The sequence below is a fragment of the Corallincola platygyrae genome (genome assembly GCF_039544265.1).
Classification (GTDB): domain Bacteria; phylum Pseudomonadota; class Gammaproteobacteria; order Enterobacterales; family Neiellaceae; genus Corallincola; species Corallincola platygyrae.
Genome location: NZ_BAABLI010000004.1, coordinates 288,358 through 346,028 on the forward strand (window position 1 = coordinate 288,358; position 57,671 = coordinate 346,028).

General features: G+C 50.0%; 54 protein-coding genes and 3 tRNA genes (2 of these 57 only partly in view). 44 read left to right on the forward strand and 13 right to left on the reverse strand.

What is annotated here, in order from left to right:
• From ftsH to fbp, 16 genes are all read left to right on the forward strand, one after another.
• On the forward strand, positions 1 to 1,224 hold the 3' portion of the coding sequence (gene ftsH, locus ABEA14_RS01910; RefSeq protein ID WP_345338119.1) for an ATP-dependent zinc metalloprotease FtsH. It extends 705 nt beyond the left edge of the window; the window shows 1,224 of its 1,929 coding nt (coding positions 706–1,929); its start codon lies off the left edge, out of view; the stop codon is at positions 1,222 to 1,224.
• Positions 1,225 to 1,414: 190 nt separating this feature from the next.
• Positions 1,415 to 2,251, forward strand: coding sequence for a dihydropteroate synthase (gene folP / locus ABEA14_RS01915; protein ID WP_377776171.1), 837 nt, complete (start codon positions 1,415 to 1,417; stop codon positions 2,249 to 2,251).
• A complete protein-coding gene (glmM, locus tag ABEA14_RS01920) occupies positions 2,252 to 3,595 on the forward strand; it encodes a phosphoglucosamine mutase (RefSeq protein ID WP_345338120.1) in 1,344 nt (447 codons plus the stop codon). It abuts the gene before it with no gap.
• 126 nt (positions 3,596 to 3,721) lie between these two features.
• On the forward strand, positions 3,722 to 4,066 hold the full coding sequence (gene secG / locus ABEA14_RS01925) for a preprotein translocase subunit SecG (protein WP_345338121.1): 345 nt from the start codon (positions 3,722 to 3,724) through the stop codon (positions 4,064 to 4,066).
• Between the two features lie 5 nt (positions 4,067 to 4,071).
• Positions 4,072 to 4,157 (forward strand) — tRNA-Leu (locus ABEA14_RS01930).
• 87 nt (positions 4,158 to 4,244) lie between these two features.
• A tRNA-Met gene (locus ABEA14_RS01935) sits at positions 4,245 to 4,321 on the forward strand.
• 159 nt (positions 4,322 to 4,480) lie between these two features.
• On the forward strand, positions 4,481 to 4,939 hold the full coding sequence (gene rimP / locus ABEA14_RS01940; RefSeq protein ID WP_345338122.1) for a ribosome maturation factor RimP: 459 nt from the start codon (positions 4,481 to 4,483) through the stop codon (positions 4,937 to 4,939).
• Between the two features lie 28 nt (positions 4,940 to 4,967).
• Positions 4,968 to 6,473 (forward strand): transcription termination factor NusA, encoded by a 1,506-nt coding sequence (nusA, locus tag ABEA14_RS01945; RefSeq protein WP_345338123.1) that lies wholly within the window; start codon positions 4,968 to 4,970, stop codon positions 6,471 to 6,473.
• A gap of 26 nt (positions 6,474 to 6,499) precedes the next feature.
• On the forward strand, positions 6,500 to 9,175 hold the full coding sequence (gene infB / locus ABEA14_RS01950) for a translation initiation factor IF-2 (protein WP_345338124.1): 2,676 nt from the start codon (positions 6,500 to 6,502) through the stop codon (positions 9,173 to 9,175).
• Between the two features lie 84 nt (positions 9,176 to 9,259).
• Complete coding sequence (gene rbfA / locus ABEA14_RS01955) at positions 9,260 to 9,661, forward strand: 30S ribosome-binding factor RbfA (protein ID WP_345338125.1); 402 nt, start codon at positions 9,260 to 9,262, stop codon at positions 9,659 to 9,661.
• Positions 9,661 to 10,602 (forward strand): tRNA pseudouridine(55) synthase TruB, encoded by a 942-nt coding sequence (gene truB, locus ABEA14_RS01960; RefSeq protein ID WP_345338126.1) that lies wholly within the window; start codon positions 9,661 to 9,663, stop codon positions 10,600 to 10,602. Before rbfA ends, truB begins: the two co-directional genes overlap by 1 nt.
• 107 nt (positions 10,603 to 10,709) lie before the next feature.
• The gene (gene rpsO, locus ABEA14_RS01965; RefSeq protein ID WP_345338127.1) at positions 10,710 to 10,979 is read left to right on the forward strand and encodes a 30S ribosomal protein S15; all 270 of its coding nucleotides are present in this window, start codon (positions 10,710 to 10,712) and stop codon (positions 10,977 to 10,979) included.
• 175 nt (positions 10,980 to 11,154) lie between these two features.
• Positions 11,155 to 13,284: a polyribonucleotide nucleotidyltransferase gene (gene pnp, locus ABEA14_RS01970; RefSeq protein WP_345338128.1), complete on the forward strand. Its 2,130-nt coding sequence runs from the start codon at positions 11,155 to 11,157 to the stop codon at positions 13,282 to 13,284.
• A 109-nt stretch (positions 13,285 to 13,393) separates the two neighbouring features.
• Positions 13,394 to 14,290, forward strand: a complete 897-nt coding sequence (gene nlpI, locus ABEA14_RS01975) for a lipoprotein NlpI (RefSeq protein WP_345338129.1) — start codon at positions 13,394 to 13,396, stop codon at positions 14,288 to 14,290.
• Positions 14,290 to 15,159 carry a 1,4-dihydroxy-2-naphthoate polyprenyltransferase gene (locus tag ABEA14_RS01980; protein WP_345338130.1) on the forward strand — a complete coding sequence of 290 codons (870 nt, stop codon included), beginning with the start codon at positions 14,290 to 14,292 and terminating at the stop codon, positions 15,157 to 15,159. Before nlpI ends, ABEA14_RS01980 begins: the two co-directional genes overlap by 1 nt.
• Positions 15,160 to 15,310: 151 nt before the next feature.
• Positions 15,311 to 16,309 (forward strand): class 1 fructose-bisphosphatase, encoded by a 999-nt coding sequence (gene fbp, locus ABEA14_RS01985; protein ID WP_345338261.1) that lies wholly within the window; start codon positions 15,311 to 15,313, stop codon positions 16,307 to 16,309.
• A 56-nt stretch (positions 16,310 to 16,365) separates the two neighbouring features.
• On the opposite strand, the gene ABEA14_RS01990 is transcribed toward fbp, so the two are convergent.
• Both ABEA14_RS01990 and xseA read right to left on the reverse strand, forming a co-directional pair.
• Positions 16,366 to 16,980, reverse strand: a complete 615-nt coding sequence (locus ABEA14_RS01990) for a flavin reductase family protein (RefSeq protein ID WP_345338131.1) — start codon at positions 16,978 to 16,980, stop codon at positions 16,366 to 16,368.
• A 3-nt stretch (positions 16,981 to 16,983) separates the two neighbouring features.
• The gene (gene xseA, locus ABEA14_RS01995) at positions 16,984 to 18,339 is read right to left on the reverse strand and encodes an exodeoxyribonuclease VII large subunit (protein WP_345338132.1); all 1,356 of its coding nucleotides are present in this window, start codon (positions 18,337 to 18,339) and stop codon (positions 16,984 to 16,986) included.
• Between the two features lie 190 nt (positions 18,340 to 18,529).
• On the opposite strand from xseA, the gene guaB reads away from it, so the two are divergent.
• From guaB to tadA, 3 genes are all read left to right on the forward strand, one after another.
• Positions 18,530 to 19,999, forward strand: a complete 1,470-nt coding sequence (guaB, locus tag ABEA14_RS02000) for an IMP dehydrogenase (protein ID WP_345338133.1) — start codon at positions 18,530 to 18,532, stop codon at positions 19,997 to 19,999.
• A 73-nt stretch (positions 20,000 to 20,072) separates the two neighbouring features.
• The gene (guaA, locus tag ABEA14_RS02005) at positions 20,073 to 21,650 is read left to right on the forward strand and encodes a glutamine-hydrolyzing GMP synthase (RefSeq protein ID WP_345338135.1); all 1,578 of its coding nucleotides are present in this window, start codon (positions 20,073 to 20,075) and stop codon (positions 21,648 to 21,650) included.
• A gap of 146 nt (positions 21,651 to 21,796) precedes the next feature.
• On the forward strand, positions 21,797 to 22,306 hold the full coding sequence (gene tadA / locus ABEA14_RS02010) for a tRNA adenosine(34) deaminase TadA (protein ID WP_345338137.1): 510 nt from the start codon (positions 21,797 to 21,799) through the stop codon (positions 22,304 to 22,306).
• Between the two features lie 18 nt (positions 22,307 to 22,324).
• Here the strand turns inward: tadA and ABEA14_RS02015 are convergent, their stop codons facing one another.
• Together ABEA14_RS02015 and mltF are read right to left on the reverse strand one after the other, a co-directional pair.
• Entirely contained in the window at positions 22,325 to 22,462 is a 138-nt protein-coding gene (locus ABEA14_RS02015) for a hypothetical protein (protein ID WP_345338138.1), read from the reverse strand.
• A gap of 84 nt (positions 22,463 to 22,546) precedes the next feature.
• Complete coding sequence (gene mltF, locus ABEA14_RS02020; protein WP_345338139.1) at positions 22,547 to 24,052, reverse strand: membrane-bound lytic murein transglycosylase MltF; 1,506 nt, start codon at positions 24,050 to 24,052, stop codon at positions 22,547 to 22,549.
• A gap of 157 nt (positions 24,053 to 24,209) precedes the next feature.
• Here mltF and purL point away from each other — a divergent pair, with 157 nt between their 5' ends.
• On the forward strand, positions 24,210 to 28,103 hold the full coding sequence (gene purL / locus ABEA14_RS02025; protein ID WP_345338262.1) for a phosphoribosylformylglycinamidine synthase: 3,894 nt from the start codon (positions 24,210 to 24,212) through the stop codon (positions 28,101 to 28,103).
• Between the two features lie 83 nt (positions 28,104 to 28,186).
• Here purL and ABEA14_RS02030 read toward each other — a convergent pair whose 3' ends face one another.
• Positions 28,187 to 28,582: a hypothetical protein gene (locus ABEA14_RS02030; protein ID WP_345338140.1), complete on the reverse strand. Its 396-nt coding sequence runs from the start codon at positions 28,580 to 28,582 to the stop codon at positions 28,187 to 28,189.
• A gap of 106 nt (positions 28,583 to 28,688) precedes the next feature.
• The gene (locus tag ABEA14_RS02035; RefSeq protein WP_345338141.1) at positions 28,689 to 30,746 is read right to left on the reverse strand and encodes a methyl-accepting chemotaxis protein; all 2,058 of its coding nucleotides are present in this window, start codon (positions 30,744 to 30,746) and stop codon (positions 28,689 to 28,691) included.
• Between the two features lie 276 nt (positions 30,747 to 31,022).
• Between ABEA14_RS02035 and ABEA14_RS02040 the strand changes: the two genes are divergently transcribed.
• Together ABEA14_RS02040 and ABEA14_RS02045 are read left to right on the forward strand one after the other, a co-directional pair.
• A complete protein-coding gene (locus ABEA14_RS02040) occupies positions 31,023 to 31,931 on the forward strand; it encodes a 2-hydroxyacid dehydrogenase (RefSeq protein ID WP_345338142.1) in 909 nt (302 codons plus the stop codon).
• A gap of 22 nt (positions 31,932 to 31,953) precedes the next feature.
• Positions 31,954 to 32,526, forward strand: a complete 573-nt coding sequence (locus tag ABEA14_RS02045; RefSeq protein ID WP_345338143.1) for a GNAT family N-acetyltransferase — start codon at positions 31,954 to 31,956, stop codon at positions 32,524 to 32,526.
• 4 nt (positions 32,527 to 32,530) lie between these two features.
• Here the strand turns inward: ABEA14_RS02045 and smrA are convergent, their stop codons facing one another.
• The 4 genes from smrA to ABEA14_RS02065 all read right to left on the reverse strand — a co-directional run bounded on the left by smrA (position 32,531) and on the right by ABEA14_RS02065 (position 35,454).
• Positions 32,531 to 33,115, reverse strand: a complete 585-nt coding sequence (smrA, locus tag ABEA14_RS02050) for a DNA endonuclease SmrA (RefSeq protein ID WP_345338144.1) — start codon at positions 33,113 to 33,115, stop codon at positions 32,531 to 32,533.
• Between the two features lie 34 nt (positions 33,116 to 33,149).
• Positions 33,150 to 34,034: a TraB/GumN family protein gene (locus ABEA14_RS02055; protein ID WP_345338146.1), complete on the reverse strand. Its 885-nt coding sequence runs from the start codon at positions 34,032 to 34,034 to the stop codon at positions 33,150 to 33,152.
• 97 nt (positions 34,035 to 34,131) lie between these two features.
• Positions 34,132 to 34,208, reverse strand: a tRNA-Arg gene (locus ABEA14_RS02060).
• Positions 34,209 to 34,278: 70 nt separating this feature from the next.
• Positions 34,279 to 35,454 (reverse strand): flagellar assembly protein T N-terminal domain-containing protein, encoded by a 1,176-nt coding sequence (locus ABEA14_RS02065; RefSeq protein WP_345338147.1) that lies wholly within the window; start codon positions 35,452 to 35,454, stop codon positions 34,279 to 34,281.
• A gap of 214 nt (positions 35,455 to 35,668) precedes the next feature.
• On the opposite strand from ABEA14_RS02065, the gene ABEA14_RS02070 reads away from it, so the two are divergent.
• The 4 genes from ABEA14_RS02070 (at position 35,669) to ABEA14_RS02085 (ending at position 37,996) form a co-directional block, all read left to right on the forward strand.
• Entirely contained in the window at positions 35,669 to 36,304 is a 636-nt protein-coding gene (locus ABEA14_RS02070; RefSeq protein ID WP_345338148.1) for a FlgO family outer membrane protein, read from the forward strand.
• 83 nt (positions 36,305 to 36,387) lie between these two features.
• On the forward strand, positions 36,388 to 37,008 hold the full coding sequence (locus ABEA14_RS02075) for a FlgO family outer membrane protein (protein WP_345338149.1): 621 nt from the start codon (positions 36,388 to 36,390) through the stop codon (positions 37,006 to 37,008).
• A 4-nt stretch (positions 37,009 to 37,012) separates the two neighbouring features.
• Positions 37,013 to 37,468 (forward strand): LPP20 family lipoprotein, encoded by a 456-nt coding sequence (locus tag ABEA14_RS02080; RefSeq protein WP_345338150.1) that lies wholly within the window; start codon positions 37,013 to 37,015, stop codon positions 37,466 to 37,468.
• Positions 37,469 to 37,603: 135 nt separating this feature from the next.
• Positions 37,604 to 37,996 carry a hypothetical protein gene (locus tag ABEA14_RS02085; RefSeq protein ID WP_345338151.1) on the forward strand — a complete coding sequence of 131 codons (393 nt, stop codon included), beginning with the start codon at positions 37,604 to 37,606 and terminating at the stop codon, positions 37,994 to 37,996.
• A gap of 56 nt (positions 37,997 to 38,052) precedes the next feature.
• Here ABEA14_RS02085 and ABEA14_RS02090 read toward each other — a convergent pair whose 3' ends face one another.
• The 3 genes from ABEA14_RS02090 to flgA form a co-directional block, all read right to left on the reverse strand.
• Positions 38,053 to 38,481, reverse strand: coding sequence for a flagella synthesis protein FlgN (locus tag ABEA14_RS02090; RefSeq protein WP_345338153.1), 429 nt, complete (start codon positions 38,479 to 38,481; stop codon positions 38,053 to 38,055).
• Positions 38,482 to 38,501: 20 nt separating this feature from the next.
• On the reverse strand, positions 38,502 to 38,837 hold the full coding sequence (gene flgM, locus ABEA14_RS02095) for a flagellar biosynthesis anti-sigma factor FlgM (RefSeq protein WP_345338154.1): 336 nt from the start codon (positions 38,835 to 38,837) through the stop codon (positions 38,502 to 38,504).
• Between the two features lie 84 nt (positions 38,838 to 38,921).
• Positions 38,922 to 39,614: a flagellar basal body P-ring formation chaperone FlgA gene (gene flgA, locus ABEA14_RS02100; protein WP_345338156.1), complete on the reverse strand. Its 693-nt coding sequence runs from the start codon at positions 39,612 to 39,614 to the stop codon at positions 38,922 to 38,924.
• Positions 39,615 to 39,737: 123 nt separating this feature from the next.
• On the opposite strand from flgA, the gene ABEA14_RS02105 reads away from it, so the two are divergent.
• The 18 genes from ABEA14_RS02105 to fliD form a co-directional block, all read left to right on the forward strand.
• Positions 39,738 to 40,664, forward strand: coding sequence for a chemotaxis protein CheV (locus ABEA14_RS02105; protein WP_345338157.1), 927 nt, complete (start codon positions 39,738 to 39,740; stop codon positions 40,662 to 40,664).
• Positions 40,665 to 40,698: 34 nt separating this feature from the next.
• A complete protein-coding gene (locus tag ABEA14_RS02110) occupies positions 40,699 to 41,529 on the forward strand; it encodes a CheR family methyltransferase (RefSeq protein WP_345338158.1) in 831 nt (276 codons plus the stop codon).
• Between the two features lie 146 nt (positions 41,530 to 41,675).
• Positions 41,676 to 42,071: a flagellar basal body rod protein FlgB gene (gene flgB, locus ABEA14_RS02115; RefSeq protein WP_345338160.1), complete on the forward strand. Its 396-nt coding sequence runs from the start codon at positions 41,676 to 41,678 to the stop codon at positions 42,069 to 42,071.
• 2 nt (positions 42,072 to 42,073) lie between these two features.
• Complete coding sequence (gene flgC, locus ABEA14_RS02120) at positions 42,074 to 42,487, forward strand: flagellar basal body rod protein FlgC (RefSeq protein ID WP_345338162.1); 414 nt, start codon at positions 42,074 to 42,076, stop codon at positions 42,485 to 42,487.
• Positions 42,488 to 42,515: 28 nt separating this feature from the next.
• Positions 42,516 to 43,211, forward strand: a complete 696-nt coding sequence (locus ABEA14_RS02125; RefSeq protein ID WP_345338164.1) for a flagellar hook assembly protein FlgD — start codon at positions 42,516 to 42,518, stop codon at positions 43,209 to 43,211.
• A gap of 36 nt (positions 43,212 to 43,247) precedes the next feature.
• Positions 43,248 to 44,582 carry a flagellar hook protein FlgE gene (gene flgE, locus ABEA14_RS02130; RefSeq protein ID WP_345338165.1) on the forward strand — a complete coding sequence of 445 codons (1,335 nt, stop codon included), beginning with the start codon at positions 43,248 to 43,250 and terminating at the stop codon, positions 44,580 to 44,582.
• A 173-nt stretch (positions 44,583 to 44,755) separates the two neighbouring features.
• Positions 44,756 to 45,517 carry a flagellar basal body rod protein FlgF gene (locus ABEA14_RS02135; protein ID WP_345338166.1) on the forward strand — a complete coding sequence of 254 codons (762 nt, stop codon included), beginning with the start codon at positions 44,756 to 44,758 and terminating at the stop codon, positions 45,515 to 45,517.
• A gap of 26 nt (positions 45,518 to 45,543) precedes the next feature.
• A complete protein-coding gene (gene flgG / locus ABEA14_RS02140) occupies positions 45,544 to 46,332 on the forward strand; it encodes a flagellar basal-body rod protein FlgG (RefSeq protein ID WP_345338167.1) in 789 nt (262 codons plus the stop codon).
• 16 nt (positions 46,333 to 46,348) lie between these two features.
• Positions 46,349 to 47,017 (forward strand): flagellar basal body L-ring protein FlgH, encoded by a 669-nt coding sequence (flgH, locus tag ABEA14_RS02145; protein ID WP_345338168.1) that lies wholly within the window; start codon positions 46,349 to 46,351, stop codon positions 47,015 to 47,017.
• Positions 47,018 to 47,032: 15 nt separating this feature from the next.
• Positions 47,033 to 48,124, forward strand: coding sequence for a flagellar basal body P-ring protein FlgI (locus tag ABEA14_RS02150; protein WP_345338169.1), 1,092 nt, complete (start codon positions 47,033 to 47,035; stop codon positions 48,122 to 48,124).
• A 10-nt stretch (positions 48,125 to 48,134) separates the two neighbouring features.
• On the forward strand, positions 48,135 to 49,199 hold the full coding sequence (flgJ, locus tag ABEA14_RS02155) for a flagellar assembly peptidoglycan hydrolase FlgJ (protein WP_345338170.1): 1,065 nt from the start codon (positions 48,135 to 48,137) through the stop codon (positions 49,197 to 49,199).
• Positions 49,200 to 49,228: 29 nt separating this feature from the next.
• Complete coding sequence (flgK, locus tag ABEA14_RS02160) at positions 49,229 to 51,238, forward strand: flagellar hook-associated protein FlgK (RefSeq protein WP_345338171.1); 2,010 nt, start codon at positions 49,229 to 49,231, stop codon at positions 51,236 to 51,238.
• A gap of 10 nt (positions 51,239 to 51,248) precedes the next feature.
• Positions 51,249 to 52,565: a flagellar hook-associated protein FlgL gene (flgL, locus tag ABEA14_RS02165; protein ID WP_345338172.1), complete on the forward strand. Its 1,317-nt coding sequence runs from the start codon at positions 51,249 to 51,251 to the stop codon at positions 52,563 to 52,565.
• A gap of 150 nt (positions 52,566 to 52,715) precedes the next feature.
• A complete protein-coding gene (locus ABEA14_RS02170) occupies positions 52,716 to 54,464 on the forward strand; it encodes a flagellin (protein WP_345338173.1) in 1,749 nt (582 codons plus the stop codon).
• Positions 54,465 to 54,593: 129 nt separating this feature from the next.
• Positions 54,594 to 54,980, forward strand: coding sequence for a hypothetical protein (locus ABEA14_RS02175; RefSeq protein ID WP_345338174.1), 387 nt, complete (start codon positions 54,594 to 54,596; stop codon positions 54,978 to 54,980).
• A 237-nt stretch (positions 54,981 to 55,217) separates the two neighbouring features.
• Positions 55,218 to 56,960, forward strand: a complete 1,743-nt coding sequence (locus ABEA14_RS02180; RefSeq protein ID WP_345338175.1) for a flagellin N-terminal helical domain-containing protein — start codon at positions 55,218 to 55,220, stop codon at positions 56,958 to 56,960.
• A 98-nt stretch (positions 56,961 to 57,058) separates the two neighbouring features.
• On the forward strand, positions 57,059 to 57,457 hold the full coding sequence (locus tag ABEA14_RS02185) for a flagellar protein FlaG (protein ID WP_345338176.1): 399 nt from the start codon (positions 57,059 to 57,061) through the stop codon (positions 57,455 to 57,457).
• A 12-nt stretch (positions 57,458 to 57,469) separates the two neighbouring features.
• A protein-coding gene (fliD, locus tag ABEA14_RS02190) for a flagellar filament capping protein FliD (RefSeq protein ID WP_345338177.1) crosses the window boundary here: on the forward strand, positions 57,470 to 57,671 show its 5' end (the start). The gene runs 1,346 nt beyond the window's last position; only the first 202 of its 1,548 coding nucleotides appear in the window; its start codon is at positions 57,470 to 57,472; its stop codon lies beyond the right edge, outside the window.

Genomic DNA, 57,671 nt, shown 5'->3' on the forward strand with positions numbered 1-57,671 from the left:
GTCCGTGACATGTTCGAGCAAGCGAAAAAAGCAGCGCCTTGTATCGTATTTATCGACGAAATTGATGCCGTTGGTCGCCAACGTGGTGCCGGCCTGGGTGGCGGTCACGATGAACGTGAACAAACCCTGAACCAGATGCTGGTTGAGATGGACGGTTTCGAAGGTCACGAGGGTATCATCGTGATTGCGGCAACCAACCGTCCAGACGTACTGGACCCAGCGCTGTTGCGTCCAGGTCGTTTTGACCGTCAGGTGGTCGTTGGCCTACCGGATGTTCGTGGTCGTGAACAGATCCTAAAAGTACATATGCGCAAAGTGCCTTTAGCTGAAGGTGTTGAGCCATCAGTCATCGCGCGTGGCACGCCTGGCTTCTCAGGTGCTGATTTGGCCAATCTGGTCAACGAAGCGGCACTGTTCGCTGCTCGTGGTGATAAGCGCCTAGTCTCAATGGAAGACTTTGAGAAAGCCAAAGACAAGATCATGATGGGTACAGAGCGTAAGTCCATGGTGATGAGCGAGGAAGAAAAAGCGATGACGGCTTATCACGAAGCCGGACACGCGATCGTCGGACGCTTGGTACCAGAGCACGATCCTGTTTATAAGGTAAGTATCATTCCTCGTGGTCGCGCGTTGGGTGTGACCATGTATCTGCCAGAGCAAGATCGCGTCAGCCACAGTAAAGAACACCTCGAAAGTATGATCTCCAGCTTGTTTGGTGGTCGTCTCGCTGAAGAAGTAATCTACGGCGCAGAAAAAGTGACGACGGGAGCCTCCAACGACATTGAACGTGCAACGGACATTGCGCGTAAGATGGTCACTCAGTGGGGCTTGTCTGAAAAGATGGGGCCGTTGCTTTACGCTGAGGAAGATGGCGAAGTGTTCTTGGGGCGCAGTGTTGCTAAAGCCAAGCATATGTCCGATGAGACCGCTCGTGCTATCGACGAAGAGATCAAGCGTGTCATCGACCGCAACTACAATCGCTCCAAGGATATCTTGAACGACAATATGGATATTCTGCATGCGATGAAAGATGCGTTGATGAAGTATGAAACCATCGATGCTAAGCAGATTGATGACCTAATGGCGCGTCGTGAAGTGCGGGAGCCTGCAGACTGGACAGACAACAGTAGTTCGGATGATTCGGATAAAGGCAGTGCGGCTGCGACGGGTGATACGCCTTCAGCGCCTCCTTCTGCGACACCGGACGATGCAACAGCCAAGTAAATTGGTGTAATATCATGATTAACGCCCTGCTAATGCAGGGCGTTTTTATATACAGGAAGTATGGTCGAAAACTGCTCCATGCGTTTTCGACATTTCCGCCATCCATGGCGGTCGTACGCCGCTACGCTAACGCGGGGTGAGCTTTGCCGCGTTAGGAGCACAGTGGCCAAAACAAACGAGAGATTACAATTTGTACCGAATTAAGTTTTCTGATCGCTGTTTAGTTCTCAAAACGCCTCAGGTGATGGGCATTTTAAATGTTACGCCGGACTCTTTTTCGGATGGTGGGCGATTCAATCACATTGATGCGGCCTTAAAACAGGCTGAGGCGATGGCTCAGGCTGGTGCAACATTTGTCGATGTGGGTGGTGAATCAACGCGGCCTGGCGCTAAAGCTGTTTCCGCAGAGGAAGAGCTTGAACGGGTAATACCTGTCATAGAAAAGATAAAAGCCAATCTCGACGTGTTGGTGTCACTCGATACCTGTAAATCTGAGGTTATGGCTGAAGGTATTCGTGTCGGCGCGGATCTTATCAATGATGTAAAAGCGCTAACCGCCCCCGGTGCTATCGACGTTTTGGCTAACTGCAAGGTTCCTGTTTGCCTGATGCATATGCAGGGTGAGCCACGAACCATGCAAACGGCCCCCCAATATGACGATGTAGTCAGTGAAGTTCGGCATTTCTTTGAAGACAGAATCGATGCGTGTGTAAATGCGGGAATCGAAAGAAGTCGAATATTGATTGATCCAGGTTTTGGCTTTGGCAAAACACCGGACCATAATTACCAACTACTTAATCGCCTTGATCATTTCCATGAACTTGATCGCCCAATTCTTGTCGGATTATCTCGCAAGAGCATGATTGGGCATGTGCTCAATAAGCCCGTTGAAGAGAGGCTTGTTGGCAGTATTGCTGGTGCTGTCGTTGCTGCGATGAAAGGGTGCCACATTATTCGCGTTCATGACGTAAGTGAAACGGTTGAGGCAATGAAGATAGTGAACGCAACGCTAAAGGAGACCGCATAGGTGAGCGAGCGCAAATACTTTGGGACGGATGGTGTCCGTGGTCGTGTAGGGGACTTCCCTATTACACCAGAGTTCTTTTTAAAGCTGGGTTGGGCTGCCGGTAAGGTTCTGTCGAAACAGGGTAGCCGTACGGTGTTGATCGGCAAAGATACTCGTATTTCAAACTATATGCTTGAGTCAGCCATTGAAGCTGGCCTGGCTGCTGCGGGCCTAAAAGCCGCATTTACTGGCCCAATGCCAACACCGGCTATTGCCTATCTTTCTCGCACCTTCCGTGCTGAAGCAGGGATTGTACTAAGCGCGTCTCATAATCCGTTTTATGACAATGGTATTAAGTTCTTTTCTGCGGATGGCACCAAGCTGGACGACGATCTTGAACTGGCTATCGAAGCTGAACTGGATAAACCGCTGACCTGCGTAGACTGTGAAAAGTTAGGTAAAGCGGTACGTATCGACGATGCGGCTGGCCGCTATATTGAGTTTTGTAAGAGCAACTTCCCGTCAGGCATGTCGCTGGTTGGTATGAAGATAGTGGTGGACTGCGCCAACGGGGCAACTTATCACATAGCACCAAAAGTATTTGCCGAACTGGGCGCGGAAGTTATCCCTATGGGCATCAGCCCTGATGGTGTCAACATCAATGAAGGCTGTGGTGCGACAGCTATGGATGCCATCAGTAAAGCGGTGGTTGAGCATAAAGCCGATCTGGGTATTGCCTTCGACGGCGATGGCGACCGCGTGATGATGGTAGACCACGATGGTGTTGTTGTTGATGGTGATGAACTGGTGTTCATCATTGCCCGTGATGAGCTCCGTCGCGGTGTTCTCAAAGGCGGTGTTGTCGGTACCCTGATGAGTAATCTGGGCATGGAAGTAGCCCTGCGTGAGCTGGGCGTTCCATTTGTGCGCGCTAAGGTCGGTGACCGCTATGTAATGGAAGCACTGCTGGAAAAAGGTTGGAGCATTGGTGGTGAAGGTTCTGGTCATATCATCAACCTGGCTCATACCACCACTGGCGACGGCATTGTTGCTGCGCTGCGTGTACTGACTGCGATGCAGAACTCTCATATGAATATGAAGCAACTGCGTCAGGGAATGAAAAAGTATCCTCAGCTGCTGATTAATGTGAGATATCCGCAAGGTGCAGACCCACTCTCCGCAGATGCAGTACAAACCGCGGTAGAGGAAGTTGAATCCGAACTAGGCAATAAAGGACGTGTTCTGCTCCGCAAATCTGGTACTGAACCCTTGATTAGAGTGATGGTTGAGGGAGAGGATGCAGCCCAGGTAGAGCGTTGCGCTCGGAAAATTGCTGATCAAGTGGAAGCTTCGGTCAAAGCTTGACCAGTTAACTGCATTTTTATTAAAGCGGCCCTTGTAACAAAGGGCCGCTTTAGTTAATATCTCGCCCGCCTCAAAATGAGGTGGCTATTTAGGAACGCGGTTAAGCCGCAATTCGGGAAGATTCGCATGTACGAGGTTCTATTAGTTCTGTATCTGTTGGTTGCACTGGCTCTTATCGGCTTGGTGTTGATTCAGCGTGGTAAAGGTGCAGACATGGGTGCGTCATTTGGTGCTGGTTCATCCGGTACGCTTTTTGGTGCGTCTGGTTCAGGTAATTTCTTGACTCGTACCACAGCAGTCTTGGCCACTTCTTTTTTCATCCTCAGCCTTCTGCTGGGCAATCTGACTGCAAACGCAGTTAAGAAAGAGGATGAGTGGAATAACTTGGGTGACGTTCCTGTTGCAGAGGAAACGGTTGTACCGGCAGCGCCAGCTGCGCCGGAAGACGCCAAGGACGATATTCCAAACTAATTTTTGCCGAGGTGGTGGAATTGGTAGACACGCTATCTTGAGGGGGTAGTGTCCTATGGACGTGCGGGTTCAAGTCCCGCTCTCGGCACCAATTTCAATAAGAGGCTGACTTATGTCGGCCTTTTGTTTACCCACTTGCCTCATTGGAGGCAGCTGAATATAATTCAGACCTTGTTGGCGCGGGGTGGAGCAGTCTGGTAGCTCGTCGGGCTCATAACCCGAAGGTCGTCGGTTCAAATCCGGCCCCCGCAACCACTTTACCTCTATGAGGTAAGCGCCCGAGGCGCACAGAGGGTAGCACTTTAAGCCCCGCAGTTTGGCACGGGGCTTTTTGTTATCTGCACCTCTGTCAGCTTATTGCAGGTTGTATCAGCGAGGGCGTTAAGCCCTTTTTTTATTTTTGGAGAAATGCTTTTGGCAAAGCTCGAAACGCAACTGACCATTATGCTGGAGCCCGCCGTGGAAGCGACAGGCCTTGAGTTGCTTGGTCTGGAGCTAGTCCGTGCTGGACGTCAATCAGTTCTGCGTCTCTACATTGACCATGAAAACGGTATCACAGTAGATGATTGCGCTGAGGTTAGCCGCCAGGTAAGTGCGGTTTTGGATGTCGAAGATCCGATTGCGGGTGAATACAATCTGGAAGTTTCCTCTCCAGGAATGGACCGCCCTCTATTTAAGTTGCCGCACTATGAAGAAGCGGTAGGTCAATTAGTAAGTTTACAGACTGTGTTGCCTATTAATGGGCGGCGCAAATTTAAAGGCGCTTTGCAGGCGGTTAATGGCGATACGTTGCAATTAGACGTAGATGGCGAAGAAACATTGATCGCATTTAATAACGTACGAAAAGGCAATATTGTCCCTGTCTTTGATTGATGGGACAAGGCGAAACGAGGCATTCGAGATGAACAAAGAGATCTTGCTGGTCGTTGACGCGGTATCCAACGAAAAAGCTGTACCACGGGAAAAGATCTTCGAGGCGCTGGAAATTGCGCTGGCCACCGCAACCAAGAAAAAGTACGAAGGTGATATCGAAGTTCGCGTAGAAATTGACCGTAAGAGTGGTCACTACGACACCTTCCGCCGCTGGATGGTGGTTGAAGAGACCGATAGCGGTCTTGAGAACCCTTATGCGGAAATTACCTTGGCTGCTGCGCAGGTTGATGAGCCAGAAATAAAAGCCGGTGATTACGTAGAAGAGCAGATTGAGTCAATTCAATTTGACCGTATTACGACCCAGACTGCTAAACAAGTAATTGTTCAGAAAGTTCGCGAAGCCGAGCGTGCACAAGTTGTTGAGCAGTTTGCTGATCAGGAAGGTGAGCTGGTTACCGGTGTGGTTAAGAAAGTTAACCGCGACAGTGTCATCATCGATCTGGGCAACAACGCAGAAGCAGTGCTTTATCGCGAAGAGATGCTGCCTCGCGAGTCATTCCGTCCTGGTGACCGTGTCCGTGCCTTGCTGTTCTCTGTTCGCCCAGAGGCTCGCGGTGCACAGTTGTTCCTGACACGTAGTCGTCCTGAAATGCTGATCGAACTATTCCGCATCGAAGTGCCAGAGATTGGCGAAGAGATGATCGAGATTATGTCGGCTGCTCGCGATCCAGGCTCACGCGCTAAGATCGCAGTAAAGACCAATGACCGTCGTATCGACCCTGTTGGCGCTTGCGTAGGTATGCGTGGTAGCCGAGTTCAGGCTGTATCCGGTGAACTGGGCGGTGAGCGTGTGGATATCGTACTTTGGGACGATAACGTTGCTCAGTATGTCATTAACGCCATGGCTCCTGCCGATGTGGCGTCAATCATCGTTGATGAAGATAAACACACCATGGACGTAGCGGTAGAAGAGGGCAATCTGGCCCAAGCTATCGGCCGAAATGGTCAAAACATTCGTTTGGCTAGCCAACTTACGGGCTGGGAGCTGAATGTAATGACTCAGGAAGCGATGGATGAGAAGCATAAGGAAGAAGCTGCTTCTGTTGTCGAATTATTCGTAAACGGTCTCGGAATTGATGAAGAGTTCGCTGGCGTTCTTGCTGACGAAGGCTTTAGTACTCTGGAAGAGATCGCCTATGTACCAGAATCTGAATTGTTAGATATTGAAGGTCTGGACGAAGAGTTGGTGGAAGAGTTGCGTACCCGTGCCAAGGATGCACTAACCACGCAAGCACTAGCCAACGAAGAGAGCCTGGAAGGAGCTGAGCCTGCAGAAGACTTGCTCAATCTGGACGGGATGGAGAGCCATATGGCTTACGTGCTAGCCAGCAAAGGCGTTCGCACCCTGGAAGACCTCGCAGAACAGGGTACTGACGACTTGGTGGGCATCGAAGGTTTGAATGCCGAGCGCGCAGGTGAGCTGATTATGGCCGCAAGAAATATCTGTTGGTTTGGTGAAGAAAACGCCGACTAAGCGGTGCAACGGAGGTAGTGAAGGTAATGGCAGAAGTCACGGTTAATAAACTTGCCAGTGAGATCAACACGCCAGTTGACCGCTTGCTTCAGCAATTGGCTGATGCGGGCATGGTTAAGAAAGAAAATGACGTTGTAAGTGAAGATGAGAAAGCGAAGCTGCTTGATCACCTTCATAAACAGCACGGTGGCGATAGCAGCGAGCCTAAGCGAATGACGCTGCGTCGTACGACCAAGTCAACGCTGAGTGTCCCTGGTGGCGCTGGTGGCGGTAAATCTAAGGCAGTTCAGGTTGAAGTGCGTAAGAAGCGCACCTACGTGAAGCGCAGTGCAGTAGAAGAGCAGGCACGTATCGAAGCAGAACAGAAAGCTGCGGAAGAGGCTGCACGTAAAGCGGAAGAAGAAGCCAAGCAAAAAGCTGCAGAAGCAGCGCGTAAGGCCGAAGAAGAAGCCAAGCGTAAGGAAGAAGAAGCGAAGCGTAAAGAAGCTGACGCTAAGCGCAAGGCTGAAGAAGCTAAGCGCAGGGCGGAAGAAGAAGCGAATAAGACGCCAGAGCAAATCGCCGCCGATGAAGCTGCACGCAAAGAAGCTGATGAGTTGAAGGCTAAGCAGGAAGAAGAACTGCGCCGTAAAGCGGAAGCTGAAGCTGAAGCGAAAGCCGAAGAAGCTAAACGCCTGGCTGAAGAGAATGCCGAGCGTTGGAAGAAAGAAGAAGAAGCGCGTAAGGCAAAAGAGAAAGAAGATGTGCATCTTCACTCAAACCGTTATGCGCAGGAAGCTGAAGATAAGCAGGACGAACAGGCTGAAAACCGTAGCCGTCGTCGCAAGAAGAAAAAGCGTAACGACCAGGCTGATGCGGCACCTCGCGGTGGTCGTGGCCGTAAAGGCGCTCGCAACGCACCTGCACCTTCTGCATTGCAACATGGCTTTACCAAGCCTGCAGCGCCAGTAGAGCGTGAAGTACGCATTGGTGAAGCAATTACTGTTGCCGAACTGGCCAACAAGATGGCGGTTAAAGGTGCGGAAGTTGTTAAGGTGATGTTCAAGATGGGCGCCATGGCGACCATCAACCAGGTGATCGATCAGGAAACTGCGGCACTCGTTTGTGAAGAGATGGGCCATAAAGCGGTTTTGGTTAAAGAGAACGAACTTGAAGCACAGGTAATGGCTGCCGCTTCAGGTGAAGGTGAACTGATTACACGTGCGCCGGTAGTGACCATCATGGGTCACGTTGACCACGGTAAAACATCACTGCTTGATTATATCCGTAACGCAAAAGTTGCCGATGGTGAAGCCGGTGGTATTACCCAGCACATTGGTGCATATCACGTAGAAACTGATAACGGCATGGTGACTTTCCTGGATACTCCAGGTCACGCCGCATTTACTTCAATGCGTGCCCGTGGTGCCAAGTCTACCGATATCGTTGTTCTGGTTGTGGCAGCAGATGACGGCGTAATGCCTCAGACTAAGGAAGCGATTCAGCACGCCCGTGCTGCTGAGGTTCCGATTGTTGTTGCTGTTAACAAGATCGATAAGCCAGAAGCTGATCCGGATCGTGTTAAGAACGAATTGGCACAACAGGACGTGATCCCAGAAGACTGGGGCGGTGATGTACAGTTTGTACACGTATCGGCTAAGTCTGGTGAAGGTATCGATGACCTGCTGGAAGCTATCCTGCTGGTGTCTGAAGTACTTGAACTGAAAGCGACGCCTGATGGTCTTGCCAGCGGTATCGTGATCGAATCACGTTTGGATAAAGGCCGTGGTTCTATCGCTTCTATCTTGGTTCAGCAGGGTACGCTGCGTCAGGGCGACATCATTCTGTGTGGTCTTGAGTATGGTCGCGTTCGTGCGATGAAAGACGAACTGGGCCGTTCGGTTCAGGAAGCTGGCCCATCAATTCCTGTAGAGATTCAGGGTTTGAGTGGTGTGCCATCTGCCGGTGACGAAGCGACTGCTGTTAAAGACGAGAAGAAAGCCCGTGAAGTGGCACTTTACCGTCAAGGTAAGTTCCGCGATATCAAACTGGCGCGTCAGCAGAAAGCTAAGCTCGAAAACATGTTTGCAAACATGGCTGAGGGTGATGTATCTGAACTGAACGTGGTAATGAAAGCCGACGTACAGGGTTCACTGGAAGCGATTGCAGACTCCCTGACTAAGCTGTCTACCGACGAAGTGAAGGTTAAGATCGTTGGTAGTGGTGTTGGTGGTATTACTGAGACTGATGTAACGCTCGCAGCCGCATCTAATGCGATTGTGGTTGGCTTCAACGTACGTGCTGATGCAACGGCACGCCGTATTGTTGATGCAGAAAGCATCGACCTGCGCTACTACAGCGTTATTTATGACCTGATCGACGAAGTGAAGCAGGCGATGAGCGGTATGCTTAAGCCTGAGTTCAAACAGGAAATCATCGGTCTGGCTGAAGTTCGTGACGTATTTAAGTCACCGAAGATCGGTGCAATTGCCGGCTGTATGGTGACCGAAGGTATCGTTAAGCGTAGCGCGCCTATCCGTGTTCTCCGTGAAAACGTGGTTATCTATGAAGGTGAACTGGAGTCACTGCGCCGCTTTAAAGACGACGTTCAAGAAGTTCGTAACGGTATCGAGTGTGGTATCGGTGTGAAGAACTACAATGACGTTAAGATCGGAGACCAGATCGAAGTATTCGAGACGGTTGAGGTTAAACGTACCCTGTAATTTGGCACGTTTTCCAAGTGTTGTATTGAAATGGGTTGGGGACGTTTGTCTCCAACCCATTTGTATTAAGAGGCTTCAATAATTATGGCGAATTCAAACCGCGTTTTTCGTGTTGGTCAGCAGGTTCAGCAGGCCATTGCCATTATTTTGCAGCGAGAGATCCGCGACGACAGGCTGGGCATGGTAACCGTGTCTGATGTTGAGATGTCTCGTGATCTGGCGTATGCCAAAGTGTTTGTCACCTTCTTGTTTGATGAGCAGGAAAAGGTCGACGCCGCGATGGAAGCGCTGGAAGAGCACAAAAAGATGATCCGTATGTTGCTGGGCAGCGCGGTCAAACTGCGAGTGACCCCAGAAGTGCGGTTCCAGTTTGATAGCTCCTTGGTTGAAGGTATGCGCCTTTCGAACCTGGCGACTCAGGCGGTTGCTGAAGATAAACGCCGCCACGTTGATGAAGATAACGAAAGCGAAGAGAGCGAGAAATAATGGCGCGACGCACACGTGGCCGCGCCGTTGATGGCGTATTACTTCTGGATAAGCCAGAGGGGATCTCATCAAACAGCGCATTGCAGAAAGTAAAGCGTATCTATTTTGCTCAGAAAGCTGGGCACACGGGGGCGTTGGATCCTTTGGCTACCGGCATGCTGCCTATTTGCTTGGGTGAGTCGACGAAATTCAGTCAATTTTTGCTCGACTCAGATAAGCGTTATCAAGTGATCGCAAAATTGGGTGTACGCACAACGACGTCTGATGCTGATGGTGAAGTGGTTTCTGAACGTCCAGTCGATGTTAGCCTTGACCAGCTTACGCAGGCGCTAGAGCCGTTTCGCGGCGACATTAATCAAGTTCCCTCCATGTATTCTGCATTAAAGCATGAGGGTAAACCGCTCTATTGGTATGCGCGCCAGGGCATTGAGATTGAGCGACCTGCTCGTCCTATCACCATCTTTGAGCTCAAGCTTTTGGCGTTTGAAGGTGACGAAGTCACCCTCGAGGTGCACTGTTCTAAAGGAACCTATATTCGTTCATTAGTTGACGATTTGGGTGAGCTACTCGGCTGTGGCGCTCATGTGACCATGCTGCGCCGCATTGGTGTAAGGGATTACCCCTATGATCGCATGGTGACGTTGGAGCAGTTGGAGTCGTTGTTGGAGCAAGCCCGCGAAAGCGAAATAGAGCCCAAGGAGCTGCTTGACCCTTTGCTGCTGGCTGCTGACAGTCCTGTCGCAGACCTACCCGAAGTGGTATTGGATCCTGAAGTTGCTGGTTATCTGCTTAATGGCCAACCTGTACAGGTGTTCCCAATCCCCGGTGAAGGGTTAGTCAGGGTGTTTGTTGGCGAAGAGCGCAAATTTGTTGGTTTAGGCGAGGTCGATGACGAAGGTCGTGTTGCGCCGAAGAGACTGATCCAAAACCCAAACTGCTAAGCTCGTATAAGCAGGTTGCACTTACTTGGGTGCGTATGTAGAATACGCGCCCTCTGTTGCCACTGAATTAGTGATTGGTGGCAACCTTATCTAACTGGAGAATAGTGATGTCACTAACTACTGAAGAAAAAGCAAAATTGGTTGCAGAGTTCGGCCGCGGCGAAAACGACACTGGTTCACCTGAAGTTCAGGTTGCCCTGCTGACTCACGATATCAACCAGCTGCAAGGTCACTTCAAAGAGCACATCCATGACCACCACAGCCGTCAGGGTCTGCTGCGCAAAGTTAGCCAGCGTCGTAAACTGCTTGACTACCTCAAGCGTAAGAACAACGACCGCTACGTTGCTCTGATCGAAAAGCTGGGCCTGCGTCGTTAATCACGCGCCAAGTTTTAAAGAAGAGGGTCCCATTGGGGCCCTTTTTTTGTATTTACATCAAAATTTACGCGATCCCGCCGCAAATACGCTGTTTTCACTAGGCAGCGAGTCCTGATCCAGTATACTTATGCGCGCTATAAAACGGCACAAAGACAAAATAGAGTAAGGAATCATTGTGAATCCAATAATTAAGACGTTTCAGTATGGCCAACATACTGTAACCCTGGAGACTGGGGTAATTGCCCGTCAAGCTTCATCCGCCGTCCTGGTATCTATGGACGACACTACCGTACTGGTAAGCGTTGTAGGCGTAAAAGGTAGCAGCGAAGGTCGTGACTTCTTCCCGCTGACTGTTAACTACCAGGAGCGTACTTACGCTGCAGGTAAAATCCCTGGTGGCTTCTTCAAACGTGAAGGCCGTCCTTCTGAAGGCGAAACACTTACAGCGCGTCTGATCGACCGCCCAATTCGTCCTCTGTTCCCTGATGGCTTCATGAACGAAGTTCAGGTTATCGCAACTGTGGTTTCTGTTAACCCAGAAGTAAACCCAGACATCGTTGCCATGATCGGTACTTCTGCTGCATTGGCTACTTCTGGTATTCCTTTCAATGGCCCAATCGGCGCAGCGCGCGTGGGTTACATTGATGGTGAGTTCGTACTGAACCCACTCGAATCAGAGCTGGAAAACAGCAAGCTTGACCTCGTGGTTGCGGGTACTGAAAGCGCAGTACTGATGGTTGAGTCTGAAGCAGACGTTCTGCCTGAAGAAGTGATGCTGGAAGCTGTGGTTTATGGCCACGACCAAATGCAGGCAGTGATCAACGCGATCAACGAATTTAAAGCTGAAGTAGCTACCCCTGAATGGGAGTGGGCCGCGCCAGTTAAGAACGAAGAGCTTTATGGCAAGCTGAAAGGCCTGGCTGAAGCCGGTTTTGCAGAAGCATACCAAATCACTGACAAGTTGGTTCGTAAAGACGCAGCGACTGCAGTGAAAGAGAAAGCGATGGCTGCACTGCTTGAAGAAGCGGGCGAAGATGCCGAGATTGACGAGCGTGAAGCATCTGAGCTGCTTTACAAGATTGAGAAGTCAGTTGTACGTGACCGTATTATCTCTGGTGCGCCTCGTATCGATGGTCGTGATCCAGAAATGGTACGTGCATTGAGCGTGATGACTGGCGTTCTGCCGCGTACTCACGGTTCATCTCTGTTCACCCGTGGTGAAACTCAGGCGATTGTTACTACAACTCTGGGTACAGAGCGTGATGCACAGACCATCGACTCACTGATCGGTGAGCGTACTGACCGCTTTATGTTGCACTACAACTTCCCTCCATACTGCGTAGGTGAAGCGGGTTTCATCGGTTCTCCGAAGCGTCGTGAGATTGGCCACGGTCGTCTTGCTAAACGCGGTATCCAGGCGGTTATGCCAGATGCAGAAGAGTTCCCGTACACAGTGCGTGTGGTTTCTGAAATTACTGAATCAAACGGTTCAAGCTCAATGGCTTCAGTCTGTGGTACTTCACTGGCACTGATGGACGCAGGTGTTCCAATCAAAGCGTCTGTTGCTGGTATCGCCATGGGCCTGGTGAAGGAGGACGACAAGTTTGTTGTTCTGTCTGACATCCTGGGTGATGAAGACCACCTCGGCGATATGGACTTCAAAGTAGCGGGTACCAACGACGGTGTTACTGCGCTGCAGATGGATATCAAGATCGAAGGTATCACCAAAGAGATCATGCAGATCGCTCTGAACCAGGCAAAAGGTGCGCGTCTGCACATCTTGTCTGTGATGGACGAAGCCATCAGTGCTCACCGTGATGATGTATCTGATTTTGCGCCTCGCATCCACACCATGAAGATCGACCCTGAGAAGATCCGTGACGTGATTGGTAAAGGTGGAGCAACTATCCGTGCGCTGACGGAAGAGACTGGCACCAGCATCGACATTACTGATGATGGCACCATCAAGATCGCAGCGACTGACGGTGCTCAAGCGAAAGAAGCTATCCGTCGTATCGAAGAGATCACTGCTGAAGTAGAAGTAAACCGCATCTACGAAGGTACTGTTGTACGTATCGTTGATTTCGGTGCTTTCGTTCAGGTACTGCCAGGTAAAGAAGGTCTGGTACACATTTCTCAGATCGCTGAAGAGCGCATCGAGAAAGTATCTGACTACCTGGAAGCAGGCCAGAAAGTGAATGTGAAGGTTATCGAAATCGACCGCCAGGGTCGTGTTCGCCTGAGCATCAAAGAAGCGGCTAAGAAAGAAGAAGCGAAGCCTGCTGAAGAGGGTGAAGACGCGTAAGTCGTCTAAACCACTAACAAAAAGGAGCGCATTGCGCTCCTTTTTTGTTGGCTTCCTGCTAGGATAGCGGGATAGGCTTCGGCCAGAGATGGAGCTAGGACCAATTTTGATGAATTTCCCACGAAAGCTAAGGGCAGCTGTCTGTCTGCTGATGTCCCTCGGTGTAAGTGCTTGTGTGAGTACACAACCAGTAGAGCCTGAAGGCCCTGGATTGGTGTTGGCTGAACCTGAGCAGCCAAAGGCACGCGACCAATTTACCGTCGCTAAGATCTCTCAACTCCTTTCTATGCCTGATCACGAAGATGATCAGCGTGCTTACCTGTTTTATCAACGAGGTGTTCATTACGATCGCCTGGGAATGCGCTGGTTAGCTCAATTAGATTTTCAGCGCGCGCTGGAACTGCGTCCAGATATGCCAGAAGCGTATAACCGCCTGGGTATCTATTTTATTCAGACCCAGCAGTTTGATGATGCGTTTGAAGCGTTTGATTCTGCGCTGGAGCTTGACCCTGAACACGATTATGCCTTCCTGAACCGAGGCATTGCGCTTTATTACGCGGGGCGTCAGGACTTGGCGATCTCAGATCTGGAAGAGTTTCTGGTTAAAGATCCAACTGACCCCTACCGTGCCATTTGGCTCTATCTGGTCGAAAGCGAACTTAATGCTGAAGAAGCCAAAGCCCGTTTACTTTATAACCGAAGCAAGCTCGATGACAGTGCCTGGGCAACTCAGCTGGCGGACTTCCTATTAGGTTCGATAAACGAGCAGACTCTGCTGTCTTTAGCCCAACAAGATTGGGAAGACAACAGCACGCTTGGGGAGAGATTGTGCGAAGCGTATTTCTATCTGGCCAAACGTTATCTGGCGGATGGTAAAGAGACGCAGGCATTAACTTTTCTTAAGCTCACCATCGCAACGAATATCTACGAATATGTAGAGCACAGATTTGCGTTGCTAGAACTCGACCTGCTTCATCAACGTTGGAGCGACCAGCAGGGCGCCTGATGCAACCGTTTCGAATCTGGTTACTGGCGGCAAGGCCAAGAACCTTGCCCGCCTCATTGGCGCCTCTTCTATTAGGCAATTGGCTTGCCTACCTCGATAACACCTTTTTTGCCGGGTTGATGATTGCCAGTCTGGTATGTGCTGTGGCATTGCAGATACTGGTGAACTTTGCCAATGATTACTTCGATGCCTTGAGCGGCGTTGATACCGATGCCCGTATTGGCCCTCAAAGAGCCACCCAATCTGGTTTGGTAAGCCATGGCGCCATGCGTTTGGCGATGGTGCTGTGTGCGCTTGTCGCAGTTGCCTCAGGGCTTTACCTGGTTGTTGCTGGGTCAGTTTGGCTACTTCCTGTCGGATTTTGCTGCTTGTTAGCTGCTTATGGCTACAGCGGTGGCCCATACCCGCTGGCCAGTCTGGGGCTGGGTGAGGTAACCGTTTTTCTGTTTTTCGGTTTGGTGGCTGTGTGCGGTAGCTATTTTATGCATACCGGAGTGGTATCGACGCAAGCCTGGCTTGGCTCTTTTATCGCCGGGCTGCCTATTGCCGCTATCATGTTGGTCAATAATATTCGAGATATTGATACAGATAGCGAAGCCGGTAAGCGCACTTTACCGGTTAGGATTGGCCGTACTGCTGCCAAGTGGCTTTATGGGATCGCGCTGACTTTGCCTCTGTTGTTTATGATGGTGAAGATTTCCGAGGCATATTGGTGGCTGGGCTTTTTATCAGTCTCAATTGGCCTGGGTTTTATGCTGATTAAGTCGATGTTTCAGTTGGCGCCAGCACAGCTCAACCCCTTGATTGGCAGGACTTCTCTCTACTCTCTTTGGACAGCGCTGTTAGGCTGCATCTACTTCTCTATTTAGGCTCTGTCGTCAACTTGTTGGCACAGGTTGCCAGACGTTGCGCAATGATTAATCTGGACCGACCAGTTGCGAAATCTCCATTTATTGTTCATGGTTAAGGGATATGAACAAGCCAGCTAACTGGCGGCAAGGGAGAAGACAGATGCAGAAGATGATCACTTTAGGGGAATTCATCGTCCAGAAACAGGCCGATTTTCCTGAGGCCACAGGCGAGTTAACAGGGCTATTGAGCGCTATTCGGCTGGCTGCCAAAGTCGTTAACCGTGAAGTAAACAAGGCTGGCTTGGCAGATATTACTGGCTCTGTGGGCGATACCAATATCCAGGGTGAAGATCAGCAGAAGCTTGATGTATATGCCAATGAAAAGTTTAAGGCAGCATTGGAAGCACGCGGTGAAGTGTGCGGCATGGCTTCAGAAGAGGAGGATGATTATGTGGTATTCGACTCTGAGGTTAACCATGACGCCAAATATGTGGTGCTGATTGACCCTCTAGATGGCTCGTCAAACATCGACGTCAATGTCTCCATTGGCACCATCTTTTCAATCTATAAACGTGTCTCTCCTCGTGGTACTCCAGTAACGCTGGAAGACTTTCTGCAGCCAGGCAAACAACAGGTTGCAGCGGGCTACGTTATCTATGGCTCTTCAACCGTGCTGGTGTATAGCACCGGTCATGGTGTGCATGGCTTTACTTATGACCCGTCACTGGGTGTGTTTGCACTGTCACATGAAGACATTCGAACGCCTGAAGATGGGGTGATCTATTCCATTAATGAGGGCAACTACATCAAGTTCCCTGATGGCGTGAAAATGTTCATTAAGTACTGCCAGGAAGAGGATGACTCGACCGATCGTCCCTACACTGCCAGGTATATCGGCTCTCTGGTGGCAGATTTTCATCGGAATCTGCTCAAAGGCGGGATCTACCTTTACCCCTCAACCATGAAGAATCCGAACGGTAAGCTGCGCCTGCTTTACGAGTGTAATCCGATTGCCTACCTGGTAGAGCAGGCCGGTGGTCGCGCCAGTGATGGTTATCAGCGCATTTTGGATATCAAACCAACTGAGCTTCACCAGCGCACGCCGTTTTTTGTTGGCTCGACTAACATGGTGAAAACCGTCGAGGCCCTGATTTTAGAGTTTGGTTGATAGACCTTGGTTGATAGGGGTTGCTCAAAAAGAAAAAGGCGCCAGAGGCGCCTTTTTTATTCGGGGCGTTTATGGGTAAAAACTTCGCCTAGCGATGCGTATTCGCTGGCCCCCAAGCGAGCCAATGGATCCAGAGACGCTGTATTTACTTTTAGTCGACCTTTACTGTCAGCCCCTGCGACGTCCTCACTCAGATAAAGCGATTCAATTTTTCCAAAAATCAATCGCTGCGGTACATCACCAATCTCCTTGACCTCATAAAGTGTGCAAGCCATGGCTATATGGCAGTCAGCCAGTCTGGGCAAAGCAAAATCGGCAAACGATGTCAGCGGAAGGTTGACATGGGCCAACTCAGATTCGCCGTGAGGCAGCGTTTGCGCGGTTTGTGTCACTACGTCCGCCATAGATGCAGAGGGTACATGAACCACAAATTTTCCCCGCTTCTGAATGTTATGGAGCGTGTCTTTGTCGCTGCCATCGGGCTTTTTACCCACTGAGAACATAATAAGCGGTGGGGCGCTGCAGACTGCATTGAAGTAGGAGAAGGGCGCTAAATTGAAACTCTCATTGCCATTGTCACTTAGTACCCAGGCGATAGGGCGAGGGACAATGGTTTGTGTCATTGCATGATATATCTCGCCACTACTGAGTGTATCAAATGCGATTTCCATGGCTCACTCCTTTGATTGTTTGCTTGGTAAAACTTCAGTCACGTCACTGATGATTTGACCATCGGTTAACTGGGAAACCAACTGCTGTCCCGGCATCACATCTTCCACCCTTTTGATTATCTGGCCTGTTTGGTGATCTTTAGTAATGGTGTAACCACGGCCCAGAGTTGAAAGCGGGCTTACCAGTGATAAGCCATGAGACGCCTGCTGCCAGTTTTGTTGTTGCGTGGATAGCAAGCTTTGCATGCTTTTTTGCAATCGCGCGGTGAGGTTGGCTTGCCGCTGGCCCAGCATGGCCACTCTGTGGCCGGGCTGAGACTTATCCAATCTCATACTGAGCTGAGATGCAGATAATTGCTTGGCACTCATCACACTGGAAACAGCTCTCATCAGGCGTGCGTTGAGATCGTCAGCACGCTGTTGCTGTTGTTGAAGCTGATGCGCAGGGTGCTGCTGTGTAAGCCTCTGTACAAGAGACGTCAAATGCATCTGCTGCTTTTCAACCTTTCGAGCGCAGGCCAGGCGCAATCTCGCCGCCAGTTGCGAAAGTTGTTGGCGCTGATGGCTGGTGTCTCCGCTGACATACTCTGCCGCTGCTGATGGGGTGGGGGCCCGCATATCTGCCACATAGTCAGCGATGGTTGTATCAATTTCATGGCCAACGGCACTGATTACAGGTATGTGGCTGGCATGAATGGTTCTTGCCACTATTTCGTCGTTAAATGCCCATAGATCTTCCAATGAGCCACCGCCTCGCCCAACAATCAACACGTCGCATTCATCTCGCTGGTTGGCCAGTGCAATTGCCTTAGCTATTTGTGGGGGAGCGGTGTCACCTTGAACCTGCGTCGGGTAAATAATCACCCTTATCGATGGATTCCGCCGTTTCATCACGGTAAGAATGTCGTGAAGAGCTGCGCCTGTGGGAGAGGTGACGACGCCTACGGTTAGTGGGTGAGCAGGAATGGGTTGTTTAAGCTCGGTAGAAAACAGACCCTCTGCGGCAAGCTGCATTTTAAGCTGCTCAAACTTTTGTTTAAGCAATCCTTCACCTGCATCTTCCATCATTTCTACAATGATTTGGTAGTCGCCGCGAGGCTCGTAGAGGCTGACCTGTGCTTTGACTAGTACCTGAAGCCCGCTTCTGGGTTGCAATGACACTTTCCGGTTAGCGCCACGAAACATGGCGCCTTTCACCTGAGAACGCTCATCTTTAATGCTGAAGTACCAGTGGCCGGAGCTTGCGGCAACAAAATTGGACAGCTCACCTTGCAACCAGATGGTGCCCAAGCCCTCTTCGAGCAATTGACGGGCACATCGGTTCAATGTTGAGACAGAAAACACCTTGGATACGGACATAAGGTTCCTGGTAAGTCAGATATGAATTTTTTGGAAACTTTTTATGACAGCCACTGCTTTAACCCAATGATTGCGGGGTTTTAAGCGCTATGCGCTGGATCACAAAATAGATTTACTCATTAAGCGCCTTAAGGTAGAATGCCGCCGCAACTTAATCAACCACCATCAACCGGTTTCAGGTATAGTTGCGATGCTAAGAATTGCCCAAGAAGCGCTCACCTTCGACGACGTATTGCTCGTCCCTGCACATTCAACCGTGCTGCCGAACACGGCTAAGCTGAACACCCGTCTGACTAGCACTATTGAACTCAACACTCCTATGGTTTCCGCCGCTATGGATACCGTGACTGAGGCCAATCTTGCAATCGCTCTGGCGCAGGAAGGCGGCATCGGTTTCATTCACAAGAACATGAGCATTGAGGCCCAGGCGGCTATGGTGCGCAAAGTGAAGAAATTTGAAAGCGGTGTTGTATCTGACCCCGTCACTGTTGAGCCCACACTGACTATTGGCGAGCTTAAAGAGCTTTCTGCTCAACATGGATTCAAAGGTTTCCCTGTTACCGACAGTGAAAACAACCTGGTCGGTATTGTTACCAGTCGTGACGTTCGCTTCGAGCCCGACATGGGTAAGCTGGTGTCTGATGTGATGACGCCAAAAGAGCGTCTGGTCACTGTTCATAAAGATGCCTCCGACGACGAAGTACACCACATGATGCATGAGCATCGCCTGGAGAAGATCCTGGTAGTGGACGACAGCTTCAAGCTGACCGGCATGATCACCGTAAAAGATTTCAAGAAAGCCGAACGTAAACCTAATGCATGTAAAGATGCTGAAGGTCGTCTGCGCGTTGGCGCAGCGGTAGGTGCCGGTGCTGGCAACGAAGAGCGTATTGCAGCCTTGGTTGAAGCGGGTGTTGATGTACTGCTGATTGATAGCTCACACGGCCACTCTGAAGGCGTTTTGCAGCGTATTCGAGAAACTCGTGCCCTGTACCCAGACTTGCAGATTATTGGTGGCAACGTTGCCACCGCAGCTGGTGCTTTGGCACTGGCCGATGCCGGTGTGAATGCCGTTAAAGTTGGTATCGGTCCTGGCTCTATTTGTACGACGCGTATTGTGACTGGCGTCGGTGTTCCCCAGATCAGCGCAGTAGCCAATGCTGTTGAAGCCTTGAAAGATCGTGACATTCCAGTGATTGCTGATGGTGGTATCCGTTTCTCCGGTGACATTGCAAAAGCCATCGTTGCTGGTGCTAGCTGTGTCATGGTGGGCTCAATGTTCGCTGGTACAGACGAAGCGCCAGGAGAGATTGAGCTTTATCAGGGCCGTGCCTTTAAGTCATACCGTGGCATGGGGTCACTGGGTGCGATGTCTCAGACGCAAGGCTCTTCTGACCGTTATTTCCAGACAGATAACGCGGCTGATAAGTTGGTACCTGAGGGTATCGAAGGGCGTATACCATACAAAGGCGCGGTTGCTAACATTATCCATCAGCAGATGGGTGGCCTGCGCAGCTGTATGGGCCTGACCGGTTGCGGCACGATCGATGAACTTCGCACTAAGGCTGAGTTTGTGAAGATCACCAGCGCTGGTATGGGTGAGTCTCACGTTCATGACGTGACTATCACCAAGGAAGCGCCAAACTACCGACTGGGTTAAACTACAGTCAGAATTGATTAGGTGGGCTGACCCGATGTCAGCCCATTTTCATTTTCCGAATAGCAGGGAAATCATGAGCAAAAACATTCACGACCACCGCATACTGATCCTCGACTTTGGTTCTCAGTACACCCAGCTAATTGCCCGTCGCGTACGTGAAATCGGCGTGTTCTGTGAGCTTTGGTCATGTGATGTGACAGAAGAGCAGATTAAAGAGTTTAACCCTCGCGGGATTATTCTTTCTGGTAGCCCTGAAAGTGTGGGCAACGACGTTGGCCTGAAAGCACCGGACTACGTGTTTGAAGCGGGTGTTCCAGTATTGGGTATCTGTTACGGCATGCAAACCATGACTGCCCAGCTGGGTGGCTCTGTGGTTGGCTCTGACCATCGCGAATTTGGTTATGCTCAGGTGGAAGTGATTGCTGATAGCGCGCTGCTGCACAACATCGAAGACCATGTGGGCGCCAACGGTAATGCCCTGTTGGATGTGTGGATGAGCCACGGCGATAAAGTGGGCGAGCCACCGGCCGGCTTCACTACTATTGCCCGCACAGACTCTTGTCCTCACGCAGCGATCGCCAATGAAGAAAAGAAATTCTATGGCGTTCAGTTTCACCCGGAAGTGACTCATACCCGTCAGGGCCAGCGTATGCTTGAGCACTTCGTTGTAGATACCTGCGGATGTGAGAAGCTGTGGACGCCTTCTTCAATCATTGAAGATGCGGTTGAACAGATTAAAAAGCAGGTGGGCGACGATGAAGTGATCCTGGGTCTGTCAGGCGGTGTTGATTCATCAGTTACGGCGATGCTGTTGCACCGTGCCATCGGTAAGCAGCTGACCTGTGTATTCGTGGACAACGGCTTGCTGCGTTTGAATGAAGGCGAGCAGGTTATGGAGATGTTTGGTGACCACTTTGGTCTGAACATCATCAAGGTTGAGGCTGAAGACAGGTTCCTGAGTAACCTGGCAGGTATTGACGATCCAGAAGCGAAGCGCAAATCAATCGGTCACACCTTTATCGAAGTATTTGATGAAGAGGCAGGCAAGCGCAGCAATGCTAAGTGGTTGGCTCAGGGCACCATCTATCCGGATGTGATTGAGTCGGCAGCGTCCAAGACGGGTAAAGCGCATGTGATCAAGTCGCACCATAACGTGGGTGGCCTACCGGAAGATATGGAGCTGGGCCTGGTTGAACCGCTGAAAGAGCTGTTCAAAGACGAAGTGCGTCGTATCGGTCTTGAGTTAGGCCTGCCTTACGACATGCTTTATCGCCATCCATTCCCTGGTCCTGGCCTAGGCGTTCGTGTACTTGGCGAAGTGAAAAAAGCGTACTGCGATCTGTTGCGTCGTGCCGATGCGATCTTTATCGAAGAGTTGCATGCTGCAGACTTATACCACAAGGTGAGTCAGGCATTTACTGTATTCCTGCCAGTCCGCTCTGTTGGCGTGATGGGCGATGGTCGTAAATACGATTGGGTTGTGTCACTGCGCGCCGTTGAAACAATCGACTTTATGACTGCGCATTGGGCACATCTGCCTTATGACTTCCTGGGTAAAGTTTCGAACCGCATCATTAACGAGATCGACGGTATTTCCCGTGTGGTTTACGATATCTCAGGTAAGCCACCGGCAACCATTGAGTGGGAATAAGCTTTTCGCTCAAAATAAAAGCCGGCTAACGCCGGCTTTTTTATGCACAAGAAGTACGTCGTTTTTTCCTCTCCAGAGGAAGAGGGTTAGGGTTTGGGGGCTTTTTACTCTCTCCCAAGACAGAAGATTGGAAATACAAAGATTTAATGACTGAAGACGAACTTAACAATCACGAACAATTTATGCGCCGCGCTATGGATTTGGCGGCGCATGCGGAATCTCTAGGCGAAGTGCCGGTAGGCGCGGTGGTGGTGTACCAAGGCGAGATTATTGCCGAGGGGTGGAATCGTCCCATTACTGGTAACGACCCGACTGCTCATGCTGAAATCATGGCGCTTCAAGCTGCTGGGCAGGCGCTGGATAACTATCGGCTGCTTGATACGCAAATGTACGTGACGCTGGAGCCCTGTGTTATGTGCGCGGGTGCCATGGTTCATGCGCGCATAGGAAAACTGATTTATGGCGCATCGGATCTGAAAACAGGTGCGGCAGGTTCGGCGATGGATATCTTTGGTCATCCGGCGATGAATCACCAAGTTGAGATAACTGGTGGTGTGTTGGACGAGGAGTGTGGAGCAATGTTAAGTGCGTTCTTTAAGAAGCGAAGGGCTGCGATTAAGGCGAAGAAGGTGGAGCAGCGCCAGCAGGCAGAGTAGCCGCTGGCATCAGGTGGGTCAGTCCATGTCCATCATGGGACCGACCTCGGTCTGGAGGTAGAACTTTCTTGAACGCGCCATCACTTTTTTGTGGCTGCGCTTGGTTGCTAAATGACGACGTGAAGAGTGTGCATTTACTCGACGTAGTCTTCTCATAGTGCACTCCTTTTCGTTTAAGTGCGGGTTCCAAACCACAAGCCTAGACCCCGCGTGTTTCATTTATATGAATTATTAATAGAACTATCTTTGCGGCGCCGCCTGTTGTAGTTCAATTTCCTGTTCCACCGCTTGCTCCGCATCATAATCACGGACACCGGATGTCAGTTGTTTAAACTTCTCTTTTTGCTGAGCTAATCGAGATTCGGCTGTCTTTTTGTTATCACTCCAAACCAGTGCGTCGTAGTAACGGCGAATGTTATCTACGTACACCACCGGCTCTTCACCCCGAGCATAGCCATACTTGGTCTGCTTGTACCATTTCTTCTGTCGTAGAAGAGGCAGGGTGGTTTTAACGTCAGTCCAGCTGTAGGGATCTTTGCCACGCTTGCGGGTTAGGTTGATTGCGTCCAATACGTGTCCCATGCCTACATTGTAGGCCGCCAGCGCAAACCAAATGCGTTCGTGGGGCGCTATCTTTTCTGGAACGCGATCCAACAATTTTCTCAAATAAATAGCGCCCCCCCGAATACTCTGTTCGGGATCCATACGGTTGTCTATATTGAGCTGTTTGGCAGTATTTAGCGTCAGCATCATCAGGCCGCGAACACCGGTATGAGAACGGGCGTTTGGTTTCCAGTGAGACTCCTGGTAACTCTGAGCTGCCAGCAGTCGCCAGTCTATTTCACCTGCATATTGCTCGAACATAGGCCGGTATTTAGGGAGCTTACGGTCAATTGCTCGGATAAACGCGCGCGTGTCGACATAATCGAACTTGCCAACATGGCCATAATATTTCTCTTCCAGCTGGGCGATCATGCCGCTGGATTGCATCTGACCGAAGAATTCGATCAGGGCCGCTTGCAGCGGATCGTTGCCACCTTTTTGAAGCAACCAAGCTACAGGCTGCTCCTTGACCAGCGTAAAGGCCAAAGACAACTCGGTGTGATAGCGGCGGAACAGATCTAACTGACTCGAATCGACGATCGTGAAATCGATATCTCCAGCCAGCACTTTTTGCATTAACTCTTCGCTGTCATGCTCGGTGGTTTCTTCCCACTCAAGTTCCGGGTTTTCCTGCTTTAGTTTGGCTAGGGTCTCAGCATGGCTGGAGTTGGCGATTACACGAATAACTCCATCTAACTGGCCCAAGTTCCGTGGCCGCTTTCTGCCTTTTTTATAAACAACTTTCTGACTTACCCATTGGTACGCCGGCGAGAAACTGTAGTACTCCCGACGTTTGTCGGTCACTGCCAACCCGGCAGCAATAACATCGACACGACCGGCATTGAGTTGGGTAAATAACTCATTCAAAGTGTAACTGGGCACCATTTTGAGTTCGACACCCAAATAATCCGCTAATGATTTCGCTAATTCGTAATCAAAACCTTCCGGACCGTTAGGGCCAAAAAGATAGGTAGTGCTGGAATAGATGGTGCCGACACGCAGTTCACCACGGTCGAGAATTTTTTGGAGGTGGGTTTTCTCTGGCTGAGTGGGATCGCAGGCGGTAACCCAAAAGAGCGCCAGAACAGCTAATATGGCGGGTTTCCAAGCTGTGTTGTAGCAGGGCCACAGCTTCCAAGCCATTAACTTCAATCGAATCCGATGAATTTTCTCCATACCTTACTTATACCAGATGAATTCAAATGCGCCCAGCTTCATTCAACCCTTATCATCAGAGGGGAATTTCACTATAATTACGCCTCCTTAATCGACCCCCTTTTCGAGCCAGGTGAGTAAGCATATGCAGATCCTTCGTGGTGCCCCCGCGTTGTCCGACTTTCGTATCAACAAATTGCTGGATGCCTGTGGTAGCCAACAATTACCTGTAACCGGCATTTATGCTGAGTTTATGCACTTTGCGGAGCTCTCTTCTCCGCTTTCTGATGCCGAGTTAAGTAAGCTGGAAAAGCTGCTGACTTACGGCCCAACCATTGCGGAGCATGCCCCGGAAGGAAAGCTGCTGTTAGTGACACCTCGTCCTGGCACTATCTCTCCCTGGTCATCGAAAGCAACCGATATTGCTCATAACTGTGGTTTAGAACAAATTGTTCGCCTTGAGCGCGGTATGGCTTACTACATCGCAACCAGTGCAGATTTGACGGATGAGCAGCTGCAACAGGTGAAGGGTCTGATTTATGACCGCATGATGGAAGTGGTGTTTGAGGAGATGGAGCAGGCAGAAGCTTTGTTCCGTCACGAACAACCCGCACCATTGAAATCTGTTGATGTACTCAATGGCGGCCGTGAGGCACTTGCTACTGCTAACGTCGAAATGGGTCTTGCCTTAGCGGAAGACGAGATCGATTACCTGGTTGAGAACTTCAAAGAACTGGGTCGTAATCCGAACGATATTGAACTCTACATGTTTGCTCAGGCGAACTCTGAGCACTGTCGTCACAAAATCTTTAACGCCGATTGGACTATCGACGGTCAAAAACAGCCTAAGTCGCTGTTTAAGATGATCAAAAATACCTACGAGCAGCACAGTGATTACGTGTTGTCGGCGTACAAAGATAACGCCGCTGTGTTCGAAGGTTCTAAAGCAGGCCGTTTCTTCCCTAATCCAGACACCAAGAGCTACGGCTACCACGTCGAAGATATTCATATCCTGTGTAAGGTAGAAACGCACAACCACCCAACGGCAATTTCACCATGGCCAGGCGCTTCAACCGGTTCTGGTGGTGAAATTCGAGACGAAGGTGCAACAGGTATTGGTTCTAAGCCGAAAGCGGGCTTGGTTGGCTTCTCCGTATCTAACCTGCGTATTCCGGGTTTTGAGCAGCCTTGGGAAACCGACTTTGGTAAGCCAGGCCGCATTGTTTCTGCGCTGGATATCATGATTGAGGGCCCTCTCGGTGGTGCCGCATTCAATAACGAATTTGGTCGTCCAAACCTGCTGGGTTACTTCCGTACCTATGAAGAGCAGGTAAACAGCCACAATGGTGAAGAGGTGCGTGGTTATCACAAGCCAATCATGCTGGCAGGTGGTTTAGGTAACATTCGTGGCGAGCACGTCGAAAAAGGTGAGATCCCGGTTGGCGCCAAGCTGATTGTGCTGGGTGGCCCGGCGATGAACATCGGTCTTGGTGGTGGCGCGGCTTCTTCAATGGCGTCAGGCCAATCTTCAGAAGATTTGGACTTTGCCTCTGTTCAGCGTGAAAACCCTGAAATGGAGCGTCGTTGTCAGGAAGTGATCGACCGCTGCTGGCAGCTGGGCGAAGATAACCCCATTGTATTTATCCACGATGTGGGCGCGGGTGGTCTGTCTAATGCACTGCCTGAGCTGGTAAATGACGGTGAGCGTGGCGGTAAGTTCGAGCTGCGTAACGTACCGAATGATGAGCCGGGCATGAGCCCGCTTGAGATATGGTGTAACGAATCTCAAGAACGTTATGTCATGGCGGTACCTGCAGAGAAACTGGCGCAGTTTGATGAGATCTGTCAGCGTGAACGCGCACCTTATGCAGTAGTGGGTGAAGCGACTGAAGAGTTGCACCTGACCCTCAACGACAGTCACTTCGATAACAAACCTATCGATATGCCTCTGAACGTGCTCTTAGGTAAAACACCTAAGATGCATCGTGATGTAACCCGTTTGCAGGCGGCTGGACAAGCGCTGACTCTGGATGGCGTTGATCCACTGGAAGCGGCAGAGCGTCTGCTTCGTCTGCCTACGGTTGCAGAGAAAACCTTCCTTATCACCATCGGTGACCGCACGGTAACCGGCTTGGTTGCTCGCGATCAGATGGTCGGTCCTTGGCAGATCCCTGTGGCAGACTGTGCGGTAACCGCGGCAAGTTTCGACACCTATGCTGGTGAAGCCATGTCTATGGGTGAACGTACCCCGGTGGCTCTACTGAACTTTGGTGCGTCAGCGCGTTTGGCCGTGGCTGAGTCGCTGACCAATATCGCAGCCACACAAATCGGTGACCTTAAGCGCATCAAGCTTTCTGCTAACTGGATGTCTGCTGCCGGTCACCCAGGTGAAGATGCCGGTCTTTATGAAGCTGTGAAGGCTATCGGTGAAGAGCTTTGTCCTGCGCTGGGTCTGACGATCCCGGTAGGTAAAGACTCTATGTCGATGAAAACCAAGTGGGAGCAAGATGGCGAAGAGCGTGCGGTGACTTCACCGTTGAGCCTCGTTATCACTGCCTTTGGTCGCGTAGAAGATGTGCGAGCGACGGTTACTCCGCAACTGCGCACAGATGCGGGCGAAACAGACCTTATTCTGATTGACTTGGGTAATGGCCAGAACCGACTGGGTGGCTCTTGCTTGGCCCAGGTATACAAACAGCTGGGTGATGCCACCCCTGATGTGGACAACGCAGCTGAGCTGAAAGGCTTCTTCGATGCGATGCAGGCCCTGGTTGCTGAAGGGAAGCTGCTGGCATATCACGACCGTTCAGATGGTGGTCTGTTTGTGACCGTTGCTGAAATGGCGTTTGCTGGCCACTGTGGTGCCAAGGTAGACCTGAGCAAGCTGGGTGGTAATGACCTGGCTGCGCTTTACAACGAAGAGCTGGGTGCCGTACTTCAGGTTAGACGTGAAGATCGCGACGCTGTATTGGCACTGTTTGCCAAACATGGTCTGGAAGCGATGACCCATGTCATTGGTGAAGTGACCGAGCAAGACAGCGTTAGCTTTGAGCGCGACGGTAGCGTCGTTCTTGAAAGTACACGTACACACCTGCGTACTTTGTGGGCCGAAACCACGCTTAAGATGCAGCAACTGCGTGATAACCCAGCCTGTGCTAAGCAGGAGTTCGAAGCCAAGCAAGATCCAAAAGATCCTGGCTTGAACGTCAATGTGCCGTTCGATACCAGCGAAGATATTGCAGCACCATTCATCGCCACTGGTGTGAAACCGCGTATGGCGATCCTGCGTGAGCAGGGCGTTAACTCCCACTTGGAGATGGCTGCGGCATTTGATCGTGCTGGTTTCGATAGTATCGATGTCCACATGAGTGACGTACTGGCAGGTCGCATTGACCTGGCTGAATATAAAGGTCTGGTTGCCTGCGGTGGTTTCTCATACGGTGACGTACTGGGTGCCGGTGAAGGTTGGGCGAAATCGATCCTGTTTAACACCCAGGCCCGTGACATGTTCAGTCAGTTCTTCCAACGCGAAGACAGCTTTGCGCTGGGCGTATGTAACGGCTGCCAGATGTTGTCGACCCTGAAAGAGCTGATCCCAGGCTCTGACCTTTGGCCGCGATTTGTACGTAACGAATCTGAGCGTTTTGAAGCACGTTTCAGCTTGGTAGAAGTGCAGGATAGCCGCTCTATCTTCTTTCAGGAGATGAACGGCGCGCGTATGCCGATTGCTGTGTCTCACGGTGAAGGGCGTACTGAATTTGCTGCCGCGGACGGCGCAGCCAAAGTGCTTGATAGTGGCTTGGTTGCTGTACGTTACGTCGATAACTATGGCCAGCCAACTACACAGTACCCGGCTAACCCTAACGGCTCAGAAGCAGGTATTACCGGCCTGACGACGACTGACGGTCGCGTCACCATTATGATGCCGCACCCTGAGCGTGTATTCCGTACTGTGGCCAACTCCTGGCACCCAGATTCTTGGGGCGAAGACAGTGCCTGGATGCGTATGTTCAGAAACGCGCGTAAGTTTGTTGGCTAACCGTTATTGGTGACAACTCGCTAATATTGAAAGGGGGCCATTCGGCCCCTTTTTTTTGCTTCGCCTTCTTGTGAGTAACTCTTCTAGATGGCTTTGGATATAAACACCAGCGGTGTCTCGCCATCCAAATCAAGAAATATCTGATAGGTGCCGGGGGAAGGGGGCTTGAATTCGAAGTGCTGTTCTATGGCATTGGGTTGTGCTTTGAATACACGTCCTAGTTTGATGTTTTTATCTGACAGCGATCGGTAGCCGTAGTTAGTGCCCGGCGTGAAGTCTTTGTCGACCAGTTTAAAGTTTATAGGAAAGCTGGCGTTCCGAATCTCTATCTCTGTCCTGTACAACTGTGTGTTTCCCACTTGCTGAAGTTGATATTCAGGCAGTGCTTTCCACCAGTTGCAGTCACATCTGAAATAGAGAGGTTCAGCAGATGCCGCTGAACCTATACATGAGAGCAGTAAGATAGAGAGATAACGCATGTCGAAGCCAATGTTTACCCTGATGAGTTAAAGCATAGCGCTTATTCGGCAGACAAAGAAAAGGCCAGCATAAGCTGGCCTTATTAAGTTCGATAATCGTTATTGATTAAGTCTTGTAGCGCATGCAGTGCGCTTTTTGCTCTTCAGACATGGATGCCTGTTTGGAGCTTGTCTCAGTGATCTGCTCAAACACCACCATATTGGCGTCTGCCGCTTCGTTGATCATATTAACGTTGCGGGTCATCTCTTCAGTGGTACAGCGCTGCTCTTCTGCGGCTACGCTGATCTGATTCGACATATCTGCAATTTGAGTCACGATGGATTTAATCGTGCCCATAGCACCATCAGCATCACTCACCTGAACCACGTTATCCTGCATCTTGGTGGTTGCGTCTCGCACTGAGTCTGCGGCATCACGAATACTGGTTTGTAGGTTTTCAATTCGCTGGTTAATTTCTGACGTGGACTCAGAAGTACGTTTAGCCAGATTACGAACTTCATCTGCTACTACCGCGAAGCCGCGGCCCTGCTCACCTGCGCGCGCAGCTTCAATCGCAGCGTTGAGTGCAAGCAGGTTGGTTTGCTCGGCGATACCACGGATAACGTCCAGGATCTGGCCGATTTGGTCACTGAAGTGCTCCACTTCCTGGATCTTATCGGCTGAGCTTTGCAGTTGTTCAGAAAGCTGGTTAGTGCCATCAATGGTCGCCGTCATAATCTGGCTACCCTGATTGGCTGCGTCTTCAACCTGATGTACCTGTTCAGCGGTATCTGCTGCGTTTTTGGCTACCTCACTGAATGAGGCCTCCATCTCTGTCATTGCTGTCGCCAGGGCACCAATATTGTTGCGCTGATGCTCTAAGCTCGCACTGGCGTCATTACATGCCTGACTGTTGTCCTGGGCGATTAGTGCTTGTTGATCTGCCGCAGAGTGGAAACTGGCTAAGGTTTCCTGCATCTGGCTGGCAACCAGATTTACGTCATCAGCAATTGCACCAAATTCATCTTTATTGTTGTAGCTAACACGGGTGGTCATATCGCCATCAGCGACAGCACGCAGAGAGCGGCTAACGTCTTTCAGTGCCTTACGCATCTGGCTGCTGAGCCACAAGCCAAACAGGATGGCCACAGTAACAGAGGCCACCAGAATGATGATGACTAAACTCATGCTGCTGCGATAGGTGACTTTAGCGCTGCCTGATGCTGCGGCTACGGCCTCATCAGACTCTTGAATCAGCTGTTCTACCTGCTCTCTGGACTGAGACTGAATGGCTTCCAAAGCGGTCTTAAAGCGGAGGTTATTCTCTTGCAGTTTAAGTAACTCGTAGAATGTGGTGACTTTACCACCGCCGGCTAAAGTGAAGTCTTTCTTGATTGCCTCCCAACGCCCGGTGAACTCTTCACGGTAACTGGTGCGAGAGTCTTCATACATTTCAAACTCGTCAATGGTGCTGGACATCTTTTCGTCCAACATAGGGACTAATTGATCAATTGTTGTACCAGCCTCTTCAAGCTGAGCTACATTACCGCCATTGATACCGTCGAATAGCGTCGCTTCCAGCTTTTCAAACGGGTTCATGAACTCACTCAGTGTCCAGGTGACGTAGTCATCACCGGTTGAGTTCGCTACCTTGGTCAGGTGCTGCTTGAGTCGGGAGAATTCCAACTGCAGCTCTCGTACCTGCAGGGCTGCCACTTCTTCTTGTTTGAGCTGCTCACTGTATCCACTGATGACACTTTCCGCCTGTTCGCCCATTTGTGGCAATAGACTAGAGAGTACATCTAATGTCGGTTTTGCTTCTTCCGAAACCACAACATTCAGGCTTTCCAGTTGAGACTCTGCCTGCGTAAGGGCTTCGCGGTAAGTCGATGCGAGATTATCAACGGTGGCTGGGTCCCGCTCACTCAAAATACTGGTGATACTTTGCGCAACTTCCTGTAGCGAGATAAATAAATTCTGACTTGCTTTTAACTGCGGCAATGAACGCTCTGAAACGTCTTCAACACCACGATTAAGAGAGTTGATAGAGACTAGACCGAAGATACCTGTCAAAAGTAGCATCAGGATTAAGATCCCAATGAGCAGGTACAACCGCTGTAGGAAAGAGAGGCTAACCAAGTTCAGGTTAAACTTGTCGAGCCAGGGGAACTTACTTCTTGTCATTTGCTATTCGCCCACGGAGTTAGTGGTAAGTTTCTAGTTTTGGTTAACGCTAGCACAAACCGCCTATCCGTGGCGTCGCAGGGGGTCACACTATTGTGCTACCGAGTTGCGACTAGTTTTCATACATGATTTTAGCTAAGTATCGACGTTTGAAGGGAAAACTTAAAATACCAAGGTAAACTAGCGTTCGGAAAATCGACATAGGTCATGTAATCTTTGCCAAAACACTATATTTTTTGTGGTTTTCATGCTGTTTACTGACCCATTGGAGCTAACTTGTCCTTAGCCTTTTTTGTTACTGATAGAGATATTTCTCCTTTGGTTTCAGTCATTGCCAGAATGGCCCCAGAGATAACCATCCAGGTATGGCCAAATTTGGGTGCTCCCGATCTTATACGCATGGCCGTGGTATGGAACTCGTTGCCGATCCAAAGTTCTGAGATGCCTGCGCTTAGTCTGGTCACAAGCTTTGGCGCAGGTGTAGACCAGTTGGTTCGAGATCTGTCGTTGGTTAACTTTCCTATTGCGCGGATCGTTGATAATGGGCTTTCGGAGCAAATGGCGCGTTATGTCTGCGGTTACATTCTGCAGCATCAGGTTCGTATCAATGAGCTTAGATCAAAGCAGCTAAACAGGAACTGGTCTCCAGAGCCTCAGTCTGACGGTCGTAATGTTGTGATCCTAGGCGCTGGCAACCTTGGCAATACTGTGAAAAAGGCGCTTGAGGCATTGGCGTTTAATGTTGTTTGTTGGGCCAAACACTGCCGACCAGGTGTTATTACGGGGAGAGAGGCGCTGAGTACGGCGTTGTCTGAAGCAGACTATCTGGTAAATGTTTTGCCATTAACCGATCAAACCCTGGATATCCTGGATGCTGAATTATTCAATCAGTGCAAACCGGGTTGTTATCTGGTTAATGTGGCCAGAGGACAGCATTTGGTGGAGAGAGACCTACTGGAAGCGCTGGAAAGCGGTCAGTTAAGTGGTGCGACACTGGATGTGTTTGCAGTAGAGCCTCTGCCTGTGTCACACCCATTTTGGTGTCACCCGAAAGTGAATGTTACGCCACATTGCTCCGCATTGACTGACCAGCATGCTGTGTCTGAACAGATCGTAGATAACTATCGGCGGCTGACAACGTCTCGCCCATTAATGAATTTGATAGACAGGCAGGCAGGTTACTGATGCTCGCCAAAAAGAGGTCAATGTGAAAAAAGAGGTCATTACTTATTTCCTACAGATGCTTAACCATGGCCAGCATCAACCCGTGGCCTGCCCGGCAGGGTTTGTTATTCAGAAGGCAACCCATGTGGTGCCTGAATTTAACCAGTTTATGTTTCGAGCCGTTGGCGGCCCTTGGCGTTGGTATAGCCGATTAAGCTGGGATTATGAGCGGTGGGTTAGACATCTTGCGCAACCGTCAGTGACCACTTATACCGCTATGTATGAAGGCAGTCTGGCTGGTTACTTCGAGTTGTTCCAACATTCGGATAACTCGGTTGAACTTCATTTCTTTGGTTTGTTGCCAAGTTTCTATGGAAAACGGCTGGGTGGCGCTTTGCTGTCTGCCGCGATATCGGAAGCTTGGGCACTTAACCCTGAGCGGGTTTGGGTGCATACCTGCAGTGAAGATCACCAAGGCGCGCTTCAAAACTACCAGCGACGAGGCTTTGAGCTTTATGACCAGCAGAGTGAAGTGGAAACGCTGCCAGAGGATGATAGCGAGCAGTGGTTAACGGCGCCTTTTATCTACCAAAGCCTGGAACAGGCTAGGAGCTAAGGCACTAACCTTTCCTGTTTTGAATTCGTTCCCGGGTATCCATCTTTTTATTTGGGCCTTTCCTGAGCATGACGTATACCGCCCCTAAGCCGCCGTGGTGCTTCTGACAAGAGTGGAATGCCTGCACTTCGGGAAGTGCCTTGAGCCATTGATTGACAGCACTTTTTATCAATGCGGATGGTTTAGAGTGTCGGCCAATTCCGTGAACAATAATGGCACTACGTACTTCGATCCGAAGGCAATCCTGCAAAAATTGCTGGACCGCTCGGCGCGCCTGCTCAACGGAGTGTTTGTGAAGGTCCAGCCTGGCTTCAATCTGATATTGCCCAAGCCTTAGCTTCCTGAAAACGCCGTGCTGAACTCCCGGGCGCATAAAGCTAATCTGGTCATCGGGCGAGACCATCTCTCTTATCTCGGTTGAGAGCGGATCATCTTTAGACTCTGTAGCGGCTTGAGCAGCCTCCCGCTTGGCCGCTTTTTCCTTATCCAGCGTACGGTGTTTTGAATGGTGGACAACCTGATTGTCACTCACCAGTCGTTTTACATCGGCCATTTCGGCATCAAAGGAGAAAAATTCGTCGTCACTCATGGTACTTAACTAGTGTAAATATGTAGCAGTATCGTTAGTAAGCCAGCTTTGAAACCTTGTAGCCGTTTGCTGAAAGCGAATCCAACAGGTTTTCCGGGCCCACCAGGTGGGCGGCACCAACGACTACAAATAGTGAGCTTTTACTCATCATGGGTTTGAGTTGTTTTAGCCAGGCTTGGTTCCGTTTTTTAAGCAGGTGATCAACAAACAGCTGATCAGCCTTGGTATCTCCGAGCTCCTCTTTGAATATGCTTGCCAGCAATTTTGAGTCACCCGCTGCCCAGGCGCGCATCATACGTTGCGTGTAACTGTTGTTTGATTTGGTCTCATCCAGCATTTGCTGCAACATGGTGCTGCCTTCGGCGTCAAGTTTCATCATTGCAGATATCTGATCGGTGAGAGTTTCCAGACCATAAACACTTTTGTTTTTTTGTTTGGCCAGCCCGCTGAAATACATATCAACGCCGTAGTTAGGGTCCAAGCCGATAGATTGGTAATAGGCCTGGGCAAGTATCAGCGCAGCGGCCCAAGGTTTGAGAGGGTCAATACTTGCGCTGGGTACACCAAAGCGTTTCGCTCGTTCTACCGTTTCTTTATAGAGTGCTTTTGGCAGGTGCTGTTTAAGGGTGGTGCCATCCATATACATACCGTGAAGCATCATCAACTGCATCATTTCAGCCTGGATCGCGGCCTCATCCTGCATATTAACTTCCATCACCAATTGATCAGCTTGGGAAAACCTCTTTTCGATCGCGGCAGGAAGCGGGTAGTACCTGGCCTCTCCCATATGCACCGAGCCGAAGAAATAGCTGGTTTGATTGCCTTTGGTTACTTCATATAGCGCTGGGCTGATCGTTGCTGAGAGTGGGGCAGAGAAAATGGCAACAAACAGAAGGAGCGATTTAATCCAGAGGCGCATAACGTGTTCCTGCGAAGTGGGTATCTAGGGTCAACAGACCCTGATTACTTTGCCTTGATAAAAACTGGGGATCAATAACTTATGGAGTTAATGGAGATGGCGCTCCCGACAGGATTCGAACCTGTGACCTGCCCCTTAGGAGGGGGCCGCGCTATCCAGCTGTGCCACGGGAGCCCAAAATATTGGCGAACTGTCACTTGTTTGGGGTGGCAGCCGCCCGCATTATACTGTTCTTGAAGGGAATTTAAAGCACGCCACCCAACTGTACGATATCGTTTACCTGTACTCCGCTTAGTTCTTTTGGATCCGAAGCTCTGGCAATAAGCCGGTTTTGGTATGACTCTGTCACTCTAAGGGTGACTTCGGTAGGAAGCAGGCGCACGTGGTGTTTTCCATCCTGGCCATCGTAAGTCATGCGATGCAACAAAGTTAGCTTGTCACCTATACGCAAACCGTTGCTATGGCCCAGATCGACTTCGACCAGGTCATTGGCAATGTGGGTAATACGACCACGGCCCGGGGTGCAACTCAAGGTCATATCGAGATCTGCCTGCAACTGGGATAGCACGTCACTGACAGCGCCACCATAAGGCGATGTCCAGAATGCTTTTGAAGCAACAGAAACGCGTTTGTCAGTGGGAAAGTCCCAAGGGGCCTGGCTGTGGTAACTACGTTCCAGTAGGAGTTCACCTGAGCTGCCATCGACCAGATGTATCATTAACTCGAAATTTCTTTCTGGTGGCGAATAGACCCACTCCTGCCATTTACGCGTAGGGACTTCTCCGTTAAACGAAAGATCACGGATTTCGGCGAACAGTACGACCTGGGTGTTGGTTTGTCTGGTTATCTCTCGGCTTAGCATAGGCGTGACCAAGCGCTGTGATTGAAACTCTGCAGGCGTGAAGTGAGTAATTTGATTTAACCAACGCTTTGGATAACTGGACTGACTCTCTGCACGCAGGTGATCGAAGAGCCATTGACTGGCTTCCTGTCCGATTTGCTCAATACCTCCAACACGCGCGTTTGTTGGATCACTCAATCTAAATCGGGTCAGCAGTAAGGATTTTTTGAACGCAGCACTTTCACATTGCAGAGACTGTGGAAACAGATCTGCATGAATAGATATATAAAGCGTCTCACCGCTGCGGCGCTCTGAGAGCACTCGAACATCTCTCACGGTGCCACTGGTGCGGATCTGAAATTGGTCATTTACGATCTTGCCGGCGGCAAGTTCTTGCAGGCTGCTCACTGTGCCTCCGGCAAGAATGAGCGCATTTTTCAGAGCCTGCTGTGTTGCTCGTTCACGTGCACTGGCAATATCACCACTATAAATGGTCGCAGAGCCCTCCGCTTCATACCACATCGCGTGGGATATAGGACTGGCCAGCAGTAACAGCAGTATAAGTAGTCGCCTAAGCATAGTGAGCCTCAAACGGTTGCTAATTAGGCGTCAAAAATCAGCCTATTCTTTAATTACTACCAGAATCAGCAAAAAATGGGCCAGTACGGCCCTAGCTGATCTAGCCGTCTGTATTGACCCTTAGCCTGCGTTTGTCAATCGCGGTTGTCAGGTGGCATAAACTTTGCTGGTAATTCATCAGAATAACGATTCATTGACGAGGTAGGAGAGTCGGATGGCTGCCTTGAAACACTTCTATTCGCACCTGCTGATTGGCGCAGGTTTGCTATTGATTGTGCTGGCGCTGAGTAGCTGTAGCATGCTTGAGGACGAAGAAGAGATTTATGTGCCTCATGCTGCGGTTACTCCAATGACAGTGGATCTGCCGACCCATGTCAAACAATTGGCTCTGCAGCTGATTGGTTCGAGTCGCTATGTCTCATCTAAAACACCTATCGCTGTTACCAGCTTCGTAGATATCGAGACGCTGGAAAGCACCGATGTCTACGGCAATCAGTTGTCTGAGTTGGTGATGGTTGAACTCCAGCAGATGGGATGGACGCTAATCGACTTTAAGCTGACGGGTGGCATTGATGTTACCCCGACGGGGGATTTTGCCATGACTCGGGATTTTCTGCGTCTACAGCATCGCCACCCCATTGAATACATTCTTACGGGTACGCTCATTCGTGGCTCTAATGGCATTCAGGTAACAGCACGTATTGTCGGCGTGGAATCCAGGGCCATTGTTGCCACTGCATCAACTTTCCTGCCCATGTCTCTGTTTGTCGAGCAGGCCGGTATGCCTGCCGAAGGGGGCTACGTGGCCAAGGACCCCCAGTCTGGGATGCTGATCAGGAAAGGTGGATAAGATTCCGGCCTGAAACCAACTTGTGTTTAAGTCCCTTTGTTTGATGTCGATAACAGAGGGAGTGAAGAGAAAGAACGATGCTTATGAAGTCTAACTATTGGCAACTCGCGGCGACTGTTTTCATATTAACCGCTTGCGCATCTGAACCCGAGCAACCTGAGCATTCGATGGCTTCGGGGCAGATGGCTACATCTGAAGCGATTGCTTGGGACCCTTACCAGGAAGTGAAGCCCAAAGACTTTGTCGCGCATGTTGAGAAAATCGCTGAGGAATTGGTAGGCACTATGCCTGAACGTTGTTATCAACCTATGGCGGTCGCCAGTTTTGTTGATATAGAAACGCTTAACACCAGTGGCTCACTTGGCAAAGCCCTGGCTGAGAATCTAATTACTCAGATGCAGCAACAGGGTTGTAAAGTGCTCGACTTTAAACTCAAAGATAAGATTCAGGTGACTTCTACCGGAGACTTTGTGTTCAGTCGAAATTTTACTCAGCTTAAAAGTGAGCTGCCGCTCAAATATGTGCTGACGGGCACGCTGCAACCTATGAACGGTGGGGTGCAGGTGAATGCTCGCCTAGTTGATATTAAATCGAAAGTGGTTGTCGGTGCGGCGCAACAGTTTTTACCGGAGGAGATTGTCTCTGCCGTAAATGAGGTGAAGACACGTGATGGCGTTACTTTATTGAGCCAGAGGCAGGGGTGATTCGATGCCGAAAATTCAACTGATTTTACTTTTTGTACTGGCTATTTCTGGTTGCAGTCAGATGTTTGATAAGCACGTTGAGTGGGAGGCTGTGCCGCCGGATCATTATCCTGTGCTCCATGCGGTGGGTTATGCGCCAATCAGTTCACAGTCGGGGCTTGATGAAAACACTCGCATGTTGCAGGCAATGCGTGCGTCAAAAATGGATGCTTACCGGGAACTGGCGGAGCAGATCTACGGCCAGCAAGTGACGGCAGGCAGTGCAATGGGCGGGACAACCTTGGACCAGGACCGTTTGCAGGTAGCGGTTAGTGGTGTTGTAAGAGGGGCCAGAGTCGTACGCACCTATCCACTGGGCGATATCTATGCCACTGAGCTGGAGTTAGATATGGCGGATGTACAACGCATGTACCAATCACTAAACCCGCCAAGGCGGATCCATGACGTTCAGTACTACTAAACGGATAATCAATTTGAAAAAACAAGGCGAGAAATTTCTCGCCTTTTTCATGTCTGCACTAATCTTAAAAGGAGTGTGTTAGAACTGGTGCGCATGCCGTATCGCCAACCAGCTTATTGCAGCCAGGGGGCGATTATGTTGAAAAGACCAATTTATGAACTCCTTCCCTATTTCTACCTTGCGGGTGGCTTTGTCTGTATTGCCAACTTCGAGTTTGGTTGGGGGCAGTTGTTTGCAATACTTCTCTTCTTATTGGGCGCTGATATCTGGATCATGCGTTCCAACTCCCGCAGGCAAGACAAAGTGTTGAAACGAAGAGTACAGGATAGGCTTAAACCTTTCTGGCTTTATGAGGTAATGCCATTTCTTCTTGTTTGTATCAGTGGTGTCGTTATCTCAACGTCTGGCAGCAATTACTTGAGTTGGGCGATGGTGCTACCTGTGGGATATGCATTTTGGCGAATAGAGCAGAGGGTGGAATATCGCCAGCATGGCTGGGTGCAGCTTACTGACGCGCAGTTGAGTTGAGTGAGTTGATACGGGTGGCGCAATGTTGCCACCCACGCATCATGCATTGCAAATCGTTAGACTTTAATTCCCTGTCCTAATTTGCCACCCGGTCTGGCTTTGCCACTTTGGTCATAAGTCATACCGCTGGCTTCGTTCTTCACATTAGCGAGCATATTCTGCAGTCGGGCCAATCCGGCCATGCTGAGTTGCAGTGCTTGGCCATTGATTTCATTGAGCTGTTTGCAGGTATTGAGCATGGCCTCAATTTGTTGCCGAGCTTCATCGTGAGATGGGTCTTGTGCCGAGGAGAGTAGGGGAGCGAGCTCATTGTCTGCACCTTGCAACGCCACTAACAGTTCGCTTTTTTTCTCAGCGATGGCAGTTATCTGATCAAGATCTCGCTTTTTCAGCGCTTCAAGCTCATCGTTCAGTAATGACTGAAGCGCCTCAAGCCGCTGAACCTGTTGATTCAGCAGCGTTTCAATGTTGCTCTGATTGTCCAAGTGTATACTCCTGCTCGGTATTAACTAATACCAAACAGCTCAGACTCCAGTTTGGTCATCGCTTTAGCCAGCTTTTCCGGGTCTACTTTGTAGTTCCCCTCGCTGATTGCTTTACGCAGTTCAGCGACCTTTTCCTGACTAACAGAAGGCGCTTTTGCCAGTGCTTTCTGTGTTTGTGCCAGTTGCTGCGCTTGCGGCGTTAAAGAAACTGAATCCTGTGCCTGTTTGGCACCCTGTTCAGGTGCTTTTGCCTGTGTTGTAGCCTGTTGCTGGACCTGCTGTTGTTGTTTGGCCTGCTTGTTGGCCGCCACTTCCTGTGGTCTCCCAGGCACAATCTTGTTCAGATCAACCGCCATGTGTGCTTCCTCTTGGGATATAGTTTCGCTAACCCTTTATCGGCCACCGCTATACAAACTTTAATACTAATTACGTATTTTTATTTAAATAGCGACAATGACCACGCCTACCGCGGTCACTCTGGCTTCCAAAGTCTGTCCGGAACGACTGTTTCGTATCCGAACTTTCTCTCCCAAGCTGGCGTCACTTAAGGCAACACCATTGGCTTTAATTTGGAAACCGTCCGCCTTAGCAACGATTGTAACGGTTTCTCCCTTACAAACAACACAGAGGTTTTGCTGGAGGATTGGGTCGTTGACCCTTACCTGACGTTTTAGTCTGGCACCGATCACAGAATCGATATCTGTCATCGCTCCTCCACGTGTCAGCATGTTTTCTTGGTAAACTATTTTAAGCTGTTGCCGATGCAATACGGTGCCAGATGCTAATCCCTGTTTTGCGACCACCACTTTTCGCATCTCTTTGACCCGCACGGGCAGATAGATGGTCCAGGATGACGTGCCGCGACACCGAATTTGGACGGTTACATTGCGCGATAAACGTTGTTTTCCGGGCAGACTAGCTTCCAGTGGCTGTTCGCATTTGGCATAACGAGCTCGCGAGTCGATAGGGTTGGCAGTTATTTGACGCGTCACGCCGTCATCTTCGAACTGTGATGTGATGAACTGCTCAGCAACCTCTTGTATTTGCTGATGAGCTTCAAGGTGCTCGCTTGCATGCCCTAGATGTGAGCTCGCTAAGATAAAAACTAATAGAGTTTTAGTTAATCTGTTCATAGGTTTACTATGCTAAGTAGAGTGTCGCAGCGAACCGGACACTTAGGTCTGCCAAAAAACAGACGATTACATTCATTGCGGGTAACGCAGCAAATAATGTGCCCATTTTAGTTGGAGTAAGGTATGGCGGGTATTCTGGATACGGTAAACCAGCGAACTCAGTTGGTTGGTCAGAACCGATTGGAATTGCTGTTGTTCAAACTAAATAGCAGGCAGCGTTTTGGTATCAACGTATTCAAGGTTAAAGAAGTACTGCAGTGCCCACCATTGACCAGCATGCCGAAGTTGCATCCTTATGTTCGAGGTGTGGCGCATATCCGTGGGCAAACGATATCAGTTATCGATTTAGGCCAGGCTATCGGCTTCCGTCCAGTGGAAGATCTCTCTAAATCCTTCATTATTATTGCCGAGTATAACCGCTCGATTCAGGGGTTCCTGGTCGAATCCGTTGAACGCATTGTCAATATTAACTGGGAAGCTATTTTACCGCCGCCAAAAGGTGCAGGACGGTTCAGCTATTTGACCGCGGTTACAGAGATTGAAAACGAACTGGTAGAAATTCTTGACGTAGAGAAGATTCTCGATGAAATTGCCCCAACAGACACAGAAGTAAGTGGCGACTTAATCGACCGTACTCTTGCTGAAACGATTGCGGGTCGCAAAGTATTAATTGCAGATGATTCCAGCGTGGCGAGAAATCAGATCAACAGGGCACTCAGTGCGCTCAATCTGGATACTGAGCTGGTAAAAGACGGTAAAGAAGCATTAGACCTGCTAAAAGATGAGTTGGAAGGCGTTGATGATATTCGTCAAAAATATGCCTTGCTAATATCTGATGTTGAAATGCCCGAGATGGATGGTTACACATTGACGGCAGAAATACGTAACGACCCCAAACTTGCCGGGTTATACGTCATTCTTCACACCTCTTTAAGTGGTGTGTTCAATGAGGCGATGGTGAAGAAAGTAGGGGCGGATGATTTCATTCCTAAGTTTAATCCCGACGAATTGGCGGCCGCGGTAACCAAAGCGATTGAGAAATCAAATTAATAGTCCCTAGTGCTTTTTAGTAAACGGTGTAAATGTGCCCCATAAAAAATTAGCTGATACTGAATACGATGAGTTCAGAGCTTTCCTAGAGCAGCAGTGCGGTATTGTGCTGGGCGATAATAAACAGTATTTGGTGAAAAGCCGTTTATCTCCTCTGATGAATCAGTATGGACTGGAGTCAATGTCAGAGTTGATACGCCGAGCGATGTCACCGAGAGACAGAGATCTACGAGCATCAGTGATTGATGCCATGACCACCAATGAGACGCTTTGGTTCCGGGATACTTATCCTTTTGAACTCTTGAAGAACCGGATATTGCCCGAATACGCCAAGCATCGTGGTCCGGTGAAGATTTGGTCTGCCGCCAGCTCCTCTGGTCAGGAACCTTACTCTATCGCCATGAGTGTGCTTGAGTATCAGCAATCGAGACCTGGAGGCCTGCCTGGCAGTGCTCAGATTCTTGGTACTGATATCTCAAATAGTATGCTGGAGCAGTGTAAGCGTGCCGAATATGACTCGCTGGCGTTGGCTCGTGGTTTGTCTCCTGAACGCAAACGTCTGTTCTTTGAGGCTGCTGGCGATAAGATGCGGCTGAATAGTAAGGTGCGAGGTTTGGTCAACTTCCGTCACTGCAACTTACTGGACAGTTATGCATTGCTGGGACGTTTTGACGTTATCTTCTGTCGAAATGTGTTGATTTACTTCTCGCCTGAAGTGAAGTCGAAAATCCTCAAACAATTCGCCGGAGCACTCAACCCTGGAGGACATCTGTTCCTTGGCGCCTCGGAATCTATAACTGGACTGAGTGATGACTTTGAAATGATCCGCTGTAACCCTGGTATTGTTTACAAAGTTAAAAAGTAATTAAGTTGTTCTGATGTCGAAAGCCCGCGTGATGCGGGCTTTTCTGTTTCTGATGGCATAAATTGACCTTCTTCCCTAGCGTTTTTTCAAGCGTCAAAAATACTTTGGCACGCTGATTGCTAATTTTTCCACGTGGAGGAAAGGTTATGGCTATCAGTTTCGATAAAGCGTTAGGTATTCATCAGCACACCGTAGGTATACGCACCAAGCGTGCCGAGGTGATTGCCAGCAACATTGCTAACGCAGATACCCCGCATTACAAAGCGAGAGATATTGATTTCAAAGCAGCGCTTGCAAATGCACAGGCGCGGCAGGGCTTTGCCATGTCGCGAACGCATGAGCGGCATATTGACGTTAAATTGCCGCCTACCGGTGAAACCGGTTACCGGGTGCCAAATCAGCCGGATACCGGCGATGGCAACACTGTGGATATGCAGCAAGAGCGAAACAACTACCTTCAGAACGCGATGGAGCACCAAGCTTCGCTGACCTTCCTCGGCTCCAAGTTTCGCGGTCTGACATCGGCTATTAAAGGAGAATAGGCATGAGTCTATTTAACGTTCTTGATGTTGCAGGCTCAGGTATGAGTGCTCAGTCACTGCGACTGAACACAACCGCCAGTAATTTGGCGAATGCTGACAGCGTAGCCAGCAGCGTCGATGAAACCTACCGTGCCCGCCACCCGGTTTTTGCCGCGCAGTTTGATAGTGCGCGTCAGGATCAAAGTGCTGTTCCCGTTGAAGTGAAAGGTATTGTTGAAAGTGATAAGCCTTTGATACGCCAGTACGAGCCAGAGCATCCAATGGCAGATGAGAACGGATATATCTACAAACCCAATGTCAATGTGGTTGAAGAGATGGCCAATATGATGTCGGCGTCTCGTAGCTATCAAACCAATGTTCAGATTGCAGATGCGGCAAAGCAGATGCTTAACAAGACATTGAATCTGGGCAAGTAATTTGGACTTGGTTTAAGGAGAGCAGATTGTGAGCGAAATTAGCGGAACAAGTAGTAGCTATTTAGACCAACTTCGCTGGCAGGATGAGGGCACGGAAATTAACACCGAGCCTAAAGACACCATGTTGTCGCAGGAAGACTTTTTCTCTCTGCTTACTCAGCAGCTGGCGTACCAGGACCCATTTAAACCGGTGGAGAACGCCGAGATGGTATCCCAGATGAGTTCTTTCACTACCGCAGAGGGTATTGGTCAGTTGAATGAACAGATGACTGGCCTGAACGACATCATGAGTTCGAGTCAGGCGTTGCAAGCATCTTCATTGGTTGGCCAGAAAGTGCTGGTGCCTACGGGGTATAGCTATAAATCAGACACAACAGGCGTTGAGGGTGTGGTAAGTCTTTCGGCCCCAACCACCAATGTCACAGTGCGCATCGAAAACACCCGGGGTGAGGTTATGCACTCTTTCGCCATGGGTGAGCAAGAGGCGGGTAATGTCCGCTTTGATTGGGACGGTACTGATACAGAAGGCAACCAATTGCCGCCTGGCAACTATGTAGTTAAGGCGTATGCGCTGCAGGGGGACTCCAGCGAGGAGCTGCCTATCTCTACTTACGCCAAGGTTGATAGCGTTAGTATCAGTGGTGCGAACGGTGTGGCACTAAATCTGCAAGGTATTCAAGGTGGATTCCGCTTAAGTGATGTACTCGAAGTCGCTAAAGGCTAGAGCAAGCGGACACCAGATAAACGGGAGTAAAGAATTATGTCTTTTAACATTGCGTTGAGCGGTATTAATGCTGCCCAGAAAGATATTGACGTCACCGCGAACAATATTGCGAACGTAAACACATTTGGGTTTAAGGAGTCGCGCGCTGAATTCGCCGATGTTTACAGCTCAAGTGTTTTCTCAAACTCGAGAACAACTGTGGGTCAGGGTGTGACAACCGCTGACGTGGCACAGCAGTTTTCTCAGGGCTCATTTCTGTTTTCAAATAACTCGCTGGACTTAGCGATTGATGGCAGTGGTTTCTTTGCTACCTCCGCAAATGCAGAAGATTTGGATGTAAACCTGACCAGAGCAGGGGCCTTCAAGCTTGACGAAAATAGTTTTATGGTGAACTCCGCTGGCCAGTTCTTGCGGGTGTTCCCAGTAAACCCTGATGGTACAGTGTCTTCAGTTGCATTAGCCTCGACGATCCCTTTACAGATCCCATCTTCAGCCGGTCAGCCCCAGGCGACACAGAATGTGGATATCACGTTGAACTTGCCTGCGAGTGAGGTGCCACTGGATCCAGCAAACTTCGACCCAACAGACAATACGACCTATAACAATGCGACGTCACTGACTATTTACGACTCATTGGGACAGAGTTATGTCCAAACCACCTATTACGTGAAAGATGTTAACGCCGCTAACCAATGGGCCATGTTTACTACGGTAACCGATGATACCGGTGCTGTACCTGTAGATATTGTGGCGCCACCTGCACCGACAACACAACCGGTGGGTGCCAATGGTCAGTCTGGCGTCTATATGAACTTTAATGCCGATGGTACTGTGGCGTCTGTTAACGGTGGCAACCCGGTTACTACATTACCATTAGGTGTTGCGCCACCAGCAGGTGCCGGTGTGAATATGAATGGTGCGGACGTCAACCAGGCGATCACGCTTAACTACAATAACCCCACTCAGTTTGCTGCGGCGTTTGAGGTTCAGGCATTGTCACAGGATGGTATTACGGTAGGCCGCCTAACTTCCGTCGACATTGGTACTGACGGCTTGGTAAATGCTACCTACAGTAACGGCACAACCCAGCCTCTTGGTAAAGTTGCTGTCGTGCGTGTAGCCAATGAACAAGGTTTATCGCCTGTGGGTAATACTTCCTGGGCAGTATCGCAGAGTTCTGGTGATCCCATTGCCGGTGAGGCAGATCAGGGTTCTTTCGGTCGTATTCTGTCGGGTACGCTGGAGCAGTCTAACGTGAACCTGACTACCGAGCTGGTAGACCTTATTACGGGTCAGCGGAACTATCAGGCCAACTCCCGCTCATTGGAAGTTAATAACACTATCACCCAGACCATTCTTCAGATCCGATAGTTGATCTAAGCCGGTCTCTTTTGCCGCTCAATATGAGCGGCATTTTTTTGCCTTTTACTTTTGGCAGTTCTCTTCCCTACCTTTTTACTGCCTACATATCAAACGCTTAAAGTTCTGGCACACCAATTGCAAATTCAACGTCAGATAGTATTTATTTTGACGCTGAGGTTCCTATGGACCGCATGATGTACCTCGCCATGAGCGGCGCTAAGCAGAATTTTCAGGCCTTAGGTGTTCATGCCAATAATTTGGCGAATGCTAAGACTACGGGTTTTAAAGCAGACCTCGAGCAATCCAGAGCCATGCAAGCGTTTGGTGAAGGGATGCCGACCAGGGTTTTTGCCATGACAGAGAATCCTGCCTCCAGTTATCGGATCGGATCTTTGATGACCACCGACCGCTCTCTTGATGTCGCCGTGAAGGGCGATGGCTGGCTGGCGGTTCAAGATGCTGAAGGCCAAGAGGCCTATACCCGAGCGGGAGATCTGAGAATTACACCCGAAGGTATGATCGAGAACGGCATGGGGCGTGCGCTGATCGGTGATGACGGCGCCCCCATCTTCGTACCTCAGCCCTATGCAAAGATCGAAGTGGGTGGTGATGGCACGGTATCGGTTCTGCCGCAAGGCGCACCACCAAACGCGATAGCAGCGGTAGGCAGAATTAAATTAGTTCGTCCAGACAACGCCAACCTGGATAAAGGTTTGGATGGTCTGTTCCGGCTGAAAGAGCCTGGTCCGTTGGGTTCCACCATTGCGCCAGCAGATATCGACGTCAAGTTAATGAGTGGTGTTCTTGAAGGAAGTAACGTCAATGCGGTCAGCGAGATGACCACAATGATCAGTCTTCAACGCCAATTTGAAATGCAAATTAAGATGATGCGAACAGCAGAAGATATCGACCGTTCTGGCGATCAGCTGTTGCGTCTTGGCTAATCACTGAAGAGTAAGGAGTTAGCATTATGAATCCCGCACTTTGGATCAGTAAAACAGGCCTCGATGCCCAGCAGACCGATATCTCAGTGATCTCCAACAACCTGGCGAACGCCAGCACTGTTGGCTTCAAAAAAAGCCGTGCGATTTTTGAGGACCTGCTTTATCAAACTATTAATCAACCCGGTGGCTTATCGTCGGCAAATACCGAATTGCCTACCGGTTTGATGCTTGGCGCAGGCGCTAAGGTTACAGCGACTCAGAAGATTCATACCCAGGGTAACCTACTGACCACTGATAACTCGATGGATTGGACCATTCAGGGACGTGGCTTTTTCCAGATCCTGTTGCCTGATGGCAATATCGCCTACACCCGAAATGGCCAGTTCACGTTGAATGAAGACGGCCAGATGGTGACCAACGGTGCTGGTTACGAGCTGCAGCCAGCCATCACGCTGCCGCCAGATGCACAATCCATGACGGTTTCAGTCGATGGAGAGGTATCTGTTCGCCAGCCCGGCAGCACTGACAACGTCGTCGTAGGCAATGTCACTATCGTTGATTTTGTTAACCCTAGCGGCCTGGAGCCGATCGGCGAAAACCTATATCTCGAAACTGGGTCCAGTGGCGCAGCAACTGAAGGAACTCCCAGCCTGGATGGTTTTGGCTCTATTCGTCAGGGCATGCTGGAGACATCCAACGTTAACGTAACTGAAGAGTTGGTAAACCTCATCGAAAGTCAGCGGGTGTACGAAATGAACTCTAAGGTAATTTCGGCGGTTGACCAGATGATGTCTTACATCAACCAGAACCTTTAAGTGGGTGGGTAACGTTATGAAAAAGCTCTTACCACTAGTGTTGCTCGGACTGACAGGGTGTGGCTCTGTCTATCAGGTGCAGCCGGATGACCCATACTATGCGCCCCTCATACCTGAAATGCCTGAAGCCCAAATGGTGCTGACAGGTTCCATGTTTCAGGATGTGACAGCACAGAATCTCTATTCGGATATCAAAGCGCGCCGTATTGGCGACATTATCACCGTCAATCTGGTTGAAAACACCAAGGCCAACAAGGGCGCCAAGAGTGAGCTCGATAAAGAGACCTCTGTTGAATATCTGGCACCTACTATGTTTGGCCGACCGGTAACCATTGGTGGCAATACCCTGGACGTCGGCATTGATAACACCACTGAGTTTGAAGGTGAGTCCAAGGTTAACCAGAACAACTCTTTATTGGGTGCAATCTCAGTCAGTGTGGTTCAGGTTCTGGCTAATGGCCATCTGGTCGTTCGCGGTGAAAAGTGGATCACGATTAATCAGGGGGATGAGTACATTCGTCTAACCGGCATTATTCGTCCTGAAGATGTCACTGCTGACAACAATATCGCATCTACCAAGGTGGCAAATGCGCGTATCCAATACAGTGGAACAGGCTCTGCTCACGATACCCAAACGCCAGGTTGGTTGACACAATTCTTCAACAGCCCCATCTGGCCGTTCTAATTGGGGAGGTAAGTTATGTGGCTTAGAACCTTACTACTTGTTTTGTTGGCTGCGGTCAGTGGCACTGTGTCAGCTGAACGGATCAAAGATATCACCACCATCCAAGGGGTGAGAAACAACCAGCTGGTGGGTTATGGCTTGGTGGTCGGCTTAACCGGTACAGGTGAGCAAGCACGTTATACCGAGCAAAGTTTTGCGACACTGTTGAGTAACTTCGGTATTAACCTGCCGCCAGGTACCCGCCCAAAGATTAAGAACGTTGCTGCCGTAGCTATTCATGCTGACTTGCCGCCATTTACCAAGCCAGGCCAAACGATCGATATTACGGTAAGTTCTATCGGCAGTGCAGAGAGCTTGCGCGGCGGAACCTTGCTGCAAGCCTTTTTGAAAGGGGTGGATGGCAAGATATATGCCGTTGCTCAGGGTAATTTGGTTGTTGGTGGTTTCGGTTTCTCCGGTGCCGATGGCTCTCAGGTTATCAGTAACACGCCTACGGTCGGTCGAATTCCCAATGGTGCGATTGTTGAAAGAGAAGTTCCCAATATGTTTGGTCAGGGAGATTACCTGACCTTCAACCTGAACAGCCCGGATTTCACGACTGCTAAACGCCTGTCTGATGCGATCAATGAACTGGTTGGTCCCAGCACAGCTCGCGCTATCGATGCAACCAGTGTCAGAGTCACCGCGCCACGAGACCTCAGCCAACGTGTTGCTTATTTATCGGTTCTTGAAAACATCGATGTTAAGCCTGCCGATGAATCGGCCAAGGTGATCGTTAATTCACGTACCGGCACCATAGTTATAGGCAAAGATGTCACCTTGCTACCTGCAGCTATTACTCACGGTGGGATGACGGTAACGATCGCAGAAAGCCAGGATGTGTCGCAACCGGGCCCATTCTCTGACGGTGAAACTGTGGTTACCCAAGAGAGCCTGATTGATGTCGCTCTGGATGATTCCCGCATGTTTGTTTTCAATCCGGGAGCTACGCTGGACGATCTGGTTCGTGCCATAAACGCGGTAGGTGCAGCACCCGCAGATGTCATGGCTATTCTTGAAGCGCTGAAACAAGCCGGCGCTCTTCGTGGCCAGCTGATCATTATCTAAGGCCTATAGGATGATTGATTCAGATCGCTTCGCCACGAGTCGCCAAGTCCATGATATTCAAGGTCTGGACCGACTGCGCCAGAGTGCTCAAAAGAACGAAGACGCAGCACTTCATGAGGTTGCCAAGCAATTTGAAGGTATGTTCGTGCAAATGCTTATTTCGAGCATGCGTCAGGCTAACGAAGCATTTGAATCTGATAGCCCGTTTAACAGCCGTTACGCCAAGTTCTATGAAAATATGGCTGACCAGCAGATGTCGCAGGACCTTAGTCAAAGTGGCGCATTTGGCCTGGCCGAGATCATGGTTCAGCAGCTACGCCCTGATGGCAAAAGCTTTATGCCTTCTTCCGCGGTACGTTCGACTGCAGATAGCAACCTTGGCAATGACCAAATGGTGACCTCACTGGCCGGTGGTAATCTGAGTGGCATTCTTAGCGGCAGCAAAGAGGGCAAGGGTTTGCCTCTTGATCAATATATGCGCGCGGGTGTACCTCAGGTGAACCGTGGTGAAGCTGCGGTAGACGTTGTCAAATTGTCGACTCCGGCGACAGAACAGAAGGCAGCAGCAAAAGAATCATCAACCGTTACTGGCTTCTTGGAAAGTGTCGACTTTTCGTCACCGCAGGCGTTTGTTCAATCTGTCATGCCTTATGCGGAGAAAGCCGCAAAAGCACTTGGCACATCACCCACCGTACTGATTGCGCAGGCGGCTCTGGAAACCGGCTGGGGCCAGAAAGCCATCAAGCGGCTGGATGGTTCAAGCAGCAACAACTTGTTCAATATTAAAGCTGATCAACGTTGGTCTGGCGATAGTGTATCCGTTAATACTCTCGAGTATGAGCAGGGCGTTGCAGTAAAAGAGCGCGCTGCATTCAGAGCGTATGACAGTGTCGCTGCCAGTTTCAATGACTTCGTTGAATTCCTTCAAAACTCTCCTCGATATCAGGACGCCATAAATCAGTCATCAAACTCGGCAAGCTTTTTGCAAGAACTACAAAAAGCCGGGTACGCGACGGATCCCCGATATGCCGACAAGGTGATGGGCGTACTCAAGCAGGTTAACTCCCTGCTGTAAGTAAACTGATTTTTTGAAGGAGCGGTCTTATGGCTGTCGATCTATACCAGCTAGGTGTCAGTGGTTTACTGTCATCGCAAAAACAGCTGTCGACAACAGGCCACAACATTGCCAACGTGAATACCGAGGGATACACGCGCCAGCGCGTGGTCCAGGGTGCTACTCCTGCTATGTGGGAAGGTGGTAACTATTTCGGTACTGGTACACAGGTTAATGACGTACAGCGCACCTTCAACAAGTTTGCCTACCAAGAGTTAGTATTTAATCAAAGCCGCCTTTCTGGCGCCGAGATGTTTGGCCAGAAAATGAGTGAGTTGGATGAACTCCTCTCCAAAGTTGGTTCTGGCGTTAGTTCTTCACTGAACCAGTTTTACTCTGCAGTTAACAGCGTGGTGGATACTCCCAATGATGTGGGTGTAAGAAACGTCATGCTCTCCAATGCTGACTCTGTGGCATTCAACTTCAATTCGATTCGTACAACGTTGGAGAATCAGCTCAATAGCCTGAATGAAGACATTGAGGTGGTGGCTGATCGTATCACTGAGATTGGGCAACAACTTGCCGCATTGAACACCGACATTATTGCGGCAGAAGCAAATGGTATTAACAACTCGCCAAACGACCTGCTCGATAAACGAGACCAGTTAGTTAAAGAACTCTCTGAATACACAACTACTTCTACCGTAGACAACGGTGATGGCTCTATCACGGTATTTATTGGCAATGGCCAGACGCTGGTTACCCAGGTTAATTCATTCCAACTGGATGTGGTTCAGGGCAACCCAGACCCTCAACAGACCGAACTTGTTCTATCAAACAATAGCGGTGGTGTAGTTCCATTGCGCGGTGAGCGCATGGGTGGCGAAATTGGTGCCATGTTCAATTACCGAGACAACTCCCTTCGCAACGCGATCAATGAGTTGGGCAAGACCGCTATCGCGGTCGCTGATAGCTTTAACCAGCAGCAGTCACAGGGCTTGGATCTTGACGGGAATGTGGGTAACGACCTGTTTCGAGATATCAACGATATCGAAGTGGCTCGTTTGAGAATGAAGTATGACACCGGGAATACCGGTAACGTGGTTGGTAATGTCACCATCAATGACATCAACCAACTGACCGGTGATGACTACGAAGTTCAATACGATCTCGGTACCAATAGTTACACCATTACAAACCTCAATACCGGCAGCAATCAAACCGTGGTTCGTGGTGCTGCGCCTTTCTCTTTCAGTTTTGAAGGTATTGATTTTAACGAAGAGAGTGGTGCACCGGGTGATGGTGATACTTTCTTACTGCAGCCTACGGCCAGTGGTGCTGCTGATATCCGAGTCGAGATTGACCAGCCAGAGCGGATAGCCGCTTCCTCCATCGCTGAAGTGATGCCCAACGAAAAGAACGTCGGCACCGGCTCCGTCAACATAACCAATGTCACCGGTATTGATAACTTCAATGTCGGAGCGCTGGCATTCCCATACGAGGTTCAGTTTGTTAACCCAGTGGCAGTCCCCGGTGGCACCCAGTACGACATAGAAATCTATGACAGCAGTGGTGCGCTTTTCTCTGCTTTACCCGCTGCGTATGACACGACGGCACAACCCGTTTCTATCAATGTGCCCCTGGCCCCTGGCCAGAGTTTTGATATCGAGATCACCGGCGACCCGGTAGGGCAACTGCCAAATGCACCAGATAGTTTCTCGGTTGAATATGTGTTCGGCACAGGTAACAACAAGAACGCCATTAAGATGGCCGATCTACAGACCACCAAGGTGCTGAACAATGGTCGTTCCACCATGTTCGATAACTTCCAGAGCTTAGTGACTGAGGTCGGTGCGGCCACTCAAACCGCGGAGATCAACTACAGCACGTCGTTGGCGCTCTACACCCAGGCGGAAGAGCGTCAGCAATCAATCTCTGGTGTCAACCTGGATGAAGAAGCGTCCAACTTGCTCCGGTTTCAGCAAAGCTACAACGCTGCTGCTCGGATCATTACGGTGGCAGGTGAACTCATCGATACCATCTTGCAGTCGGCGCGCTAAGGAGTAGGTGATGCGAGTTTCTACTTTTCTTTTCTATCAAACCAATACCACCAACATCACCACCAAGCAGTTTGATGTGAATGAGTCGATCCTGCATTTGAGTTCAGGCAAACGAGTCATCAATGCATCAGACGATGCAGTGGCGGCCAACTCTATTCTGAATTTCAAGCAGTCAGTAACGACCACCGAGCAGTATCAGCGTAATGTCGATTTTGCGAATTCTCGCATCAGCGCGGAAGAGACTTCCTTAAAAGCTACCGAAGATCTTCTGTTCCGAATTAAGGATCTTGCGTTGCAGGGCAACAACGGTGCTTACACGCAGGAAAACCGCATAGCGATCGCTGAAGAGTTAGAGGCGCGCTATGACGAGTTATTAGCATTGGCTAATACCCGTGACGAAGGCGGCAACTACGTGTTTGCCGGTTATCAGACAGAAACGCAGCCTTTCGCTAAACAACCTGATGGGTCAGTGATTTACTACGGTGACGATGGGCAGCGCCTCACTACCGTGGGTGATGGCGTTAAAGTTGCCACCAGCGATTCTGGTCAAAAGATCTTCCAGGAAGCGCCGAGCAGTACAGGTGATTTTCGTCCTGATTATCGTGATGCGACAGGTGTTGTAACCAACACCGGCGGTGTCGCCGTCAAAAATGCGTCGATCGTTGATCGCGCCAATCATGACACCACCGCTTTTCCACCACCCTACACGGTGAACTTTGTTGATTCAGATGGCGATGGCGAGCCTGAAATCGAGGTCCTCGATTCCACCTTGCCGGTACCTAACCCAGTGCCAGTGTTTGATTCTACTGGCGCACAAGTTTATCCACCACCGCCAGCTCCCGCGCCTGCGCCAGCGTTTGTGCCGGGAGAGAAGTACGCCTTCAACGGTGTCGAAATGCAGATCGATGGCGAACCGAATGTTGGCGACAGCCTGACGCTTAATTCGCAGGAAAAGGTCGACATGTTCGAAACCCTGCAAGAGGTGATCAATTGGCTGCGCAGTCCAAACGAAGACGGCATCAATGCAGATGACCTAAGCAAGCAGCAACGCCAGATCGATGTTGCGCACTTGATCGACGACATCGATCAGATAGCGATCCATGTTTCCAGCCGTCGCGGCACCATCGGTGCACGCCTGAATACTGTCTCCACTCAGGAGAACGTCAACGAAGAGTACATCTTGACGTTGAAAACAGCGAATTCAGCGCTGGAAGACCTGGATTACACCGAGGCAATCACAGAGTTCGAGCGGCAAAAAGTTGCCCTGCAGGCGGCACAATCCGCCTTTACCCAGGTGCAGAATCTGTCTCTCTTCAACTTGATATAAGAAAAACGGCTTAACATACTGAAATTAATGGTTATTTAAAGTTGGCACGTAATCTGCTTTAAATACACTGACTGAAAAACAGGCAATTTTTTGACAGGTGATCCGGCAACCTAAAACAACCCGGATGCCTGGATCAGCTGGAGGCTAAAGATGGCTCTTACGATACAAACCAATGTTTCATCATTGAACGCGCAGCGGAATCTGTCGAAGTCATCCGACGCACTGGGGACCAACTTTCAAAGGCTATCCTCTGGTCTGCGGATCAATAGTGCAAAGGACGACGCAGCAGGTCTGCAAATCTCTAACCGACTGACATCGCAGATCGGTGGTCTGAACGTGGCGGTACGAAATGCCAATGATGGTATTTCAATGTCTCAGACTGCTGAGGGTGCATTGCAGGAAAGTACAAACATCCTGCAACGTATTCGTGATCTGTCTATTCAGTCTGCTAACGGTACATTCTCTGATTCTGACCGTGCAGCGCTTCAAGACGAAGTCGCTCAGCTCAAAGCCGAATTAGACCGTATTGCTGAAACCACCACCTTTGGTGACAGACCATTGCTGGATGGTAGTTTTGGTACTGAGTCATTCCAGGTGGGTGCCCAGGCATTCGAGACCGTAAGTGTTTCAGTAAACTCATTCTTTACTGATGACATGGGAACTCAGAATTACTCTCTGCAAAAAGCAGAAATAGGTGGCTCGTTTACCGCTATCGCTGCTTCCGAGGGGACTTCAAGTATCGTTACTGGTTCTGCTACTGCGATTGGACTGGGTGGTATCGGTATTAATACTGCCGCCACGCTGAATCACAGCTTGGGTGATACCGGCCTCACTAACAGTAACAACACGCTGACAATTTCAGGTCCGCTGGGTGAAGGTACGATCAATGTCGATCGAGACAACAGTGCCTATGATCTGCAGCGTACTATTCAATCAACTACCTCTAAGACAGGTGTTGATGCAGATGCCCGTACCGTTGTTGCGCTGGACTTCTTCACCGCATCGTCAGCAACGCTGACCAACTCTAACGGTACCATTGATACCGTGGGTGGTGCATTGTCAGCGACTACGACCATTACTTTTGCGCTGCGCGGAATGAATGATGATTCAACTGATGCGCCGCCGACGATTAAGGTGGATCTGACCAGTACCGAAGATCTCTCAGCACTGGCTAACGCTATCAATGCTGTAGCGACAGAAACGGGTATCGGAGCCTCTGTTGCGCCTGACGGCCGATTACTGCTGGTGTCTGAACGTGGTGATACGATTCAGATGGATGACCTGCAGTTAACTGGTGCCGGTTCAACCGTTGGTATCAATGCGGCTACCTACGAATACGAAGGTGACCTGACTGACAACAGCAATATCCTCTCGTACGGTGAAATTGTTGCGCGCACTGACACTACCATTGGTGGTGCTGCGGCAACGCAGGACAGTGCGGTTGATTTTGTGGGTACCGTAAGAATGACATCAAACGGTGACTATGCACTGGCTGCAAACACCGAAGTAGGTGCGAGTAACCTAACGACGGGCTTGCTGCAGAATGCTTCATTGGGCAGTGTGGACGAGCTGAGTCAGTTGGAAGGTGTCGATAGTATCGATGTCAGCACGGCAATTGGTGCCCAGGTGGCAATTGATATCGTCGATGGTGCACTGGCCTACATTGATAGCCAACGTGCATCTCTGGGTGCGGTCCAAAACCGTTTGTCCAGTACCATCTCTAACCTGACCAATATTTCAGAGAATGCGTCGGCATCACGTTCAGGTATTCGTGACACTGACTTTGCACTTGAGACGGCAGAGCTGTCGAAGAACCAGGTGCTGCAGCAGGCTGGTACATCAGTACTGGCGCAGGCTAACCAGTTGCCGCAGGCTGCACTGACACTATTGGGTGGTTAAAGCCTCACTTAGTCGCGGTAATCCACCGAACCAAAAAGGGCAGCGTGCTGCCCTTTTTTGCGCTTGGTCAGTTTTTATCCAGTCGCTTTGCAGCTATACTTGTCTTAAATATGTGATGAGGATCTCTCTATGCAAATCGATACAGGCGCTGCGGCGTCGTTCGCGACCATAGATCCTGCTCGTAATCAACAGCAGCTTCAACAGCGCCAACAGGTTGCCGAGCAAGCCCCAGGAGCGGCGGATCAGGTTCAGGAGAGTAGGGATGCTACACGTCAGGCTGTCGTTGCAGTTGAGCAGCGAAATACCCAGCAGCAGACCATTGAGACATTTGTAAATGCGTCGAGTGATTCCAGTAGCTCTGGCGACAGTGGCCTGACTGGTGCCGATGTGCTCGAGGCATCTCAAAACATCAACCAGCGTCGAGCCACCATTGAAGTGCTCGATCGCGCTCAAAACGGTGAATTACAGCAACCTTCAGTTAATCCTTTGGGTCAGTTTGTTGATACCACCGTGTGATCTTAGTCACCCAAAATTTTATTAAAGGCGCCTACATGGCGCCTTTTTTGTCAACTTTTTTAACATTGATAACTTATTGAATATTAAGGTGATGTTTTGTCGGTGATGGAGTTGTGAACAACTTTTTTCATTTTTTTTATAAAAAACTCTAAAGCTTTTCTCCGCGGTGCCGTTACTGAGTGTGAACAACAAAACAGTTTCACTTAGCGTCAAGCTAGAGTATGTGGAGAATTTGGTATGGCACTCACAATTCAAACGAACGTTTCCTCGCTTAATGCGCAGCGTAATTTGAATCAATCCAACAGCGCGTTGGGTACAAACTTCGAACGCCTCTCATCTGGCTTGCGCATTAACAGTGCAGCTGACGATGCAGCGGGTCTTCAAATCTCAAACCGTCTGACTTCTCAGATCAATGGTCTGAACATCGCAACTCGTAACGCAAACGATGCAAACTCTCTGTCCCAGACAGCTGAAGGTGCATTGCAGGAGAGCACTAACATCCTGCAGCGTATGCGTGACCTGTCAATCCAGTCTGCTAACGGTACATTCTCAGACTCCGACCGCGGAGCTCTGCAGGAAGAAGTAAACCAGCTGCAAGCTGAATTAGACCGTATTGCTGAAACCACCACTTTCGGTGACCGTAAGTTGCTTGACGGCTCTTTCGGTACAGAAAGCTTCCAAGTGGGTGCGCAGGCATTCGAAACCGTTGCAGTATCTATCAACTCATTCAAAACTGAGTCAATGGGTGCGCAAAACTACGAGCTGGTTAAGACCGAGCTTGGTGGTAGTTTCACTGCTGTTGCCGTTTCTGAAGGTACAGCATCACTGGTAGCAGGCTCTGCTTCTACTATCGGTCTGGGCGGTATCGGTGTGAACACTGCTGCAACAGCTGACGCTTCTTTCGGTGGTACAACTCTGGCTAACAGTGCTAACACTGTGGACATCACTGGTGAGCTGGGTACGGCAACTATCAACGTTGACGGTAACGGCAGCGCTGCAGATGTTGCTTCAGCAATCAACGATAAGGCCACATCAACAGGTGTAAGTGCTGATGCGCGTACCGTAGTTGCTCTGGACTTTTACACTGCGGGTGGCTCACAGGTTGCTACTTCAGCCGGTACAATCAACACCTTTGGTGGTGCACTGACTGGTACTGCAACCCTGACCTTCAACCTGCGTGGTTCAAACGACGATTTGGCGACTGCACCCGCAATTAAGGTTGATATTACAAACACTGAAGACCTTTCTTCTCTGGCCAATGCGATTAACGCTGTAGCTGATGAGACAGGTGTAGGCGCAACAATCTCCGATGATGGTCGTCTGCTGTTGACCAGCGAAAGCGGTGACAACATCCAGATCGACAACCTGCAGTTGACTGGCCTAACCAGTACTATGGGTATCGACGCGGCTACTTACGAGTTTGAAGGCGACACCAGCGACACTGCTAACATCGCTTCTTACGGTAACCTGGTAGCAGCGACTGGCGCGACCATCGGTGATGCGACAGCGACCACAGATAGTGCAGCCGACTTTGTAGGAACTATCCGCCTGACTGCAAACGGTGACTTCAGCCTGCAGGCTAATACTCAGGCAGGCGCAAGTAACCTCACTACTGGTCTGCTGCAGAACGCCTCTCTGGGTTCAGGTGTTGAGCTGAGTGAGCTGGACTCTGTCGATAACATCGACATCAGCACAGCGGTTGGCGCACAGGTAGCAGTATCAGTCATCGACGGTGCTCTTGCGTACATCGATAGCCAGCGTGCATCACTGGGTGCGGTTCAGAACCGTCTTGACAGCACAATCTCTAACCTGAGCAACATTAGTGAGAACGCTTCGAACTCTCGCTCAGGTATTCGCGATACTGACTTCGCTTCAGAAACTGCGGAACTGTCTAAGAACCAAGTTCTGACTCAGGCTGCAACATCTGTGTTGGCTCAGGCTAACCAGTTGCCACAGGCCGCATTGAGTCTGCTTGGCTAAACGGACTAAACTATAGGAAAGGACAACGGCAAGGGAGATCTAGGTCTTCCTTGCCGTTTGGCCATTTCAGGTAAGTAAAAGTGAGTGGGGGAATTTTTATGAGCGTAGAAGGTATTCAAACTGCGTCCGGTCCTCAAGTACGTAATCAACCTGAAGCGGTAAATCCCGCGCAGTCTGAGGCGACTGCAGTACAAGAAGTAAAACCTGAAGAAGTTCAGGCGGCTGCTAAGACTCAGGAGCAAGCCCAACAACTAAAGCAGGATCAAGAGGTTGAGCGTCAGAGATTGGAAGAGATGGCGCGGAACCTGCAAGAGTTTGTTCAATCGTTTAATAAGTCGTTAAGCTTCACTGTAGACGATGCGTCCGGTAGGGACGTGATTACGGTAAAAGACAAGGTGAGCGGCGAATTGTTGCGGCAAATTCCTTCCGAGGAGATGCTAAAACTTGCCGTCAGGCTATCTGAAGCGAACGGTTTGTTGCTGAACACTGAAATTTAAGAGCACAACATTATGGCAGATCTTCCAACCATTAGCGTACCCGGTATCGGTTCTGGACTCGATGTTAACGGCATTGTTCAAGGACTGGTAGATGTACGGAAAGTACCTTTCACGGAACGAAATGATGCCAAAATTGCGACTTTTAACAATCAGATCTCTGGCATTGGCTCATTGCGTAGCGCTTTGAGCGAATGGCAGACCACGCTGTTTGAAC

Coding starts and splice junctions, on each gene's coding strand:
- purL (WP_345338262.1), top strand. CDS start 24,210: ATGCAGATCCTTCGTGGTGCCCCCGCGTTGTCCGACTTTCGTATCAAC.
- flgB (WP_345338160.1), top strand. CDS start 41,676: ATGGCTATCAGTTTCGATAAAGCGTTAGGTATTCATCAGCACACCGTA.
- flgE (WP_345338165.1), top strand. CDS start 43,248: ATGTCTTTTAACATTGCGTTGAGCGGTATTAATGCTGCCCAGAAAGAT.
- flgA (WP_345338156.1), bottom strand. CDS start 39,614: ATGAACAGATTAACTAAAACTCTATTAGTTTTTATCTTAGCGAGCTCA.
- smrA (WP_345338144.1), bottom strand. CDS start 33,115: ATGAGTGACGACGAATTTTTCTCCTTTGATGCCGAAATGGCCGATGTA.
- ABEA14_RS02015 (WP_345338138.1), bottom strand. CDS start 22,462: ATGAGAAGACTACGTCGAGTAAATGCACACTCTTCACGTCGTCATTTA.
- ABEA14_RS02030 (WP_345338140.1), bottom strand. CDS start 28,582: ATGCGTTATCTCTCTATCTTACTGCTCTCATGTATAGGTTCAGCGGCA.
- tadA (WP_345338137.1), top strand. CDS start 21,797: ATGACTGAAGACGAACTTAACAATCACGAACAATTTATGCGCCGCGCT.
- ABEA14_RS02175 (WP_345338174.1), top strand. CDS start 54,594: ATGCAAATCGATACAGGCGCTGCGGCGTCGTTCGCGACCATAGATCCT.
- nlpI (WP_345338129.1), top strand. CDS start 13,394: ATGAATTTCCCACGAAAGCTAAGGGCAGCTGTCTGTCTGCTGATGTCC.
- guaA (WP_345338135.1), top strand. CDS start 20,073: ATGAGCAAAAACATTCACGACCACCGCATACTGATCCTCGACTTTGGT.
- fbp (WP_345338261.1), top strand. CDS start 15,311: ATGATCACTTTAGGGGAATTCATCGTCCAGAAACAGGCCGATTTTCCT.
- ABEA14_RS02085 (WP_345338151.1), top strand. CDS start 37,604: ATGTTGAAAAGACCAATTTATGAACTCCTTCCCTATTTCTACCTTGCG.
- guaB (WP_345338133.1), top strand. CDS start 18,530: ATGCTAAGAATTGCCCAAGAAGCGCTCACCTTCGACGACGTATTGCTC.
- ABEA14_RS02185 (WP_345338176.1), top strand. CDS start 57,059: ATGAGCGTAGAAGGTATTCAAACTGCGTCCGGTCCTCAAGTACGTAAT.
- ABEA14_RS02150 (WP_345338169.1), top strand. CDS start 47,033: ATGTGGCTTAGAACCTTACTACTTGTTTTGTTGGCTGCGGTCAGTGGC.
- ABEA14_RS02080 (WP_345338150.1), top strand. CDS start 37,013: ATGCCGAAAATTCAACTGATTTTACTTTTTGTACTGGCTATTTCTGGT.
- flgM (WP_345338154.1), bottom strand. CDS start 38,837: ATGGCGGTTGATCTGAACAAGATTGTGCCTGGGAGACCACAGGAAGTG.
- ABEA14_RS02070 (WP_345338148.1), top strand. CDS start 35,669: ATGGCTGCCTTGAAACACTTCTATTCGCACCTGCTGATTGGCGCAGGT.
- nusA (WP_345338123.1), top strand. CDS start 4,968: ATGAACAAAGAGATCTTGCTGGTCGTTGACGCGGTATCCAACGAAAAA.
- ABEA14_RS02105 (WP_345338157.1), top strand. CDS start 39,738: ATGGCGGGTATTCTGGATACGGTAAACCAGCGAACTCAGTTGGTTGGT.
- flgH (WP_345338168.1), top strand. CDS start 46,349: ATGAAAAAGCTCTTACCACTAGTGTTGCTCGGACTGACAGGGTGTGGC.
- ABEA14_RS02055 (WP_345338146.1), bottom strand. CDS start 34,034: ATGCGCCTCTGGATTAAATCGCTCCTTCTGTTTGTTGCCATTTTCTCT.
- mltF (WP_345338139.1), bottom strand. CDS start 24,052: ATGGCTTGGAAGCTGTGGCCCTGCTACAACACAGCTTGGAAACCCGCC.
- ABEA14_RS02075 (WP_345338149.1), top strand. CDS start 36,388: ATGAAGTCTAACTATTGGCAACTCGCGGCGACTGTTTTCATATTAACC.
- ABEA14_RS02035 (WP_345338141.1), bottom strand. CDS start 30,746: ATGACAAGAAGTAAGTTCCCCTGGCTCGACAAGTTTAACCTGAACTTG.
- infB (WP_345338124.1), top strand. CDS start 6,500: ATGGCAGAAGTCACGGTTAATAAACTTGCCAGTGAGATCAACACGCCA.
- ABEA14_RS01980 (WP_345338130.1), top strand. CDS start 14,290: ATGCAACCGTTTCGAATCTGGTTACTGGCGGCAAGGCCAAGAACCTTG.
- flgC (WP_345338162.1), top strand. CDS start 42,074: ATGAGTCTATTTAACGTTCTTGATGTTGCAGGCTCAGGTATGAGTGCT.
- secG (WP_345338121.1), top strand. CDS start 3,722: ATGTACGAGGTTCTATTAGTTCTGTATCTGTTGGTTGCACTGGCTCTT.
- ABEA14_RS02135 (WP_345338166.1), top strand. CDS start 44,756: ATGGACCGCATGATGTACCTCGCCATGAGCGGCGCTAAGCAGAATTTT.
- flgG (WP_345338167.1), top strand. CDS start 45,544: ATGAATCCCGCACTTTGGATCAGTAAAACAGGCCTCGATGCCCAGCAG.
- ABEA14_RS02180 (WP_345338175.1), top strand. CDS start 55,218: ATGGCACTCACAATTCAAACGAACGTTTCCTCGCTTAATGCGCAGCGT.
- flgL (WP_345338172.1), top strand. CDS start 51,249: ATGCGAGTTTCTACTTTTCTTTTCTATCAAACCAATACCACCAACATC.
- ABEA14_RS02065 (WP_345338147.1), bottom strand. CDS start 35,454: ATGCTTAGGCGACTACTTATACTGCTGTTACTGCTGGCCAGTCCTATA.
- truB (WP_345338126.1), top strand. CDS start 9,661: ATGGCGCGACGCACACGTGGCCGCGCCGTTGATGGCGTATTACTTCTG.
- rpsO (WP_345338127.1), top strand. CDS start 10,710: ATGTCACTAACTACTGAAGAAAAAGCAAAATTGGTTGCAGAGTTCGGC.
- xseA (WP_345338132.1), bottom strand. CDS start 18,339: ATGTCCGTATCCAAGGTGTTTTCTGTCTCAACATTGAACCGATGTGCC.
- flgJ (WP_345338170.1), top strand. CDS start 48,135: ATGATTGATTCAGATCGCTTCGCCACGAGTCGCCAAGTCCATGATATT.
- rbfA (WP_345338125.1), top strand. CDS start 9,260: ATGGCGAATTCAAACCGCGTTTTTCGTGTTGGTCAGCAGGTTCAGCAG.
- ABEA14_RS01990 (WP_345338131.1), bottom strand. CDS start 16,980: ATGGAAATCGCATTTGATACACTCAGTAGTGGCGAGATATATCATGCA.
- ABEA14_RS02170 (WP_345338173.1), top strand. CDS start 52,716: ATGGCTCTTACGATACAAACCAATGTTTCATCATTGAACGCGCAGCGG.
- flgK (WP_345338171.1), top strand. CDS start 49,229: ATGGCTGTCGATCTATACCAGCTAGGTGTCAGTGGTTTACTGTCATCG.